At 62.0% G+C, this 57072-nt stretch carries 51 protein-coding genes and 4 pseudogenes (2 of these 55 running past the window's edge); 47 read left to right on the forward strand and 8 right to left on the reverse strand.

Annotated elements, in window-relative coordinates; translation table 11 throughout:
- The 4 genes in view from ACRQ5Q_RS07370 to ACRQ5Q_RS07385 are tightly spaced (each overlapping or abutting the next) and all read left to right on the forward strand, a layout consistent with a single transcriptional unit that may run on beyond the window.
- Positions 1-1482, forward strand: the 3' portion of a protein-coding gene (locus tag ACRQ5Q_RS07370) for an ABC transporter substrate-binding protein (RefSeq protein ID WP_439396729.1). It extends 207 nt beyond the left edge of the window; the window shows 1482 of its 1689 coding nt (coding positions 208-1689); its start codon lies off the left edge, out of view; it ends in the stop codon at positions 1480-1482.
- Positions 1479-2441, forward strand: coding sequence for an ABC transporter permease (locus ACRQ5Q_RS07375; protein WP_439396731.1), 963 nt, complete (start codon positions 1479-1481; stop codon positions 2439-2441). The genes ACRQ5Q_RS07370 and ACRQ5Q_RS07375 overlap by 4 nt, the downstream gene beginning before the upstream one ends.
- Positions 2438-3319 (forward strand): ABC transporter permease, encoded by an 882-nt coding sequence (locus tag ACRQ5Q_RS07380; protein ID WP_439396733.1) that lies wholly within the window; start codon positions 2438-2440, stop codon positions 3317-3319. Before ACRQ5Q_RS07375 ends, ACRQ5Q_RS07380 begins: the two co-directional genes overlap by 4 nt.
- Positions 3316-5046, forward strand: coding sequence for a dipeptide ABC transporter ATP-binding protein (locus tag ACRQ5Q_RS07385; protein WP_439396735.1), 1731 nt, complete (start codon positions 3316-3318; stop codon positions 5044-5046). The genes ACRQ5Q_RS07380 and ACRQ5Q_RS07385 overlap by 4 nt, the downstream gene beginning before the upstream one ends.
- Before the next feature lie 688 nt (positions 5047-5734).
- Here the strand turns inward: ACRQ5Q_RS07385 and ACRQ5Q_RS07390 are convergent.
- The 4 genes and pseudogenes from ACRQ5Q_RS07390 to ACRQ5Q_RS07405 all read right to left on the reverse strand — a co-directional run.
- The gene (locus ACRQ5Q_RS07390) at positions 5735-7018 is read right to left on the reverse strand and encodes a cystathionine gamma-synthase family protein (RefSeq protein WP_439396736.1); all 1284 of its coding nucleotides are present in this window, start codon (positions 7016-7018) and stop codon (positions 5735-5737) included.
- Positions 7019-7082: 64 nt separating this feature from the next.
- Complete coding sequence (locus ACRQ5Q_RS07395) at positions 7083-7451, reverse strand: hypothetical protein (protein WP_225128641.1); 369 nt, start codon at positions 7449-7451, stop codon at positions 7083-7085.
- Between the two features lie 472 nt (positions 7452-7923).
- Positions 7924-8223, reverse strand: a complete 300-nt coding sequence (locus tag ACRQ5Q_RS07400) for a hypothetical protein (RefSeq protein WP_225128638.1) — start codon at positions 8221-8223, stop codon at positions 7924-7926.
- 79 nt (positions 8224-8302) lie between these two features.
- Positions 8303-8744 (reverse strand): annotated as a pseudogene (locus tag ACRQ5Q_RS07405) (Ku protein); the annotation flags it as partial.
- A 632-nt stretch (positions 8745-9376) separates the two neighbouring features.
- Here ACRQ5Q_RS07405 and ACRQ5Q_RS07410 point away from each other — a divergent pair.
- Complete coding sequence (locus ACRQ5Q_RS07410; protein WP_439396739.1) at positions 9377-9745, forward strand: hypothetical protein; 369 nt, start codon at positions 9377-9379, stop codon at positions 9743-9745.
- 1091 nt (positions 9746-10836) lie between these two features.
- Here ACRQ5Q_RS07410 and ACRQ5Q_RS07415 read toward each other — a convergent pair.
- Together ACRQ5Q_RS07415 and ACRQ5Q_RS07420 are read right to left on the reverse strand one after the other, a co-directional pair.
- Positions 10837-11217 (reverse strand): GNAT family N-acetyltransferase, encoded by a 381-nt coding sequence (locus tag ACRQ5Q_RS07415; protein ID WP_439396740.1) that lies wholly within the window; start codon positions 11215-11217, stop codon positions 10837-10839.
- Positions 11214-12014, reverse strand: coding sequence for a GH12 family glycosyl hydrolase domain-containing protein (locus ACRQ5Q_RS07420; RefSeq protein WP_439396742.1), 801 nt, complete (start codon positions 12012-12014; stop codon positions 11214-11216). Before ACRQ5Q_RS07420 ends, ACRQ5Q_RS07415 begins: the two co-directional genes overlap by 4 nt.
- Before the next feature lie 230 nt (positions 12015-12244).
- Between ACRQ5Q_RS07420 and ACRQ5Q_RS07425 the strand changes: the two genes are divergently transcribed.
- From ACRQ5Q_RS07425 to ACRQ5Q_RS07475, 11 genes and pseudogenes are all read left to right on the forward strand, one after another.
- Positions 12245-12424 (forward strand): hypothetical protein, encoded by a 180-nt coding sequence (locus ACRQ5Q_RS07425; protein ID WP_439396744.1) that lies wholly within the window; start codon positions 12245-12247, stop codon positions 12422-12424.
- Positions 12425-12812: 388 nt separating this feature from the next.
- Positions 12813-12995 carry a hypothetical protein gene (locus tag ACRQ5Q_RS07430; protein WP_164937376.1) on the forward strand — a complete coding sequence of 61 codons (183 nt, stop codon included), beginning with the start codon at positions 12813-12815 and terminating at the stop codon, positions 12993-12995.
- Between the two features lie 498 nt (positions 12996-13493).
- Positions 13494-14447 (forward strand): ArdC family protein, encoded by a 954-nt coding sequence (locus ACRQ5Q_RS07435; protein WP_439396746.1) that lies wholly within the window; start codon positions 13494-13496, stop codon positions 14445-14447.
- A gap of 105 nt (positions 14448-14552) precedes the next feature.
- Positions 14553-16658: pseudogene (locus ACRQ5Q_RS07440) on the forward strand (ParB/RepB/Spo0J family partition protein).
- 180 nt (positions 16659-16838) lie between these two features.
- Positions 16839-21155, forward strand: coding sequence for a strawberry notch-like NTP hydrolase domain-containing protein (locus ACRQ5Q_RS07445; RefSeq protein ID WP_439396748.1), 4317 nt, complete (start codon positions 16839-16841; stop codon positions 21153-21155).
- A gap of 295 nt (positions 21156-21450) precedes the next feature.
- A complete protein-coding gene (locus ACRQ5Q_RS07450; RefSeq protein WP_439396750.1) occupies positions 21451-22518 on the forward strand; it encodes a DUF7146 domain-containing protein in 1068 nt (355 codons plus the stop codon).
- A 256-nt stretch (positions 22519-22774) separates the two neighbouring features.
- On the forward strand, positions 22775-23134 hold the full coding sequence (locus ACRQ5Q_RS07455; RefSeq protein WP_439396752.1) for a hypothetical protein: 360 nt from the start codon (positions 22775-22777) through the stop codon (positions 23132-23134).
- Between the two features lie 54 nt (positions 23135-23188).
- Entirely contained in the window at positions 23189-24460 is a 1272-nt protein-coding gene (ihpA, locus tag ACRQ5Q_RS07460; protein WP_439396754.1) for a divalent metal ion exporter subunit IhpA, read from the forward strand.
- Positions 24457-25455 carry a divalent metal ion exporter adaptor subunit IhpB gene (gene ihpB, locus ACRQ5Q_RS07465; RefSeq protein WP_439396756.1) on the forward strand — a complete coding sequence of 333 codons (999 nt, stop codon included), beginning with the start codon at positions 24457-24459 and terminating at the stop codon, positions 25453-25455. Before ihpA ends, ihpB begins: the two co-directional genes overlap by 4 nt.
- Positions 25448-28642: an efflux RND transporter permease subunit gene (locus tag ACRQ5Q_RS07470; protein WP_439396758.1), complete on the forward strand. Its 3195-nt coding sequence runs from the start codon at positions 25448-25450 to the stop codon at positions 28640-28642. The genes ihpB and ACRQ5Q_RS07470 overlap by 8 nt, the downstream gene beginning before the upstream one ends.
- Positions 28643-28779: 137 nt before the next feature.
- A complete protein-coding gene (locus tag ACRQ5Q_RS07475) occupies positions 28780-29043 on the forward strand; it encodes a hypothetical protein (RefSeq protein WP_439396760.1) in 264 nt (87 codons plus the stop codon).
- Here ACRQ5Q_RS07475 and ACRQ5Q_RS07480 read toward each other — a convergent pair.
- Positions 28988-29242, reverse strand: coding sequence for a hypothetical protein (locus ACRQ5Q_RS07480; RefSeq protein WP_439399984.1), 255 nt, complete (start codon positions 29240-29242; stop codon positions 28988-28990). The two genes, ACRQ5Q_RS07475 and ACRQ5Q_RS07480, sit on opposite strands and share 56 nt — an antisense overlap.
- Here ACRQ5Q_RS07480 and ACRQ5Q_RS07485 point away from each other — a divergent pair.
- The 9 genes and pseudogenes from ACRQ5Q_RS07485 to ACRQ5Q_RS07525 form a co-directional block, all read left to right on the forward strand.
- Positions 29211-29632 (forward strand): annotated as a pseudogene (locus ACRQ5Q_RS07485) (P-type ATPase); the annotation flags it as partial. The gene ACRQ5Q_RS07480 and the pseudogene ACRQ5Q_RS07485 overlap by 32 nt on opposite strands.
- 95 nt (positions 29633-29727) lie before the next feature.
- Positions 29728-30237: a hypothetical protein gene (locus tag ACRQ5Q_RS07490; RefSeq protein ID WP_439399985.1), complete on the forward strand. Its 510-nt coding sequence runs from the start codon at positions 29728-29730 to the stop codon at positions 30235-30237.
- The gene (locus ACRQ5Q_RS07495) at positions 30234-30356 is read left to right on the forward strand and encodes a hypothetical protein (protein ID WP_439396762.1); all 123 of its coding nucleotides are present in this window, start codon (positions 30234-30236) and stop codon (positions 30354-30356) included. The genes ACRQ5Q_RS07490 and ACRQ5Q_RS07495 overlap by 4 nt, the downstream gene beginning before the upstream one ends.
- Before the next feature lie 455 nt (positions 30357-30811).
- Complete coding sequence (locus ACRQ5Q_RS07500) at positions 30812-31816, forward strand: tyrosine-type recombinase/integrase (RefSeq protein WP_439396763.1); 1005 nt, start codon at positions 30812-30814, stop codon at positions 31814-31816.
- The gene (locus tag ACRQ5Q_RS07505) at positions 31813-32763 is read left to right on the forward strand and encodes a tyrosine-type recombinase/integrase (RefSeq protein WP_439396765.1); all 951 of its coding nucleotides are present in this window, start codon (positions 31813-31815) and stop codon (positions 32761-32763) included. Before ACRQ5Q_RS07500 ends, ACRQ5Q_RS07505 begins: the two co-directional genes overlap by 4 nt.
- A 4-nt stretch (positions 32764-32767) precedes the next feature.
- The gene (locus ACRQ5Q_RS07510) at positions 32768-33325 is read left to right on the forward strand and encodes a tyrosine-type recombinase/integrase (protein ID WP_439396767.1); all 558 of its coding nucleotides are present in this window, start codon (positions 32768-32770) and stop codon (positions 33323-33325) included.
- 44 nt (positions 33326-33369) lie between these two features.
- Positions 33370-34245, forward strand: a pseudogene (locus ACRQ5Q_RS07515) (DUF7146 domain-containing protein); the annotation flags it as partial.
- Positions 34246-34575: 330 nt separating this feature from the next.
- Positions 34576-35499 carry a DUF2493 domain-containing protein gene (locus ACRQ5Q_RS07520; protein ID WP_439396769.1) on the forward strand — a complete coding sequence of 308 codons (924 nt, stop codon included), beginning with the start codon at positions 34576-34578 and terminating at the stop codon, positions 35497-35499.
- Positions 35496-36086 (forward strand): hypothetical protein, encoded by a 591-nt coding sequence (locus ACRQ5Q_RS07525; RefSeq protein ID WP_439396771.1) that lies wholly within the window; start codon positions 35496-35498, stop codon positions 36084-36086. The genes ACRQ5Q_RS07520 and ACRQ5Q_RS07525 overlap by 4 nt, the downstream gene beginning before the upstream one ends.
- On the opposite strand, the gene ACRQ5Q_RS07530 is transcribed toward ACRQ5Q_RS07525, so the two are convergent.
- On the reverse strand, positions 36083-36376 hold the full coding sequence (locus tag ACRQ5Q_RS07530) for a hypothetical protein (RefSeq protein WP_439396772.1): 294 nt from the start codon (positions 36374-36376) through the stop codon (positions 36083-36085). The genes ACRQ5Q_RS07525 and ACRQ5Q_RS07530 overlap by 4 nt on opposite strands.
- A 284-nt stretch (positions 36377-36660) precedes the next feature.
- On the opposite strand from ACRQ5Q_RS07530, the gene ACRQ5Q_RS07535 reads away from it, so the two are divergent.
- The 22 genes from ACRQ5Q_RS07535 to ACRQ5Q_RS07640 all read left to right on the forward strand — a co-directional run.
- Positions 36661-36981, forward strand: a complete 321-nt coding sequence (locus tag ACRQ5Q_RS07535) for a DUF736 domain-containing protein (protein WP_128948358.1) — start codon at positions 36661-36663, stop codon at positions 36979-36981.
- Between the two features lie 495 nt (positions 36982-37476).
- Positions 37477-37797 (forward strand): DNA -binding domain-containing protein, encoded by a 321-nt coding sequence (locus ACRQ5Q_RS07540; RefSeq protein WP_439396774.1) that lies wholly within the window; start codon positions 37477-37479, stop codon positions 37795-37797.
- 240 nt (positions 37798-38037) lie between these two features.
- On the forward strand, positions 38038-38319 hold the full coding sequence (locus ACRQ5Q_RS07545; protein WP_128948359.1) for a helix-turn-helix transcriptional regulator: 282 nt from the start codon (positions 38038-38040) through the stop codon (positions 38317-38319).
- Positions 38320-38341: 22 nt separating this feature from the next.
- Positions 38342-39223, forward strand: a complete 882-nt coding sequence (locus ACRQ5Q_RS07550) for a replication initiator protein A (protein ID WP_439396777.1) — start codon at positions 38342-38344, stop codon at positions 39221-39223.
- A gap of 289 nt (positions 39224-39512) precedes the next feature.
- Complete coding sequence (locus ACRQ5Q_RS07555; RefSeq protein WP_439396778.1) at positions 39513-39977, forward strand: DUF2840 domain-containing protein; 465 nt, start codon at positions 39513-39515, stop codon at positions 39975-39977.
- Positions 39974-40486 (forward strand): S26 family signal peptidase, encoded by a 513-nt coding sequence (locus ACRQ5Q_RS07560; RefSeq protein ID WP_439396780.1) that lies wholly within the window; start codon positions 39974-39976, stop codon positions 40484-40486. The genes ACRQ5Q_RS07555 and ACRQ5Q_RS07560 overlap by 4 nt, the downstream gene beginning before the upstream one ends.
- Before the next feature lie 2 nt (positions 40487-40488).
- Entirely contained in the window at positions 40489-41319 is an 831-nt protein-coding gene (locus ACRQ5Q_RS07565) for a lytic transglycosylase domain-containing protein (protein WP_439396782.1), read from the forward strand.
- A 418-nt stretch (positions 41320-41737) separates the two neighbouring features.
- Entirely contained in the window at positions 41738-43501 is a 1764-nt protein-coding gene (locus ACRQ5Q_RS07570; RefSeq protein ID WP_439396784.1) for a relaxase/mobilization nuclease domain-containing protein, read from the forward strand.
- Between the two features lie 36 nt (positions 43502-43537).
- Positions 43538-45520 (forward strand): conjugal transfer protein TraG, encoded by a 1983-nt coding sequence (locus tag ACRQ5Q_RS07575; RefSeq protein WP_439396785.1) that lies wholly within the window; start codon positions 43538-43540, stop codon positions 45518-45520.
- A gap of 5 nt (positions 45521-45525) precedes the next feature.
- A complete protein-coding gene (locus tag ACRQ5Q_RS07580) occupies positions 45526-45951 on the forward strand; it encodes a CopG family transcriptional regulator (protein ID WP_439396787.1) in 426 nt (141 codons plus the stop codon).
- Positions 45952-46084: 133 nt separating this feature from the next.
- Positions 46085-47419 (forward strand): MFS transporter, encoded by a 1335-nt coding sequence (locus ACRQ5Q_RS07585; protein ID WP_439396788.1) that lies wholly within the window; start codon positions 46085-46087, stop codon positions 47417-47419.
- A 230-nt stretch (positions 47420-47649) separates the two neighbouring features.
- Positions 47650-48564 carry a P-type conjugative transfer ATPase TrbB gene (gene trbB / locus ACRQ5Q_RS07590; RefSeq protein WP_439396790.1) on the forward strand — a complete coding sequence of 305 codons (915 nt, stop codon included), beginning with the start codon at positions 47650-47652 and terminating at the stop codon, positions 48562-48564.
- Between the two features lies 1 nt (position 48565).
- Positions 48566-48889, forward strand: a complete 324-nt coding sequence (locus ACRQ5Q_RS07595; RefSeq protein WP_439396791.1) for a TrbC/VirB2 family protein — start codon at positions 48566-48568, stop codon at positions 48887-48889.
- Positions 48889-49152, forward strand: a complete 264-nt coding sequence (locus tag ACRQ5Q_RS07600; RefSeq protein ID WP_439396793.1) for a VirB3 family type IV secretion system protein — start codon at positions 48889-48891, stop codon at positions 49150-49152. The genes ACRQ5Q_RS07595 and ACRQ5Q_RS07600 overlap by 1 nt, the downstream gene beginning before the upstream one ends.
- 10 nt (positions 49153-49162) lie before the next feature.
- Complete coding sequence (trbE, locus tag ACRQ5Q_RS07605; protein ID WP_439396795.1) at positions 49163-51604, forward strand: conjugal transfer protein TrbE; 2442 nt, start codon at positions 49163-49165, stop codon at positions 51602-51604.
- Positions 51601-52329 (forward strand): P-type conjugative transfer protein TrbJ, encoded by a 729-nt coding sequence (trbJ, locus tag ACRQ5Q_RS07610; RefSeq protein WP_439396796.1) that lies wholly within the window; start codon positions 51601-51603, stop codon positions 52327-52329. Before trbE ends, trbJ begins: the two co-directional genes overlap by 4 nt.
- Positions 52329-52697, forward strand: a complete 369-nt coding sequence (gene trbK-alt, locus ACRQ5Q_RS07615) for a putative entry exclusion protein TrbK-alt (protein WP_439396798.1) — start codon at positions 52329-52331, stop codon at positions 52695-52697. The genes trbJ and trbK-alt overlap by 1 nt, the downstream gene beginning before the upstream one ends.
- A complete protein-coding gene (gene trbL / locus ACRQ5Q_RS07620) occupies positions 52694-53920 on the forward strand; it encodes a P-type conjugative transfer protein TrbL (protein ID WP_439396800.1) in 1227 nt (408 codons plus the stop codon). The genes trbK-alt and trbL overlap by 4 nt, the downstream gene beginning before the upstream one ends.
- Before the next feature lie 91 nt (positions 53921-54011).
- Complete coding sequence (gene trbF / locus ACRQ5Q_RS07625; protein WP_439396802.1) at positions 54012-54695, forward strand: conjugal transfer protein TrbF; 684 nt, start codon at positions 54012-54014, stop codon at positions 54693-54695.
- The gene (trbG, locus tag ACRQ5Q_RS07630) at positions 54692-55726 is read left to right on the forward strand and encodes a P-type conjugative transfer protein TrbG (RefSeq protein ID WP_439396804.1); all 1035 of its coding nucleotides are present in this window, start codon (positions 54692-54694) and stop codon (positions 55724-55726) included. The genes trbF and trbG overlap by 4 nt, the downstream gene beginning before the upstream one ends.
- Positions 55723-56934: a TrbI/VirB10 family protein gene (locus tag ACRQ5Q_RS07635; protein WP_439396806.1), complete on the forward strand. Its 1212-nt coding sequence runs from the start codon at positions 55723-55725 to the stop codon at positions 56932-56934. The genes trbG and ACRQ5Q_RS07635 overlap by 4 nt, the downstream gene beginning before the upstream one ends.
- A 4-nt stretch (positions 56935-56938) precedes the next feature.
- On the forward strand, positions 56939-57072 hold the 5' portion of the coding sequence (locus ACRQ5Q_RS07640; protein ID WP_439396807.1) for a DUF2274 domain-containing protein. It continues 109 nt past the right edge of the window; the window shows 134 of its 243 coding nt (coding positions 1-134); the start codon lies at positions 56939-56941; its stop codon lies beyond the right edge, outside the window.

Below are 57072 nucleotides of genomic sequence, written 5' to 3' on the forward strand. Positions count from 1 at the left end.
GGCTGGGTGCAGCAATGGTACCTGCAGCGTCAATTCAGCGACAATCTGGTCGCCAGGGCTGAAGACGGAAGAATCCTGCCTTGGCTTGCGACCGCCTGGAGCGTCTCGGATGACCGCAAAACCTACATCTTCCAGATCAAGCCCGACGTCAAATTTACGGACGGGACACCTCTGGACGCCCAGGCGGTCGTCGATAACATTAATGGATGGCTGGGCGACAATCCGGAGCTGGAGAACCCCACAGCCGGCCCTTATCTCAAGGGCGTCTTCGAATCCGCGGCGGCAACTGGCCCGCTGTCGCTCAAGATCACGCTGAAGACGCCCTTCGAGCCGCTATTGAATGTCTTTGCGCAGTCTTCGCAAGGCATCTTGTCGCCAACGGCGCTTAAGCGTGGCAAGGCCGTGAACTGCGAAAGCCCGGTCGGTTCGGGTCCGTTCATCGTGGAGAAATGGAACCGCGGCAAGAACGTCATATTCCGTCGAAACCCAAACTACAATTCGGCCCCGGCCACTGCCAAGCATCAAGGCCCAGCCTATGTCGAAGGAATCGAGTGGCGTTTCCTCGCTGACCCCACGATACGCTACGGCTCACTTCTGACCGGCGAATCCGACGTTGTCTATCATATCCCTGCCGTCAACTGGCAGGACGCCAATTCGCGGTTCAAGATCGTGCGTCACCACACGGGCGGAACGCCGCTTCGGCTTGCATTGTACTCGGAGAGACCGCCGTTCGACGACGTGCGTGTCAGGCAGGCTTTTGCTTACGCCTCCGACCGGCGTGCTGCCGTGCAAGCGGCGTTTCTCGGCTCGCTGCCCTATGAGGGCAATTTCGCTTTGAGCCAAAGTTCCCCGGAATATGTCAGCGACCTCTCAAAATCCTATTCCTATGACATCGAGAAGGCGAACAAGCTGCTCGATGAGGCCGGCTGGACGGAGCGCGATGCAAACGGCATCCGAGCTAAGAACGGCAAAGCGCTGATCATACGCATCACCTACACCAACGCCTTTTCGCCTCCGGATGGCGATCAGGTCCTGCAGATCATCCAGCAGCAAGCGAAGGCTGCAGGGTTCGACGTGCGCCTCCAGCCCACCAACCAAGCTGATTTCTGGGCCGGAAAGAATTTTGGTCCAAATGACTATGAGATCGTTCCCCTGTATTGGGTTGCGCCCGGCGCCGAGATCTATCGGATTTCGTACAAGCCGGACCTGAATGGTGTCCGCAATCCCTTCAATCCATCCCGCTATCAGGATCTGCCGCTGTGGGACATCATCCAGAAGGCCGAACAGGCCGCTGACAAGGAGCAGCGCATCGCGCTTTATCAGCAGGCCGAACGGCGGATCGTCGAGAACGCGCCGTCCCTGAGTTACACGGTTTTGGATGTCACCCTCGCTTTGGCCAATAATGTGAAGGACATCTGGCTCGACAGCGGGTCGGTGGGCGAGCCCGTTTTCTCGGACGCATATTTCACCGGCAAGAAATGAACGCGGTGAAGACGATAGGCAATCGAAGCTTTTGGCTGGCGCGGCGGCTCTTGTCCGGCCTGATTGTGGTCTGGGCCGCGGCAACGTTCACCTTCTTTGTGCAGTTTCTGATGCCCGGAGAACGCGCCCAGATCATCTTCAATGCAAATACCGGAAACGTGGGAGAGATTCCTCGGGACCAGCTGCTCGCCATCAACGCCAGATATGGCTTCGATCAACCCCTCATCGTGCAATACGAAAAGTATATAAGGGATGTGATGCACGGAGATCTTGGGCAGTCTTACGTTCAATATCAACCTGTCACGGACCTGATTGCGCGCCAGATCGGACCGACGATTGCACTCGCCTTTGCCGCGATGTTGACTGCTTGGATCATCACCATCACGACAACCGTTCTTTTTGCCGGGCGTGACAACATATGGTCCAAGGCGCTAGGCGGCTTTCAGGTCTTCCTCGCAACACTACCGCCCTATTGGCTGGGGACAATCCTGCTGGTCGTTTTCGCGATCCAGCTTCGCTTTTTTCCTGTCGTCGGCGGCAACACGCTCATGGGCCTCGTTCTGCCGACGATGGCCCTGGCCCTGGAAATCTACGGTTTCCTTGGTCAAGCGGTCCTGAGTGAATTCACGCGGGTTCTTGATCAGCCTTTCATCACATCATCGAGAATGCGCGGCACGGGAGATTTCAGTGTCCGTTTGCGTCACGCTCTGCGCCATGCTGCCTTGCCGGGGATCACGCTTTCCGGCTGGATCATAGGGAAGCTGCTCTCCGGCGCGGTATTGATCGAAGCGGTCTTCGGCCGCCAGGGGCTGGGCGGCGTCCTTGTTGCAGCAACGTCGACACGGGATGTCCCGGTCGTCTCGGGGGTGGTTCTGGTTTCAGCAGCGCTGTTTGTCGCTACCAGCTTGATCGTGGATTTCACGGTGCAGCTCGTCGATCCCAGGATGAAAGAGGCATGAGTTTCGCCACTAGCTCCGCTGGACATGCAAAGGCGTTCATAACTGCAAGAGTGCTGACGGGCGCCCGTAGGTTTCCGGTTCGGGTCTATGTCGCGGCTTTCTTTATGGCGTTCTTCCTCATCGCGGCGATTGAGCCGAAACTGCTTCAGACGCATGATCCTTTAGTGCTGAGCCTGACGTCACCTCTCAAGGCCCCTTCCTTGACGCATTGGCTGGGGACGGACCAGTCCGGACGGGATCTCTATTCCCGCATCGTGGCGGGGACACGTCAGTCTCTCTCGATTGGGCTAGGTGCGACTGCGCTCAGCCTTGCCCTCGCGCTTGCACTCGGCGTGACGGCAGGCCTGTCTGGCGGCTGGATCGACAATGTGCTCAGCCGGCTGTTCGACGCCTTGTTCGCTCTCCCCACTCTGTTTCTTGCGCTTCTCTTCGTTTCGTTGTTGGGCACCTCGGTCCCGACGCTGGTCATCGCAGTCGGCCTTGGAACATCGCCCGGATATGCGCGGACGGTGAGGGTGCAGGTTCTGAGCGTTAAAGCGACCGGTTATGTTGAGGCGGCAAAGGCGCTAGGCCACTCGCCGAGACGCATCCTGTTCAAGCATATTCTCCCCAACGCAATCAGCCCACTTGCGACAATGTTCACGCTCGGTGTCGGGCAAGCGATCATTTGGGCATCCGGCCTTTCCTTTCTAGGCTTGGGAGTTGCGCCCCCCTCTTCGGAATGGGGCGCGCTGCTCAATGCCGGGCGTAACTACGTGATCTATGCCTGGTGGCTCGAGGTCATGCCCGGTATCGCCATCGCTGCCTTCGCGCTCTCCGTGACTGTCATCGGCCAGTACGTTCAGCAACGCTTGGAAGGAAGGATCGAGCTTTCATGAATGTGACCTATCCCGCAGCCTCCTTCCGGCAAGACGCCACACTGCCGCCCGCTAGCGACCCGTTGCTCACGATACAAAATCTCAACGTTTCCTTCGGGCCGGCCCATTCGCGGCGAGCTGTGGTAAAGGGGGTCTCTTTCACGGTTGAGGAAGGCCGGTGCGTTGCGATCGTCGGTGAATCTGGTTCAGGCAAGAGCGTTACGGCCCGGACGCTGGTTGGTCTTACGGGGGCGCGTTCTCATGTCCAAGCTGACCGCCTGACTTTTCAAGGGAAGAGTATCGGTCACCTGGGTGACACGGAATGGAGAGCCCTGCGCGGCAAGCGTATCGGCTTCGTGTTACAGGACGCACTGGTGTCGCTCGATCCGCTAAGACCGGTTGGCAAGGAGATCGGTGAAGCCCTGACTGTTCACCGCGCAATCAGGACAGGCGCAGAGTTGACAGAACGGGTGGTTGAGCTTCTGAAGCTCGTCGGCGTGCCCGAGCCGGCGGTGAAGGCGCGGCAGCTTCCACATGAGCTGTCAGGCGGACAACGACAACGAGCCTTGATTGCGACGGCGATCGCTCTCGATCCAGCTCTCTTGATCGCAGATGAGCCCACGACGGCGCTGGACGTTACGATCCAGGCGCAAATCCTGGATCTGCTCAGCGAGACCCGCGAACGCGGGAAGGCCATGATCCTCATCAGCCACAATCTTGCCGTGGTATCGCAGATGGCCGACGAAGTCATCGTAATGCGACACGGTGAAATCGTCGAGCATGGTTCATCAGAACAGATTTTTGGCAATCCAAGACACGATTATACCAGAAGCCTTCTTAAGGCGATCCCATCCGTCCGGTCACGCGGCAGCCGTCTTTCGTCCTCTAAGGCGCCGCGCTTCATCTCGGCTGAACGCGACGTGACCAAAGCGCTGGCCCAATCGGATATCGCACAGCGTAGTAGGCCGCTGCTTGAAGCGGAGGGGCTCGTCAAGCGCTTTCGTGGACCGGACGGCAAGCTGCGTACCGTTGTCAATGATGTCTCGTTTCGCCTCGGCGATGGAGAGACGCTTGGTATCGTCGGCGAGTCAGGGTCTGGGAAGACGACCGTGGCACGCATGGCGCTCGCGCTCGAAAGGCCGGACCTGGGAGAGGTGACGCTCGAAGGTGCGCCGTGGACTGCAGCGACTGAGAAAGAGCGCCGCCAGCGGCGATCGGATATCTCGGTCATCTACCAGGACCCACTAAGTTCATTCGATCCGCGCTGGAGCATCGAGCGCGTCATTGATGATGCCTTGGCGAGGCGCCGCGGAGATCCCCTCGACAGAGCTAGTCGACGATCCGAGGTCAGCGAGTTGCTCGATCTTGTGGGGCTGTCGCCAAGCTTCAGAACCAGGCGGCTGCTCGAACTGTCGGGCGGTCAACGCCAGCGGGTTGCGATCGCCCGCGCGATTGCTCCGCGCCCCAAGATCATCGTATGTGACGAGCCGGTCGCGGCACTTGATGTATCCATCCAGGCGCAAATTCTCGATCTGCTTGGCGATCTCAAGTCTCACTTGCGCGTCAGCTATCTATTCATCTCACATGATCTCGGCGTCGTGCACCACCTGAGCGACCGTGTTCTTGTCATGAATCACGGCGTGGCCGTCGAAGCCGGCGGAGCAGACGACGTATTTTTACGGCCTCGGCAAGCCTATACGAGGAAGCTGGTTGCAGCCGTTCCACAATTGCACTTCCAGGCGGCTTAAAGTCTCAAGGCCAGCCACTCCGCGGCGGCTCAGCGCACGGAGCAGGCGCTGTGCAAGGCAGTGAGATCGGGCCGTGGCTCTCCCATGCATGCATCCGCGCCAGCGGAAGCCCGTCTGCCTATTCGGACGATGCAAATGCCCGTCCTTAAAGGGGGTTCAGTGCCAGAGGGAAGTCCACAAGATGCGATGGGCGATCACCACACCGGCGCAGGTGGGTCTAGTGCCAACCCGACCAACCCCTGTAGAGGCCGACAAGCACGATCTAGCGGCGGAGAACGTTTGGAGCACGGTGCGCGAAGCGGCTGAAGACGCTCCAATCGCGCTCGAGCCGGCGAAGGCTGAGGGGGGCGGCAACGCCGGCCGAAACCATCCTGATTGCAAGGAAGCAGCGGACCATAACTGAGCCGAGGCTGAACTGCTCCAACTAGCTGCAAGGCAGGAGCACGGTGATCGCGGTCGGGCACGGGAACAGGCGGCAATTGGGAGTTGGTTTCGCCTTGGATCGCGCCATCTCCAAATGGCTCGAAGCCGAGGTGAGATTGATGGCCTGCCGGCGATTCCCTGCTGAACGCATCCGGCAAGGGCTATTACATCTGCCTCGTGCGGCACCTTCGGGCGGGCAGAGTAACGAGGCTGCCGCGGCGATCATGTCGGCATGCCGCGCGTCCAATCCGCTTTGTTCCCCCGCTCAAGCCGCGTTCAGCGCCTGGGCGAGGTCCGCGATCAGATCCGACGGGTTCTCGATCCCGATCGACAGCCGGATGGTGGAATCGAGCACGCCGATCTTTTGGCGGATGTCGGCGGGAACGCCGGAATGGGTCATGGTCGCGGGCAGGCTCGCGAGCGACTCGGTGCCGCCGAGGCTCACCGCCAGCTTGAGGATCTGCAGCGCATTGAGGAATTTCACGGCCGCCTCCTTGCCGCCGACGATGTCGAACGAGAAGGTCGATCCCGCGCCCAGGCATTGTCTCGCGAACACCCGCCCCGAGGGCGAGGCCTGCTCGTGATGACCGAGATAATGAACCCTGGCGACCTTGGGGTGGTCGCGCAGATAGCTCGCGACCAGGCGCGCATTCGCATCGGCCTTTTCCATGCGCAGGCTCAGCGTCTCCAATGAGCGGTTGATCATCCAGCACGAATGCGGATCGAGCTGGGTGCCGATGGCGCCGCGCAGCGCCTTGATGCCCTTCATGATCGCCTTGGATCCGAGTGCGGCGCCCGCGATCAGGTCGGAGTGGCCGCCGACATACTTCGTCAGCGAATACAGCGACAGGTCCGCGCCGTGCTCGATCGGCCGCTGAAACACCGGGCCGAGCAGCGTGTTGTCGCAGGCGATGATCGGCGTGTGTCCCTGGGCTTTGCCGACGGAATCGGCGATGCGGCGGATCATCGCGATGTCGACGAGGCCGTTGGTCGGATTGGCCGGGGTCTCGATCAGGATCATCGAAACCCGCCCCCTCCCCGTCGCCTCCTCCGCGGCCTGCCTGACGGAGGCCTCATCGATGCCGTCGGCAAAGCCGACCGCGCCGATCGACAGGCGCGCCAGCGTGTTCGTCAGCAGCGTTTCCGTGCCGCCATAGAGCGGCTGGGAGTGCAGGATGACGTCGCCGGGCCGGACGAAGGCGAGGATCGTGGTCGCGATCGCCGCCATGCCCGAGGAGAACAGCGCACAGCTCTCGGTGCGCTCGTAGACCGCGAGCCTGTCCTCGACGATCTCGCTGTTGGGATGGTTGAAGCGCGAATAGACCAGGCCCGCCCCCATGCCTTCCGGCGGCTCGCGCCGGCCGGCGACGTAATCGAAGAAGTCCTGGCCGTCTTCGGCGGTCTTGAACACGAAGGTCGAAGTCAGGAACACCGGCGGCTTGATGGCGCCTTCCGACAATTGCGGATCATAGCCATAGGTCAGCATCAGGGTTTCCGGATGCAGCATATGGTTGCCGATATGGGTCTTCGACGGGAACGGTTTTACCATGGCTGCCTCGCTGTTCTGATGCTCGCCGCGCGTTGCCGGCCGAATCGGTGGTACCCCGCGGTGGTCACGAAATCGAGCCTGTATGCAGGTTCGTCAGCACCTGCTCCGGCAGCGGATCTCCAGACACATCTAACTCGGCACCAGTGCTCAAATGCGTCAGTAGGTTCTCGGGTAGGCTGGTTAGCTGGCTATGGTTAGCGAGGAGGAGCACGAGCCCGGGCGGGAGCGCCTCAGGTAAGCTGGTTAGCTGGTTGCCCCTAACGGCGAAAGTATGGAGCATAGCGGGGAAGCCCTCCGGCAGACTCGTCAATTGATTGTCGCTGAGCTCGAGATACTGGAGCGAATCAGGGAGGATCTCCGCTCCTGCGCCCTTTTGTTCGTTCGAAGAGATCCCATCGGCGCGCAGAATCTGTCCTGCCTCAAAAGGATCCATTCCATACTCCCTTGCCAGGACTGAGTAGACTTAGTCCATACGATACGTTGTAACCTCTGAAGCACTTACCTGTCGGTAAGCTGACGAAGAAGCTATCGCCAGGTGGCGACCATAGGAGTTGGAAACGCGGTGATCGTTGCGCCTGCCCGAAGCTGCTCGACCATTTCAGCACGACCATCATATGACAGGGACGTATCCGCGTGGAGGCGTCTGATTTCCACCTCGCCGTCCCACCGTGCCACCGCCGCCTTACTCTGCGCGGCCGTCCCCTGTCGCTGCCTGAATTGTTCGGCTGCCCGCGCCGCACACATCGCGCGCTGGCTCTCGGCGGGCGCAGTGGGACGGAGTGCTCACAGTCTATGACGTGGCAGATTCAGCTCATGCGGAGGATGACGTAGGCCAGAGGGTTGAAAATTGGGCTGCCGAACGGGACGTGGGCCCGCTCGAAGTTCGAGAAGAAGCCCTAACGCGATTAAATCTCTCCGAGAGAGAGCAACATCTCGATCTCGGATCGTTGTCGGTGTCGACGCTTCAAATTCAGGCTGATGACGTATCCCAGCGGATCGTCACCGTAATAGTTGCGCGTCGGGCAATCGGCGCCGGTCTCGACGGCGGCGCGACAGCGATTGCGGCCGTCGAGGATATTTCTCTTGAACACGCCGACCGCTTCGCGCACGCCGTTTTCGCTGACGTCGGACAAGAACTCGGCATAGGCGTCGCCCTCGATCCGCGCGAAAATGGCAGCGATGGGATCCGGCTCAAGCTGGGTCATGCCGCCAACCTAATGAGCGGTTATGCTAGCGCTCAGCCGCCGGAATTCGTGGCCGCCGCCCTGGAGGGGCAAGTCCTTGACGGATCTCGTCGAAGCATTCCAACTCGCTGCGCACGCCATAGGGTAGCGCAGCAGAGTGCCGACAAGGCCCTTGTCCATCGGCTCGAGCGCAATGATATGCTCGCGGTTGGTCAGCACCACCCGACCGATGGCGACGACCTTGTCCATCTCTCGAATGTTCTCACGGATCACGGCCAAGGCGTCGTGGCCGACCTAGCCGTCCGGGCGCTGGCAGTAGGGGCGGATCAGGTAGCGGGGATCGATGTCGGGCCGGTCGACGAACTCGTCGATCTCGATGGTACGTGTCGATTCGAGCGCGATCTCCTCGAGCTCCTCTTTCGAGACCTAGATGTACTGACCCTTCTCGAGCGCGTAACCCCGGCGATGTCTTCGTTCGGCACCTCGTCGCCGGTGTCGGCGTCGACCTTCACGTACTTGATGCGGTGTCCCGTCTGGCGGTTGAAGGCGATACTGTGTTTCCCAAAAAGGCCAGGCCTTCTTCCTCAGCTCGCGAGGCTGCCGTCTGTCGGCGATCGGCCTGCAGAGCGCCAGCAAAGATTGCGTGAGCCAGCCACCACGTATGATTCCACGGCGCGGCCAAAATGACTGCGAGCGACGATAGCCGACCCATACGCTACTCAGAAGGAGGCAATCCGCGCCGCGGTCGATGCCGTCCACGCGAGCGGAAAGGCAGGGCACGACGCTTAGGTTCTCGTTCAAAGGGAGAACCACCAATTTAGAATCGAGTGGACACACGGCCACGACCCATACCCCACCAGCCGCCTAATCGCGGACCACATGAGATCGGCGCCAACCAATCCTGGTAGGTGCCTTGCAGTCCTTCTCCGCGATAATTAGCAGCACCCTTTGGGAGTTCAGCCTCTGGGGGGCCGAGGTGGCCAGCCTTGCTAACTCCGAGGGCGACGGCTGGTGGTAGAGACAGTGCTTTCGGGGGCGTGAGCGCCGAATCACCCCTGCGCTGGCCGTTTTTCGGAGCGGTAAGCCGCTTGAAGTCCCCGCCTTTCCGCTGAATCTTCACCAATGGTGCGAGCTGGAATCACTGCTTCCAACCACAGTCCAAAGGAAACCTGATATGATCCCTATTGAGCAGTCCTTTATTCGAGCGATAACGTTGCTTGACGGACCAAAACCGACCGAGCAACGGGCTGAAATCGTCGCTCACCTGGATACTATTGTAGACTATGCACGCGACGATGCCGAGGAGCGCCTAGCCCATAGTTTCAAAGCGATGGCCCTGAACCACCTTGACAGTATCGGTCGAGATACGTCGACTATTGTTAAGGAAAAAATGGAGCTGGCTCTGATCGCCACTGAAAAATTGATTATAGCTATCGTCGAGCGCAACTGGCGGGGAATAAGATCCGAGCGATGTCCATGCAGGAACGTTGCAACTAGGCAATATGCCGGGCGGTGGTCGCGATCAGATAAGCATGACCGATGACGACCTCCACCAAAGACATGCACGCAGCGCAGCCCGACGGGAATATAGTGCACTGCGTAAGGCTGATTTGCGCTGGTGAGGAGGCGGCTAAGCAGCGAGCGCAGCAATTAGCCGAGACCAACACGGTAGAACTTGGCAGCTCACTCGCAAGATTGCGAGCTATCCGTCGCGCGCGAACTGAGGCGCTTAGTTTGCGCAATTCTCGCCCTTACCCTTTGCGTTTGTCCCTCACAGATACGATCCCGGTCGCCCGGCGCCGGCGCTTCAGGTCTTCCTGGTAAAACTTCACCGCAGTTTAGCAATGCTCCAAGCCTCATACTCGGATCGGCGACTCTGACGCGTTCGTCTCAAATGTAATAAGTCGGCCCCGGTTTCTGCGAAACGATAATAGGCCAAGTCATCGCCTCCGACATTGCGCAATGGGAGCCGGAGGCCGAAGCCTCAGGCGTCGCCGTGGATTGACATGGCGTCACCTGCTGCAAAGGCGACCGTCGGCGACACGCTGAAGGGAGGATGGATCCTCTCGTTCTATGCGATGAGGGGAACGCCGGCCCCCCCACGGGTGGCGCGCGCCGAAGGCGGAACGGGGCAGTGATGGCGATCGCCGAGAGGCGAGCCCCTTTCCCGAGTGCCGCTACCGGGCGCTCCGATTTACGGGCTTCGATGTTCGACGAAGAAGTCTTTTAACGCGGCAGTTAGGAGCTGGGGCAGCTTGTCAAGCGCATTGCTAGGCATTGCTTCAGTCTCCGCAGCCCATGCGCATGGAATTTAAATCCCGATCGTCGGCCCGGCGGCGTCGGGACTGCAACTAGCCTCAGCGGCGCTGGTGCAAGTCATTGTGATTACAAGCGGTGGCAGCAGTAGAATGATCCACCGTCTGCTCAGTTTTGATATTCTCATCTGGAGATCCCAAGTTGTCGTTGTTCACAAACCATGAACAAGGCTGCAATGTCAGCGATGCTCCCCGACGATGATGGTTATCGGGACGCGACCCGACGATCTTGTCTATGAATACCAAGCCCGTCAGTAATGATCTAGCAACGCAGTATCAGAGATTCTTGTAGAAGAAGGTCGCCGAGCGATAGGTTCCGTCAGAGGCGAGCACACAACCCGGTATGATACCCACGCGCTGCCATCCTTCGCTGGCGTAAAGACGCTCGGCAGCAGAACTTGTGGTCGTGCTGAGCGTCAAGAACATCTTTCCCAGCCGACAGCAGCCAGCGCCCGATACCGCGACGGCGTGCACTTCTTCCAACCAGCAGTTTGACGACTTGAGCGCTATGCATCTGGTTCTCAGACGCGGCAGGTACCATCTGGACTGTGCCAAAAATCTGACCTGTGCTATCTTCCGCAGCTAGCAACACGCGTTCATTGCAAATAACCGCGTCCGCAACGCTACGCCAGTACCAGCGCCCGTCGTCGAGATAACGGTGACAGAAAGCTAACTGAGGCGAACAGAACTGGATCTTCACTTTGAGGTCACGGTCCAGTTATTGAACTTGAAGTCCATTCCGCCTGGGGACGAGGTGATCTCGACGCCGTATTGGACGCTACCGACGTTTATGTCGCCGAAGTAGCCTTTCGACTTGATCCACTCTAGGATGCCCTTGATGTCCACTGTCCCGCTATTGCTCTTCGAAGTGGGCACGAGCGAGATGACGTTGTGACCATTGTTCCCTTGAAACACGTTCCAGGTCGTCCCTCCCACCTCGACGTTAGTGTAAACCGGGATCGCCGCCCCGGAGGGATCCTGCCGATAATGATAAGAAATCGGCTTAACGTTGCCGCTACCGTCCGAGTTTCCGGTGTAGTTTGTCCAGATCATGATCTCATGCTGGTTTGAGCTGTCCCAAATATCATAGGCGGTATCCCAAGCGCCGCTGTTAGGAACGTCCTGATTGAAGGTCGAGCTCAAGGTGTTGATTGCACTGAGCGGCTTCCCGATATGGACGGCCTCATGCGGATAGCTCTTGATGCCACCAGTTCGAGGCTGGTTCGACCACACGCTCCACCGGTTCGGTCCATACACTGAAATGGTCTGAGGCCCGGCACCACTGCCCCACACATCGTTGTTCCAGGAGTAGCCCTCGCGTGCAAAGTTCCCGTATGGAGCGCTCGAACTCCAAATCGGGGGCTTTGCCGGTACAGCGGCGAGCGGCCGCCCGACGTCGTTTACAGCTTGTCTGAAAAGCTCATGATCCTCCTGTGAGCGGGCGTACCCCGTTGGGGACTCTGGCAAGCCGGCACCGTTTATCCGATTGGAATCCATTATGCTCTCCCTTGCTCCTATGAGAACAAAGCCTCTTCGGTTGGCCCTTAAAGATCGGCTTCGAATTCTAGGACGGTTGGCTTTCGAGAAGCTGACTAGTGCGAGAGTGCACGGTGCGCGCCTGTCCGCTACTTTTCCAACCCACGCATGTGGCGCAACGAGAAGGATTTCCCGATGGTCATCGCGAGCCCGCCGGGATCATGATCGGGCGCAACCCTGGCGCCATCTGAGTGACGCGGGCAATTGGTCAGGCCGCGCTGCTTCATCTCCAGCCCGTTGCCGACCACATGCGCCGCCATCTGGCAGTGGCGGATCGCCTGTTCATGGATGAACCACGGCGCCGGTGCTCGATCGCGGGCGTGGTCAAAAAGAGCTGCTTCTGGGCGATCGCCTCCGACGATCGCAGCTAAAGCGGCCCAAGTCCGCCGATCGTGCTGTTCCGATATGTCCCGGTCGCAGCGGCGTCTTCGCTGAGCAGTTCCTGGACGGCTTCAACGGACACTTCCTGAAAAACGATGCCTATGACGGTTATGATCGGCTGATCGAAGTTGTCCGACCGCAAGGGCCGTGGTGCTAGTACATTGCTGGAGCCATTTGCGCCGGCGCTTCGTCAGATTGGCCCTGGCTGACGCGCTTCCTCGATGACGAGCGTCTCGAGCTCTCCAGTGCCATTTGGGCACGGCGAAGCGTCAATCCACACGGTGCGCCGATCACCGCGCTCGGGGAGGTGGGACTAGCGCGGTTTGGCGACTCACGTTACCCATCATTTTAAGCCCCTCACTACGCAATGGGAATGAAATGGTTGCAGCTACCCGTGAACCGCCGGCCTCTGGTTACGCACTCGAAGTGGATGGCCGACTCAAAGCCGAATTTGCAACCAGAGACGGCGCCAGGGCAGGTGGAGAAGAACTAAAGAAACGTTTTCCCATGCTTCAAATCAGGATCTATGACGCGCAGACGCATGCGCGCGAGGAAATCTAGATCTTCAGGCTAGCGATTTCCCGCTTTGCGCGTGCGGCTTCCGCCGCACCGGGCTCTCGTGAACCGAGCCGCTTTGCGTCTCGGCCATCCGGCTTCGATCCCTCGCGCAAGGCCTGGGGAGTTCCTCGCCGGGGCACTCGGGAAAGCGGCTCGCCTACGACGATCGCTATCACTGCCCCGTTCCCGGGTGCCGCTATTGAACCGGTCTCGTCGCTGCACTCGGACCCGCGTGCCCCTCGGGTCGCTATGCTCGTGTTGAGGCGATGCGCCCTTGGCGCACGCCTGGTGGGGCCTGCGGCCCTAAAGCACCGCGAGGCCATCCCGAAGAATGGAACGAAAGACGGAGCGCGTCTCAGATTTCGCATTCTGTCATTTGTGTGGGTGAGGAGCTCTCGCAAATCGCGCGGCCTCGATTAAAGTGAGAGTGCCGGCCGGGTTTTGCCGTGACGGGTTACAAGCTGCGAGAGAGGCTCGCGGCGCCCGTCGCGGAGATCCGTTATGTCCAGACACTATCTTCGGGCACGCGCCGGCGAGGACCGAACCAGCCTTTATGACGAAATCACCAACAAAATTATCGGCGAGCTTGAAGCCGGCCGCGTCCCGTGGGTACAGCCTTGGGGTTCGGCGGCGGCGGCGGCGTCATTGGCCATGCCGAAAAGCGCCGCCACTGGCCGTCAATACAGCGGCATCAACGTCCTAATCCTTTGGGGGGCTGCCACCGAACACGCATTCACCAGTCAGAGCTGGCTCACCTTCCGTCAGGCGCTCTCGCTCGGCGGTCACGTCCGCAAGGGCGAGCGCGGCACGAGCGTCGTCTATGCCGACCGCTTTGTGCCGGCCGACGAAAAGCGGCGCGCCAGCGAAACAGGTGACGAAGCGCAGGCCATCCCGTTCCTCAAGCGGTTCACGGTCTTCAATATCGATCAGTGCGAGGGCTTGCCTTCGGAGATCGCAACGACGCCACCTCCGCCGCCTGGCCTGATCGAGCCAAAGATTGAATACCTGATCAAGGCGACCGGGATCGACTTCCGCATTGGCGGCAACCGCGCCTTCTACATGCCGGCAGAAGATTATGTGCAGGTACCGCCACCACAAGCCTATTTCGAGCCGATCAACTGGCATCGGACGGCCTTTCACGAGCTGGCGCATGCTAGCGGCCATACATCGCGTCTGAATCGCGATTTGTCGGGAAGCTACGGAAGCAAGAAGTATGCCTTTGAGGAATTGATCGCGGAGATATCATCCGCTTTCGGATGCGCCTCGCTCGGCATCGTGCCGACGGTGCGGCACGCCGATTATATCGGCTCCTGGCTTGAGGTGCTGCGAGAGGACAATCGTGCTATTGTGCGAGCTGCCTCGCAAGCCAGCAAGGTTGCGGATTATCTCCTTGGGTTCTTGCCGGAGGAGGTTGGCGACATGACGACGGAGAGAGCGGAACAGGAGGCAGCGTGAGGGTCTCCTCGGCCACCGCTGGTAAGCGAGTGAGAGGGCAGGGTCGTTTTCGCGACGGGTTGAAGGTCGAGAGAGGCTCGCGGCTGCCCGTCGTGGAGACTCGACATGACAAAGGCTGTCCAGAAGATCACCCTGTCGCCCTCACGCGACATTCCCTTCAATAAGCTGGTGCTGAGCCAATCCAATGTTCGCCATGTGAAGGCGGGCATTTCGATCGAGCAACTCGCCGAAAGCATCGCGGCGCGCACACTCCTGCAGAGCCTCAACGTCCGTGCCGTCGGTGATGCCGAAGGAAACGAGACGGGCATGTTTGAAGTGCCTGCAGGCGGCAGGCGCTATCGCGCCCTCGAACTGCTTGTGAAACAAAAGCGCATGGCGGAGACGCAAGCGGTTCCGTGCGTTGTTCGGGACCAGGGTATCGCGGAAGATAACTCGCTTGCGGAGAACGACGAGCGAGTCGGCCTCCGCCCCCTCGATCCGTTCCGCGCGTTCCAGCGCCTCCAGCAAGGTGGCATGAGCGAGGAAGACATCGCTGCGCGGCATTTTGTGACGCCGGCCGTCGTGAAGCAGCGGCTTCGACTGGGCTCGGTTTCGAGCAAGCTGCACGAGATCCATGCCCAGGACGGTATGACCCTCGAGCAACTGATGGCGTTCTCGGTGACAGCCGATCATGTTCGCCAGGAGCAAGTCTGGGAGCAGGTCAGTCGTTCAGGTTACGACGAGCCATATCAGATCCGGCGCCTGCTGACGGTCCGTGCGTCCGATCGCCGCGCTCGGTTCGTGGGCCTCGAGGCTTACGAACAGGCAGGCGGGGGCGTTTTGCGTGATCTGTTCGAGCATGACGATGGCGGATATTTGCAGGACCTTGCCTTGTTGGACTGTCTTGTTACCGACAAGCTGAAGCTCGAGGCGGAAAGCATCGCGACCGAGGGTTGGAAGTGGATCTCAGTGGCGGTCGAGTTCCCCTACGGCCATACCAACGGCCTCCGCGAACTCGAGGGCAAACCTGTGGATCTCACCCCGGAGGAGCAGGCCACCATCGACGCACTCAACGGCGAGCATACTAAGCTTGAAGCGGATTATCAGGATCCCGACGAACTGCCCGATGAGGTCGACCAGCGGCTAGGCAAGATCGAAGCGGCACTGCTCGCATTCGAACACCGATCGATGATCTACGAGCCGGCCGAGATCGTCCGCGCTGGCGTCTTCGTCAGCATCGATTCCGAAGGGCGCCTGTCGGTGGATCGGGGCTATGTTCGGTCGGAGGACGAGATGTCCGCGATCCATTCTGACGTCAGGCAGGGCACCGATGCGCAGCCGATCGAGGGGAAGAGGCAGGTAGCTCCATTCAGCGCACGGTCATCGCGGTCGCAAGTAGCGCTGCTGACGCTGCAGAAGATGATGAGGACGCGGCCAAACCCTTGCCGGATCGGCTGATCACCGAGTTGACCGCACATCGTACACTGGCATTGCGCAATGCGCTGGCGGAAAATCCGGCGATCGCGTTCCAGGCGGTGCTGCACAATTTCGTGCTGACTGCGTTCTACCGGTTCTCGTCGACGGGGAGTCCCCTTGAGATCGGACTTCGCACGCCGACCTTTCCCGCTCAAGCCCCCGCCCTGAGGGAGAGCGCGTCCGCGAAGACCGTCGAGGCGCCGCATGAGTCCTGGAAAGCACGGTTGCCGAAAGGCGAGAAGGACCTGCGGGATGCGCTCACAGCTCTCGACGGTGCCGCTCAGGCGTCCCTGTTCGCTCACCGTGGGTCATTTGCGGTCAACGCTCTCTACGAGCCAGCCAACCGCTACGATCAGGGCCGTGTCTCCGCCCATAGTGTTCGCGCGCGTCTCGACCAGGCCAATGTGCTGGCGCGCGCGGTCGGGCTGGACACGGTGCAGGCCGGCTGGCGACCCAGCGTCGACAACTATCTTGGCGGAGTCATCAAGCCTCGCATTCTGGAAGCCGTGCGAGAAGCAAGGGGAGATCTTCCGCGCAGCTGATCGACCACTTGAAGAAGGCCGACATGGCCAAAGAGGCCGAACGTCTTCTCGATGGTTCGGGCTGGTTGCCGGAACCGCTGCGTCTCGTCGATCCCCATGCGGCGTCAGTGGAGCCGGAGGTGGAAGCAGGCCCGCTACCCGAATTTCTCGCCGACGATGAGGATCGGGAGAACGCCGGCGACGATGACCCGCACAGCTCGACGCGACTGAGTGACACAGAGCGGGATGGCTCGGGCCATCCTGCAGCTGCCTGGGGACCGGTGTGTAACGCCGGTCCCCATTTTATGGGCGAGCGCTGAGAGGGAGAGCAGGGCCGGGAAGGTTTGAATTGCCGTGGTCTTAAGGGGAGCGCCGCGCGGTTCGACCTGTTCCTGCTCTCCCGAGAAATCCTGCCATGACCGAATTTCTTGCGGGCGGCGCTGCCGCCGCGCCGCTCTCGATGCGTGCCGCTGCTACTGTCACCTCTGCCGCCCTCAAGGCCGCCCGGCAGATCTTGACTGATCTCGAACGCGGCCGTCGCATCGATGCGGCTGTCCTGCGTAGTGCCATGGAAGCTGCCTTCGGCGCCTCGGACAGGGCGGCCGCAGGGAACTGGAAGACCGCCTATGACGTCTGCGAGGCGGCAACCGTTCTCTTCCTGCGCAAGTTCGGTCCGGCCATGCGCGCCAAGGCTGGCTCGACGGCTGCCATGCTGCCAATGCTCGCGAGAATCGCGGGCTGTCTGCCGACCCATACGCGGCGCTCCGAGAACAGTCAGGCGCTCCAGCAATTTTCGACGCCGATCCCGCTTGGGCTGGCCGCATGCACCGCAGCCGGCATTACGCCTGCCGACCACGTTCTGGAGCCATCCGCTGGGACCGGCTTGCTCGCCATCCTGGCCGAGCTTGCCGGCGGCTCGCTGATGTTGAACGAGTTGGCTGAAGGCCGCGCGGCGCTGCTAGATCATTTGTTTGCCAAGGTTGAGGTCACGCGATTCGACGCCGCGCAGATCGACGATCATCTCGAAGCGAGCGTTGTGCCGAGCGTCGTTCTGAAGAACCCGCCGTTCTCCGCGGTGGCCAATGCCGATCGCCGAATGGCGGCCGCCGCTTTCCGGCACATCGCTTCGGCGCTCGCGCGTCTTTGCGATGGTGGGCGCCTCGTCGCCATCGCCGGCGCAGGCCTTGCGCCGGATAACCCGGCGTGGACCGGTGCCTTTCTTCGGCTCCAGGAGCGGGGACGGGTCGTGTTTTTTGCCACGATCGACGGCGCCCTCTACGCCAAGCACGGGACTCACACGGACACGAGGCTGCTCGTTATCGACAAGTGGCCGGCTGCCGATCCAAAGGTTTTTCCCGCCTCGCAGGGCATGTCCGGCGATGTCGCCACCTTGCTCAACTGGGTGACCCAGAACGTGCCACCAAGGCTACCTGTCGCCGCGCCGGTCATGGGCGATATTGTTAGGCCTCCTGCAACGCCCCGATCGGCCGGCGCCATTGCACCAAGCCACTCGCCCAGTTCGAGGAGCGCGCCCGAAGGTGTTGAACTCGCGTACGAGACCGTCGATTGGTCGCCGCCGGAAGGCGTCCGTCTCACCGATGCGCTCTATGAGGAGTACGGATTGCAGTCGATCCGTATTCCCGGATCGTGCGCACATCCGACCAAGCGCGTGCAGTCCGCTGCGATGGCGTCGGTTGCGCCACCGAAGCCGTCTTACCGTCCGCACCTGCCTCCGAGGCTGCTGGCAGATGGAGTTCTGTCGGACGCCCAGATCGAGAGCGTCATTTATGCGGCCGAGGCGCATTCCGAATTCCTGGCGGGCTCCTGGGCCGTCGATGCGACCTCTGACGTTGTGGCTGCCGCGAGCGACGACGCAGAGAATGCCGTCCGCTTTCGTCGCGGCTGGTTCTTGGGCGATGGCACCGGTGCGGGTAAGGGACGGCAGGTCGCAGGGATCCTGCTCGACAATTGGCTCAAGGGCCGCCGCCGTGCGGTCTGGATCAGCAAATCCGACAAGCTAATCGAAGATGCCCAGCGCGACTGGTCCGCGCTCGGCATGGGGCGGCTGCTTGTCACGCTCCTGTCCCGGTTTCGCCAGGGTACCGCGATCCGGCTTTCGGAAGGCATCCTTTTTGCCACCTATGCCACGCTACGCACCGACGAACGTGGCGAGAAGCTTTCGCGCGTCAGGCAGATCGTTGAATGGTTGGGCTCCGACTTCGACGGAGTGATCGTCTTCGATGAGAGCCTCGCCATGCAGAATGCGGTCGGGGGCAAAGGCGAGCGCGGCGACCAAGCGGCCTCTCAGCAGGGGCGCGCAGGCCTGAGGCTCCCGCACGCCTTGCCCAATGCTCGCGTGGTTTACGTGTCGGCGACGGGCGCAACCACGGTCCACAACCTAGCTTATGCCCAACGCCTCGGTCTTTGGGGCGGCGCCGACTTCCCATTCGCCACACGTGCCGAGTTCGTCGAGGCGATCGAGCAGGGTGGGGTCGCGGCGATGGAGGTGCTGGCGCGCGATCTCAAAGCGCTCGGTCTCTACGCCGCGCGCTCATTGTCCTACGAGGGTGTCGAGTACGAACTCGTTGAACACCAGCTTACGCCGGAGCAGGTTCGTATCTACGACGCCTATGCCGATGCGTTCAGCATCATTCATAACAACCTTGACGCGGCGATGCGGGCCGCCAACATCACCGGCGAAACCGGAACGCTGAACGGGCAGGCCAAATCCGCGGCCCGATCCGCCTTCGAGAGCGCCAAACAGCGCTTCTTCGGTCATCTGCTGAGCTCGATGAAGACGCCGTCGCTCATCCGATCGATCGACCGCGATCTCGACCCCGGCCATGCCGCTGTCCTCCAGACTGTCTCAACGGGCGAAGCGCTGATGGAGCGTAGGCTCGCCGAGATCCCGACCGAAGACTGGGGCGACGTCCAGGTCGACATTCCCCCGCGCGAGTATGTGCTCGACTATCTCGCCCATTCCTTCCCGGTCCAGCTCTACGAACCTTTTACAGACTTGGAGGGCAACCTCTGCTCTCGGCCTGTCTATCGCGATGGCCAGCCGGTGGAGAGCTGGGAGGCCGTCGCACGACGCGGCCGCCTCATCGAGAAACTCGCTTCGCTGCCTCCGGTACCCGGCGCGCTGGATCAAATCCTGCAACGGTTCGGCACCGACATGGTCGCCGAAGTGACCGGCCGCTCGCGCCGCGTCGTCCGCAGGGGCGACCGGTTGGTGGTGGAAAATCGCGCCGGTTCGGCCAATCTCGCCGAGACCTCGGCCTTCATGGACGACGTCAAGCGCATCCTCCTGTTCTCCGACGCGGGCGGCACCGGGAGGAGCTACCATGCCGAGCTGTCGGCGCGGAATCGCCGCTTGCGGGTCCACTATCTGCTCGAGCCCGGCTGGAAGGCGGATGCCGCTATCCAGGGGCTCGGCCGGACCAACCGTACCAATCAGGCGCAGCCGCCGCTGTTCCGGCCTATTGCGACCGACGTAAAGGCGGAGAAGCGCTTCCTCAGTACCATCGCACGCCGGCTCGACACATTGGGAGCGATTACGCGCGGCCAACGCCAGACCGGAGGGCAGGGGCTGTTCCGGCCTGAGGACAATCTCGAAAGCCAGTACGGGCGCGATGCGTTGCGTCAACTCTACACGCTGCTCGCGCGAGGCAAGGTCGATGGCTTCTCGCTCGAGAAGTTTGAGCATGCGACCGGCCTGAAATTGACGGATGCCAATGGGCTCAGGGATGACCTGCTGCCGATCACGACCTTCCTGAACAGGTTATTGGCGCTCACTATCGATCTGCAGAATGTCCTGTTCATCGCCTTCGAGCAGCTCTTGACCGCCCGCATAGAGGGCGCTGTTGCGTCGGGCACCTATGACCTCGGGTTGGAAACGCTCCGCGCCGAAAGCTTTGTCGTCAGCGGCCGGAGGACGATCTACGTCCATCCGCGCACAGGCGCGGAGACGCGGCTGCTCACCATCGTCCAGCGCCAGCGTAACCATCCTGTTGGTTTGGATGACGCCCTTGCTCGTCTTTCCAATTTTGCTGTCCTGCTGATCAACGAGCTCTCGGAACGGGCCGCCGTGCAGGTTCCGGCCTCGAGCATCATGCTCGACGACGGCGAGATTGAGCGCCGCGTTCGCCTGATCCGGCCTATGGAGCAGCACCAGGTCCCCTTGAACATTATGGCGGAGAGCCATTGGGTTGAAGCGGATCGCGAACGTTTTGCCGCGGCCTGGCTGGCGGAGCTCGCCGAGGTGCCTGAGTTCACGGAAAGCACGATCGACGTCGTTGCTGGCTTGCTGCTACCAATCTGGAAGCGATTGCGGAACGAATCGACCCGTGTCTATCGGCTCCAGACTGATGCGGGCGAACGCATCATCGGCCGCAAGGTCTCTGCCGCGTGGGTCGCAAACGTCATCTCGGCGGACGCGCCCACTCTGACCCCGGACGCAGCCTTTGCCGCGGTAACGAAGGGACGCACCGTTCTCGACCTCGCGGAGAGGCTCCAGCTTCGCCGCGTCCGGGTGATGGGCGCATGGCGCATCGAGTTGCCGGGATTCAATGACACGATGCGCGATCGCCTCCGCGCCTACGGCCTCTTTGGAGAGATCATCTCCTGGAAGCTGCGGATGTTCGTGCCCACGGACGCAAGCGGCGTCGGGATCCTGACAAAGGTGCTCGACACCTATCCGGTGGCGCGCGTCAGTGAGCGGGAGGCCGCGTGATGTCTGCCGCGCCTTGCGAACTGGCACGCCGCCTTGCGCGTGAGGCTGAGGCCGTGTGCCGATACTATCTCTCCAATGGCAAGCGGGCGGGGCGGTACTGGGTGGTGGGCGATGTCCGCAACACGCCGGGGCGCTCGATGTTCGTGCGGTTGCAGGAATCGCCGAAGGGCCCCGCCGGCAAGTGGACTGAATATGTTGTGCCGAGAGTTATGTTGTGCGGGTGCGATTGGGCGCTGTCTCGCAGGCGATTGACGGCTTCTACGCAACATAATGTCAGCGCGCGGGAGGTTGCCTGATGCCCCGCGACGCTTTCGAACTGGCGTGCCGCCTCGCCCGTGATGCCGAGGCGGTCTGCCGCCATTACCTGTCCAACGGGCGGCGCCAAGGTCGATACTGGACGGTGGGCGACGTTCGCAATACGCCCGGACGGTCGATGTTCGTGCGGCTCAGCGGACCGGAATCCGGTCCCGGCGCCGCCGGGCATTGGACCGATGCCGCCTCGGCTGAACATGGTGATCTCCTCGACGTGATCCGCGAGAGCTGCGGCCTCGTTAACTTTCGCGATGTCGCCGAGGAAGCACGACGCTTTCTGAGTCTGCCGCGCGCCGAACCGCGCCGCAGCCCAACGCCCGTTCGCACACCCGTCCCCGCCGGATCGCCGGAAGCGGCGCAGCGGCTGTTCGCCATGTCGCAGCCGATCCCAGACACGCTCGCGGCAGCGTACTTACGCAATCGCGGCATCAAGGCTGTCCACGATGCGGGCGCGCTGCGGTTTCATCCGCGCTGCTACTATCGCCCGGACGACAGTTCGCCGACTGAGACATGGCCGGCGATGATCGCCGCCGTCACCGACCTCGATGGCAAACTTACCGGTGCACACCGAACGTGGCTTGACCCGGACGGCTTCAGCGAGGCCACACTCGGCAAGGCGCCAATCGACACGCCACGGCGGGCCATGGGCGGCCTCCTCGGCCATGCCGTCCGCTTTGGCGCGGCCGACGACGTCCTCGCTGTCGGTGAAGGCATCGAGACGATGCTATCACTGCGCTGTGTTCTGCCTGCTATGCCGATGGCTGCCGCACTCTCGGCCAATCACCTTGGCGCCCTTCTGCTCCCGCTGACACTGCGTCGGCTCTACATCGCCCGCGACGCCGACGCCGCGGGTGACGCGGCGCTGACTGCATTGACCGAACGCGCCGATGCTGCGGGCATCGAGGCGCTTGCCCTGTCTCCGCGGATGGGCGACTTCAACGAGGAGCTGCGCGCGTTCGGCGTCGGCGCGCTGCGGGCGGCACTGCGCATCCAGCTCGCGCCGCAGGATGGCGTTCGGTTTATGCGCCAGGGAACGGCCAGGACGGGGTGACAGATGGTCTGTCTAAGCCGTCGGCAATTGAGCCGATGATCTCGTATTGTCGCATATATCGACATTGGAAGCCAGCTCACAGCCGGCTTTGCCCGCCTCTGCCGACCTGGAACTGACGAACAGCGCCGGACGCTCAATTTTGCGCGCTCATCTTGCGTGCATGTTTGTTGAATGCCTCCGTGTAACATTGTTGCGGGTCGACATTTCACCCGGGCGCGTGGTACTCGATGAGATAGTGATGGTCCGGAATCGACGAGTGACCCTTTCTGCCGCCGGATTTTGCCGAGTGTTGCCGCGCTCCTTGCGCGGCGCGATGGCCATGTTTGTGATGGCGATGTACCTGGTCGCCGGTTTGCTGCACGGCGTGTGCGACCTCGATGTCACGAATTCGTCGTCCAAGATCGTCCTCTCGCTCGCCGAGAAGGCTGCCGGTCATTCCGACAAGGGCTCCTTGGCGGACCATCATTGTCACGGCTGCTTCTCGGTCTCCGTACCAGCCCCGGTAGTTGAAGCGGTAGCCTTGATGCCCACCGTCAAGGTGGTACCCACGCTGCAGGTCGAGAGACGTGGGTTGCCGCCCGGAATCGATCCGCCGCCCCCGAAGTTTCTGATCTGAGACTGACCGCCGGGCGCGTCGCGCCCTGATTCCGTCTATCGTCAGGTTTTCATCATGTTCTCAAAGTGCGTCACGCGTCTCGCGTGCGCGACGGCATTGCTGCTCAGCCCTTGGCTGACGGCGGCGTCGCAATCGCAGAGCCTCAACATGGGGGCGGCGCTGCAGCGTGCGCTGGCGACCAGCCCGCGCCTGACCGCCGCCGAGCGCGACGTCGGGATAGCCACCGGTCAGCGCATCCAGGCGGGCGCGCTGCTCAATCCGGAACTGTCCTATGAGCAGGACAATTCGTTCGGATCGGGCATCTATCGCGGTACGAAGTCGGCCGAGACGACGCTGCAGATCAGCCAGCTTTTCGAGCTGTTCGGCAAGCGCGAGGCACGGATTTCCGCCGGCCAGGCGGGCGTCGACGGAGCGGCGATCGAGCGCAAAGCGGTACGCCTGCAGATCCTGTCGGAGACGGCGATCGCTTTCCTGAACGTGCTCGGACTGCAGCGGCGGATCCAAATTCTGGAAGAACAGGTCGCCGCTCTCGAGCGTCTGACCCCGTTGCTGCAGCGCCGGGTGGATGCGGGCGCATCGTCGCCTGCCGAGACGGGCCGAGCTGAAGTCGCCGCCGCTTTGGTGAAGGCCGACCGCGAGCGCACCAAGGCCAGTCTGTCGAGCGCCCGCCGCGAACTGGCGGTGCTCATGGGCGACACGTCGCCGAGATTCGCCAGCGTCTCCGGACGGCTGGATGCCACCACTCGGGCGCCGTCGTTCGAGGCGGTGATCGCCGCCATCGACGCCAACCCGCAACTGGTCAGGTGGAACGCGATCTACGCCCAGCGCAATGCCGAACTCCTGTTGGCGCGGCTGAAACCCTACCCCGACGTTCGTCTCGCTGCTGGATGGCGTCACTTCAACGAGACCAACGACGACGCCGTGCGGCTCACCCTGTCTGTGCCGATCCCCGTGTTCAACCAGAACCAGGGCAACACACTCTCCGCTCAGGAAAGCCTCGCCAAGACCCGGGCGGAGCGAGAGGCGAGCCGCAACACGCTGATCGTCCTCGCAGGCCGGGCCTACGACACGGTCCAGGGCTCGCTGAAGGAGCTCTCGATCTTGCGCGAATCCGGCATCCCGAAGGCGCAGGCCGCCGCGAACGAGATCGAACAGGGCTACGGCGCCGGCCGCTTCACCTTGCTCGAAGTTCTCGATGCGCAGGCCAACGTCACTCAGGCGCGTCTGCGCGAGCAGGAGGCGCTGCAGAACTATCACGTCGCCGTTGCCACGATCGAAGGACTCGTCGGCAATCCCTTCGCTCTGGCGCGGGAGAGCGCACGATGAGAACTTCAAGCACAATCGTCCTCGCATTGGTCGCGGCCGCCGCAGGCGCCTTCGGGTATCGCTGGCTGGCGCCCAAGGAGGCGCCCGCTGCGACCGAGCAGACGGCGAAGCAGGAAGGCTACGGGGCCAAGGAGGAGAAGGCCGGCAACGAGCACGTCGAGAAGGACGAGCACGGGGCCGACCGCATCGCGATCAGCGACGTCAAGCTTGCGGCCGCCGGGGCCACCTTTGCCGAAGCCGGCCCCGCTACTCTGACCGAGACCCTGTCATTCAACGGCGTGCTGCGCGCCAACCAGGAGACGGTTGTCCAAGTCACCCCGCGCTTCCCCGGCATCGCACGCGCGATCAAGAGACGGATCGGCGACGTGGTCGGCAAGGAAGAGCTGCTGGCATCCATCGAGAGTAACCAGAGCCTCACCGTGTACGACCTCAAGTCGCCGATCGGCGGCACGGTGATCGATCGGCAGATCTCGTTGGGCGAATACGTCTCCGAGCAGAAGCCGGCGTTCGTCGTCGCCGACCTATCGACGATCTGGGTCGACCTATCGATCTACCGTCAGGATCTCAGGCGCGTCCGGATCGGGGATGAGGTGCTGATCGATCCGGACGATGGCGCCGGCGACATCAAGGGCTCGATCTCTTACCTCGCGCCGGTCGGCGCGAGTGAGACCCAGACGGCGATTGCCAGGGTGGTTCTGCCGAACCCGAACGGAAGGCTGCGGCCCGGACTCTTCGTGAGCGCCCGTTTGGTACTCGCCGAGCGGAAGGTGCCGGTCGCCGTGCACGCAGGCGCGATCCAGACCTTCGAAAACAAGACGGTCGTGTTCGTGCGCGAACGCGACGACAAGCTCGAAGCACGCCCCGTCGAGCTCGGGGACTCGGACCAGAAATTCGTGGAGATCCGGGCCGGCATGTCGTCGGGAGAGAAGTATGTGGCCGAGAACTCGTTTGTCGTGAAGGCGGAGATGGGCAAGGGGGAGGCCGAGCATGATTGAGCGCATTATCGGATTCTCCATCCGCCAGCGCTGGCTTGTGGTCCTGATCGTACTCGGGCTTGTGGCCTTCGGCGGCTGGAACTTCACGCGGCTTCCTATCGATGCCGTGCCGGACATCACCAACGTCCAGGTGCAGATCAATACGCGGGCGCCCGGCTATTCGCCGCTGGAAACCGAGCAGCGCATCACGTTCCCGGTCGAGACGGCGATGGGAGGGCTGCCCAAGCTCGAATACACCCGCTCCCTGTCGCGCTACGGTTTGAGCCAAGTGACGGTCGTCTTCCAGGACGGGACCGATATCTACTTCGCGCGCCAGCTCGTCAACGAGCGGATCCAGCAGGTCAAGGATCAGCTACCGGCCGGCGTCGAGGTCGCCATGGGGCCGATCGCCACCGGGCTTGGTGAAATCTTCCTCTACACGGTCGAGGCCAAGCAGGGCGCCAAGGCGCCCGGCGGCAAGGAGTTTACGCCGAGCGATCTGCGGACGATCCAGGACTGGATCATCAAGCCGCAGCTCCGCAACGTTCCGGGCGTGATCGAGGTCAACACGATCGGAGGGTTCGAGCGTCAATTCCACGTGCTGCCCGATCCCGGCAAGCTGATGGCCTACAAGCTCGGCTTCCGTGACGTGATGGCGGCGCTTGCCGCCAACAACGCCAATGTCGGCGCCGGCTACATCGAAAGGAACGGCGAACAGTATCTGGTGCGGACCCCGGGCCAGGTCGCCAACATCGCCGAAATCGAGGACATCGTCATCGGCTCGCGGGGCGGCGTACCGGTCCGGGTCAGGGATGTGGCCCAGGTCACCGAAGGCAAGGACCTTCGCACGGGCGCCGCTACCCTGGACGGAAAGGAGACGGTTCTCGGGACCGCGATGCTGCTGATCGGCGAGAACAGCCGCGCGGTTGCCCAGCGGGTTGCGGCCAAACTAAACGACATCGCCAAGTCGCTTCCGGACGGCGTCGTTGCCCGCACCGTCTACGACCGGACCCATCTCGTCGAGGCGACGGTCAAGACGGTCGAGAAGAACCTGGTCGAGGGCGCGATCCTCGTCATCGTGGTGCTGTTCCTGATCCTCGGCAACTTCCGCGCGGCTCTGGTGACCGCCTGCGTCATCCCGCTGTCGATGGCGATGACCGTCGCCGGCATGGTCGAGACGAAGGTCAGCGCCAATCTGATGAGCTTAGGGGCCATCGATTTCGGCATCATCGTGGATGGCGCCGTCATCATCGTTGAGAATTGCCTCCGGTTACTTGCGGAAGCGCAGCATGAGAAAGGCCGGCGGCTGAACCTGAAGGAGCGGCTGGATGCGATCCGCAGCGGCTCGGCTGAAGTCATCAAACCCAGCCTGTTCGGAACCCTGATCATCGCCGTCGTGTACCTGCCGGTCCTGACGCTCACGGGCGTGGCAGGCAAGATGTTCACGCCGATGGCCCTGACCGTCCTGATGGCGCTCGCCGCCGCCGCCCTGTTCTCGATCACTTTTGTGCCCGCCGCCGTCGCCGTCGTGGTCACCGGCAAGGTGTCGGAGAAGGAGAACCTCTTCATGCGCGCCGCCAAGCACGTCTACCTGCCGCTTCTGGAACGGGCGATAGCCTTCCGGCGCGTCGTGGCGTTCGCGGCTGTTGTGATCGTGGGGGCGAGCGTGTTCGCGGCGACCCGCATGGGCGGCGAGTTCATCCCGAGCCTCGATGAGGGCGACGTCGCTCTGGCCGCGATCCGAATCCCCGGAACGAGCCTGACGCAGGCGCTCGACCTGCAGGTGGCATTGGAAAAGCGAATCCAGCAACTGCCCGAGGTGAAGGAGTTCTTTGCGCGTACGGGCACGGCCGAAGTCGCGACCGATCCGATGCCTCCGTCGATTTCGGACGGCTACGTCATGCTCAAGCCGCGCAGCGAGTGGCCCGACCCGGAGAAGCCGAAGGCGGAACTGATCGAGGCGATCGAGAAGGCGGCCAACGACATCCCGGGCAGCAACTATGAGGTTTCGCAGCCGATCCAGTTGCGCGTGAACGAGCTGGTCTCGGGTGTCCGCAGCGACGTCGGCGTCAAGATATTCGGCGACGATCTCGACGTGCTGCAGGGAGCCGCCAAGCAGGTTCAGGCGGTGATCCAGGGCATCCGCGGCGCCACCGACGTGAAGACCGAGCAGGTTGCCGGGCTGCCGATCCTCACCGTCAAGCTCGACCGGCGGGCCCTCTCTCGCTATGGCCTCAGCGTCGGGGATGTCCAGAACATCGTCGAAATCGCCGTCGGAGGAAAGAGCGTCGGCAAGCTGTTCGAGGGCGACCGACGGTTCGACATCGTCGTGCGACTTCCGGAGCGCCTGCGCGGCAACATCGAGGCCATCCGAGCCATCCCGATACCCTTGCCAGCCGAGGAGCCCGGTTCGGCGACGATCACGAAGACGGCCTGGTCTGGGGCGCTCGGAGCGCAGCCGCGCTACGTTCCGCTGTCGTCGGTCGCGGTGGTCGAGTCCGCGCCGGGCCCGAACCAGATCAGCCGCGAAAACGGCAAGCGCCGCATCGTGGTGACTGCCAACGTACGCGAGCGGGACCTTGGTTCGTTCGTGTCCGAAGCGCAAGATGCGGTGGCGCAGAAGCTGAAGCTGCCGGCCGGCTACTGGATCGGCTGGGGCGGCCAGTTCGAGCAACTGGTCTCGGCCACCAAGCGGCTGACCATCGTCGTTCCGGTGGCGCTGCTGCTGGTGCTGTTGCTGCTTTTCATGAGCTTTGGATCGCTCGCCGACGCGCTTCTGGTGTTCAGCGGCGTGCCGCTGGCTCTGACGGGCGGCGTGCTGGCGCTCCTTCTGCGGGGCATCCCGTTGTCGATCAGCGCAGGCGTCGGCTTCATCGCGCTGTCTGGCGTCGCGGTGCTCAACGGCCTCGTCATCATCGCGTTCATCCAGCGGCTCAGGCACGAAGGGAAGTCCGTGATCGAGGCCGTCCGTGAGGGTGCGGTGACGCGGCTCCGTCCCGTGCTGATGACGGCGCTGGTGGCCTCGCTCGGCTTCGTGCCAATGGCGATCGCGACAGGCGCCGGCGCGGAGGTGCAGCGGCCGCTGGCGACCGTCGTCATCGGAGGCATCATCTCCTCGACGATCCTCACGCTTCTGGTGCTGCCGGCCCTCTACGTGCTCTTCCGGAAGGATTCCGGGCTGGCAGCGGTAACCGAGGAGTCGGCATGAAAGGAACTGCGGCAGACCACGCGGCTTGGCTAAGGACGGCACGATGATGGGTTCAAACGCAAGGACCACGCGCCTGCGGGTTCAGGGAATGGATTGCGCGAGCTGCGCGATCAAGATCGAGAAACGCGCTTAACCGGATGTCCGGGGTGCGATCCGTCGACGTGTCGGTCGCCCGCGGCACCGTCACCGTCAGCCATGACCAGACCGACGCGGTGGAGATGACCAGCAGGATCTCGGCTCTCGGATATACAGTTGCGGAAGGCGAGAAGACCGTGCCCTTATCGGTCAGCAAAAAGGTTCGGGACCGGGGCTCGGAGATCACGCCGGCAATTCTCACGAACATGATCACGGCGGCAGGACGACCGATCGACGATGGTGGCAGACCGGCAAGGCCAGGCTGACCATCGCATCCGGCGCGGCTCTGGCGGTCGCTTTCGCCGTGGGCAAGAGCATTCCCGCGATCGAGCGTTGGGCGTTCTTGCTGGCAATGATGGTGGGGCTCGTCCCGATCGCCAGACGCGCTCTTTCTGCCGCCATGGCAGGCACCCCGTTCTCGATCGAGACGCTGATGACGATCGCTGCAGTCGGCGCGGTCTTCATCGGCGCGACCGAAGAAGCGGCTACTGTCGTCCTGCTGTTCCTGATCGGCGAGCTGCTCGAGGGCGTCGCGGCCAGCCGAGCCCGCGCCAGCATCCAGGCTCTGACAAAGCTTGTGCCGAAGACCGCGCGGCTCGAGGAGGCCGAGGGCCGGGTGGGCGAGGTCGAAGCCGACACTTTGTCCGTCGGCGCGGTGATCCAGGTGCGTCCCGGCGACCGGATCGCTGCCGACGGCGTCATCGTCTCCGGAAAAAGCGCCATCGACGAGTCGCCCGTCACCGGCGAAAGCAACCCCGTCGGAAGGGGCGTGACGAGAACGTGTTCGCCGGAACCGTCAACGGGGACAGCCTCATCAAGGTCCGCGTGACCGCCGCCGCGGCGGACAACACGATCGCCCGAGTGGTGAAGCTGGTCGAAGAGGCTCAGGAATCCAAGGCCCCGACCGAGCGCTTCAACGCATCGTCGGTCGGCTACAACAGCAAGGCTTCGTGGTCGCGAAGGTCGGCGACGGCATCAACGACGCGCCGGCGCTCGCTGCGGCCGACGTGGGCATCGCCATGGGCGGCGGCACGGACGTCGCGCTGGAGACCGCCGACGCCGCCGTGCTGCACGGACGCGTCGCGGACGTCTCAGCCATAGTCGGCCTATCCAAGCGGACCATGGCGAACATCCGACAGAACATCACCGTCGCCCTGGGATTGAAGGCACTCTTCCTCGTCACCACGGTGCTGGGGATGACCGACCTCTGGCCGGCCATCCTCGCCGATACGGGCGCCCCGAGGGGCATGCGAAGGCCTGCGGAAATCCAGCCGCGGCGGCCCACTACTTTTCCGTGTCGATCGAGGCCTCCGGGCTGCGTTTTCGGGCGCAGCATTTCGAAGACTTCGCCTGCACAAGACGGTTTGCAGTTTGCCGCCCGAACGGTTGCCTCCACGAAGTCTTCGCGGACGACGGAAGACGCCAGCGTCTTGTCTTTAGTATCTTCGCGCGAGACATGAAGCTGACGAACGAGGGAGGAATCGTGGGCATCGAGGTCGTCGACGCCACCAGCAACCGAGCCTTCGTTTGGAACGGCCACCGCTTCGTGCCGTTGGGAAAGCCGAGAAAGGGCCAGTAGGCTGTCTCGCTCACTCGGTCCATCGAAAACAGACCGACTCTCACCATGCCCCGACGTGTGACCCAGCAATGTTGTTCCACCAACTCGTCAAAACTACGTGCACCTAGAGCAGGGTCATTTGCTGTGGATGGCGGGGATGTCTGTCGGTCGGCATAATCTCCCGACGAGAAGCTGTCGGCAAGATCGCGTTTCCATCGATATGGAGACACGATCATGCTTGAAGAAACCTTCTTTCCTCGAATCGCTGAGAAATATCGAGCAGCGCCACTTGTTGAGCAGCGGGAGCGATATCTCGTCTATCTAAGGGAGACAGGCGCCAAACGATCAACCTTGCGGAAATGCGCCAATGATCAATTGAGCTTTGTGCGCCTTCTGAGGTTGAAAGAAGGCAGCAGAGTGCGCCTTTCGCAGATCGAGGCCGTGACCGCGGTCTGGTCGCAGCCGAAGGCACGTAGGTGCGATCGGTCGGCATCACCCAAGGCGAGAACCGCTTTCTCAGGCGCGGAATACAATGGCTGCGCTTCTTGGGATGGCTCGATGAACCCGAACAAGAGCACCATGCGCATCACGGAGAGGTCGCGATCTTTGAGAAGTGGCTGCGCCAGGAGCGCGGCCTTTCCACGGCGACCATACAAGACTACTGCGGCGCCGCCGACCGCTTCTTCTTCTGGCTGGCAGGCAAAGGCACTCCGCTGGACGCTGTCCAGATAACCGACATCGACGATGCCGTTGCGGCAGAGCACAGGCGGGGGGCCTGGAGCCGCCGAACGATACACGATTACGCGCAGCGCCTGAGGCCATTCTTCCTGTTTGCCGAAGCGCGCGGCTGGTGCCGAGCCGGGTTGGCCGCGGGAATCATGGCGCCCCGGTTCATGGTGGACCAGATCGTGCCGAAGGGCACAAAGCGCGACGACGTCCTGCGTCTATTGGCTTCTGTTCAAGGGGATCGCCCGGTCGACAAGCGCCAGCGCGCGATCCTCATGCTGTTTGTCACTTACGGGCTGCGGGCCGGAGAAGTCGTCGGCTTGCGGCTCGACGATCTGGACTGGGAGAACGAGGTCATTCGCGTTCGTTGCCCGAAGCCAGGACGAACACATGTCTGGCCGCTCTCGCCAGACGTCGGCAATGCCATTCTGCGCTACATAAGGGAAGCCCGTCCGACCGGTCTCGGGCGTAGCCTCTTCGTCACATCGCACGCGCCCATCCGACCGGTTGGCAGAAAGACCCTCGGCAAGATCGTCCGCGATCGTCTCGCAGGCATTAGCGTTGTCTCCGGTCGACGAGGTACGCATGCCTTGCGGCACGCTGCAGCCCAGCATCTTCTGGATCAGGGCATGTCGATGAAGGTGATCGGAGACTTTCTCGGGCACCGCGATCCGTCCTCCACCACGATGTACGCCAAGGTCAATCTCGCGGCTCTTCGCGAGGTGGCGGCTTTCGATCTGGAAGGGCTGGCATGACGCTGCGCGAGATGATCGAACAATATATCCTTTGGCGGCGGGCCCATGGCGCCAAGTTCACGACCGGGGCGAACCTCCTGCGTCACTTCCTCGGATATGCCGATGGAGATGCCACCTGCGAGGCGGTGACAACGACCGAGGTTCTGGGCATTCTGTCGGGCAAAGGGCCTCTCTCTCGGCATCGCGAGAACAAGTATTATGTCCTTGCCGGCTTCTGGCGCTATGCGATCAGCCGTGGCTACGCGACGCGCTCGCCGTTGCCGGACAGCGAACCGAAATCGCCGCCCCGGACACGGCCGTATATCTACTCGCGTGACGAATTGCGGCGGCTCTTTGATCCTACGAACGTGGCGATCAGTCGGCCCGGTGCGGTTCAGCTCGACGCAGTGACATTCCGGACTCTGCTTCTCCTGTTATACGGAGCCGGGTTGCGCTTCAGCGAAGCGACAGGGCTCACACTGGCGGATGTCGATCTGGCGGAAGACGTTCTAACCATACGCGCCACGAAGTTCTACAAGAGCCGTCTGGTTCCGATCGGACCGCAGCTTGCAACGGCGCTGGCGAACTACATGCCCCTGCGGCGGCGCGGCGGGCTTGCGGAGGACGAGACTTCCTTCCTTGTGGCGAATCGGGACGGCACGCGGCTCGCCAGCAGCACGGTTCAGGCGTCATTCGACGCGCTGCGGCGTATCGCCAGGGTCCATGGCACGGCCGGCGGGCGACAGACCCCTCGCCTGCACGATCTCCGGCACAGCTTCGCGGTTCACAGCCTGACTGCCTGGTACCGTCAGGGGGCGGATGTGCAACAGTTGTTACCCGCACTCTCCACCTATCTCGGCCATTCGGATCTCGAGGGCACGAAGGTTTATCTGTCGATGACGCCGGAGCTTCTGCAGCAGGCATCGTTGCGCTTTGCGCACTATGCGGGAGGAGGCCGCGATAAGTGATCTCGTGACCCTTGGCCCATGGCTCCGGCGCTTCTTGTGCGAGCATATCGTCACCGAACGCAATTTGGCCCGGAATACCCGCAAGAGCTACCGCGACACCTTCAGCCTTCTTCTGCCATTCGCCAGCCGCAAATTGCGCAAGCCTGTGGATCGGCTGGCCGTACGCGATCTCACCTCCCACCATGTGCTGCAGTTCCTTACACATCTCGAGGAGGATCGCGGGTGCTCTGCCAGGACCCGCAATCAGAGGCTTGCGGCGATCCGGGCATTTGCTCGCTTCATCGGCAGCCGGGATCCAGCCCATGTCGAATGGTGCGGCCATATCCGGTCCATCGCATCGAAGAAATCCATACCGCCACCGGTCGGGTGGCTTATCAGGACGGAAATGGAGGCCATGCTCGCCGTGCCCGACCGCCAGACCAGGCGGGGCCGAAGCGAATACGCGCTTCTGCTCTTTCTCTACAACACGGGAGCGCCCGTCTCTGAGGCCACGCAACTGAAGGCGCGCGATCTGCATTCAATCGCCTGCGAGACAGCGCCCAATCGCACCCGCACAACATAACTCTCGGCACAACATATTCAGTCTTATGTGCAGTTGAACATAAGACTGACGCTGCGACCGGCGAGCATGGTGACCTCCTCGACATTATCCGCGAATGCCGGGGGTTGCGCGATTTCAGCGAGGCCGCCGAGGAGGCGCGACGGTTTCTGAAGCTTCCTCGTCCTGAGCCGCAGCCGGCCTCGAAACCCTTTCGTTCGGTGGCGCCGGCCGGATCGCAGGAAGCCGCGCGCCGGCTCTTTGCGATATCCAGCCCGATCGAGCGGACGGTAGCCGAAACGTATTTGCAGCGCCGCGGCATAACCCGCATCCACCATGGTGGCAGCCTGCGCTTCCACCCTCGTTGCTATTATCGGCCGGATGAGCATTTGGCGGCCGAAACCTGGCCGGCGATGATCGCCCGCGTTACGGACCTTGAGGGGCGGATCACCGGAGCGCACCGAACCTGGCTCGATCCAGACGGCTTTGATCGCACTCGTCTCGGCAAGGCTCCCGTCGACACGCCACGACGGGCAATGGGCGACCTCCTTGGCAACGCTGTTCGGTTCGGCGTGGTGGACGACGTGCTCGCCGCCGGGGAGGGGATCGAGACCATGCTGTCGCAGCGCTACGTGCTGCCTACATTGCCGATGGCAGCTGCGCTCTCGGCCAATCATCTCTCGGCCATGGTGCTACCAGCTGGCCTGCGTCGGCTGTATATCGTGCGCGATGCCGACGCCGCGGGAGATGCCGTGCAGGCGTCTCTCGCCCAGCGAGCAAAAGACGCCGGCATTGAAGCGATAGCGTTGTCCCCCCGGCTGGGCGATTTCAACGAAGACCTGCACATCTTCGGTCCCGAGACTCTCCGAGCAGACTTGCGGTTTCAACTCGTACCAGAGGACGTCGTCCGCTTCCTGCGTTTGTCGACAGTAGCGGCAGAATAGGTCGGCCGCTTCGATCGACGTTGATAGGTCGCTCATAACGAGGCCATTGCCGGAAGAGGACGCGACCCCGGCCTTCTAGAGGGCGATCGGACGGCGAGCGGACCGGGCCGGCAATGGCTGCGCCCGGCTATTTTCCGCCGCGCGCCGGCGATGAGCAGACAAAACAGCCATCAAACCGGGGCGCTTTGCATCGCGAAGCAAAATAGCCGGCCTCCGCCATCCTCCGCTGCCGCTTCGGCCCTTGCGGGTTCTGGCCCGTTCCGCCCGCCGTCTGAGTGATCGCCACGAAGGCCGCGATGGGCGCGGCCGATCCGGCAAAGGGTCCCTCCAATGACCGACCGTGACGACATCGAACCTCCGCACGCCTCTTCTCCAACTGACCACGTCCTCAACGAGCTACAGCTCTTCGGCTACCGTCCCTTCGACGACCAGCCCGATCCACGGCCACTTCCCGAGGCCAAGATCATCGCGGGTGCCGTCGCCGACATCTTCGACGCCCTGGTCGCGACGTTGAGCGATACCCGGCTCGAACCGGACATTGACGATCTGCTCTGGTCGACGGTCAACCTGTTCCATTGTGCCGTCGACCGCATCGAGCGCCACCTCGACGACAACGAACAGGCGCAGCAGAAGAGCCAGCGCGCGCAGAATGGCTCTGAGGTCCGATCGGTCGAACTCGAGCGCCTGACGGCCGAGGGCATCACGCTGATTGAGCGCCGCAACTGCCTGGAGCTCTTCCGCGACACGGCCATCGAGCGCTTCGAGACTCACACCGGATCGTCCTGGCGCCCTCGATCGGGATCGCTGGTCAATCACCGCACGCTGACCGCAGCAATGATCGACTCTCGCGACTTCATCGCAGCGAAGCGTCGCGCTGAAACCGAGGTTTTGTTGCCGGAAGGACCGAAGATCGCACTCACCGGCGGGCTCGACTTTAATGACTACCAGCTCATCTGGGACCGCCTCGACAGGGTCTATGCCAAGCATCCCGACATGGTCCTGCTCCATGGCGGCTCGCCGAAAGGTGCGGAACTTATCGCCTCCAAATGGGCGACTAATCGCAAGGTGCCTCAGATCGCATTCAAGCCTGACTGGACCAAGCACGCCAAGGCAGCCCCATTCAAACGCAATGACACCATGCTCGAACTCCTGCCGATTGGCGTCATGCACTTCCCGGGCACGGGCATCCAGGACAACCTCGCTGATAAGGCGAAGCGGCTCGGCATCCCTGTCTGGAGGTTCGGCGGCGCGTGAGCGCCGTCTTCTGCCTGCAAACCGAACTGGGGTTGCATGCGCCGCAACTCCGCCTCGTTTCGGTCTCATGTTCAGAGTTGCGCCGTGGTGGTGGTGGAAGGCGCGATTGGTACATCTATGCACATGGAGCCACCACCATGCTTGCCCTTGGGCTTGCCATCAACACACTCGGCATCGGCTTGTTCTGCTGGGCGATCTTTGCGCTCGCTGTGTATGCACTGTCGTTTTTCGTCGCTCTCAGTATCGGAATGACTACGTTTCGGAGCGGCGCCGGCCTCATTGGTGCGGTGCTTATCGCGACGGCCGGCGGTGCGCTGACGCTCGTCCTCGGCCAAGTCGCCGTCGCAATTACCCGGTCCTTGGCTTTGCGCATCGCGATCGCGACAGCATTTGCTATTCCCGCCGCCGTTGCCGGCTATCATGTGTGGTTCGCCCTGTCCCAGATTGGGGTGCCTTCGTTGGTTTGGCGTGAAGTCTTCGCTTGCCTGGGCGCGGTTTGCATTGGCGTCACGTCATGGACGCGCTTGATCGTTCCGGCGGAGACCCGCCCGTTCGAGCCGAGAAGGGGGGTGGAGAGTCCGTCCTAACCAGTTCTTACGGCCGGAAGCCTGAGAGATGACCATTTACCTCCTTCATCGTCGAACAGGTTCGCATAGATCGGCGCGCTGAACGGGGATGATCGAGCGCGGGAGAGGCAGTCCGCCTCGGAGCTCTCGATCAAACCGCCGGCATTTTTTGGTCTGGCCCACGCAGCCGCGGCGGAGCGGTGTTGCCCCGATCCACTCATGGGAGACGATACCGCCCTTTGCAGCAGTTTGTTTCTCTTTCTGCGCTGAAGCGTTCCGACCTCTTGTTCAGCAAAACCGATATCAGTCATGTCTTCTCCTGAGATTGCGGTTCAGCACGCGGACGCACGTGGCCTCTTGGATGGCTTGATCTGGCCGAAGACCGGCTTCGCCTCGATCGTCTGAGCCGCAACGCCGTTGATGCGACTTTCTTCCCCTGGGCTTCGCCCATTCCTCGCGAGTCAAGAAAGTCGCAACAACGGCGTCCTCCGCTGCGCTCCGGCCCGCGGGCGGGTGCGTCGCCGATCGTCTTCGGCCCTAGATCGCCATCGAGGCCGCGGTGGTCGCGGGCTCGAAACACAACAGGAGAAGTGACATGGCTAACATCGGTTCTTTCAAGAAGGTGGGCAACGATTTCCAGGGCGAGATTGTCACCCTGAGCCTGCAAGCCAAGGGCGTCCGCATCGTCGCCGAGACCAACCGGTCCAACGACAACGCCCCCAGCCACCGCATCTATGTGGGACGCGCGGAGATCGGCGCAGCCTGGTCGAAGCGTTCCGAGGAAGGTCGCGACTACCTCTCACTCAAGCTCGACGACCCCTCCTTCAACGCTCCGATCTATGCGAATCTCTTCGAGGACGAAAGCGGCGAAGGCTACACGCTCCTCTGGTCGCGGCCGCGTAAGAACGGTGAGTAAGCCTCAATCAAGCCCCGCCCGGTTCGCCGGGCGGGGCACTTCGCGCCCGGGCTGAGGTGCGGATTACGATTTGCTAAGCCGCGCAGCCCTTTTTAGCGGGTCTCCCGGCTCGCCCCTAATGCTTCAGCAATCTGCCCGGGCACGGTATCGCTTGCCGATGCGTCGCCGATGGCGCCGACATAACGGCGATTAGACCCGCACGCTCGGCCAGCTCCTCCTGCGTCATTTGATCGTGGCGGTTCCGACGCAGATTCACAGCCATGATCCCTTTGAGATCTACGGCGATATGGAAAACTGACCAGAACGATCGCTCTAGCAACGATCGTTTCTATTCGTGTCCGAACATGCCATCGGATGTGACGGCGCTACGAGCGCGACCGAGCTCGGCCATCGTGTCTACCGAAGGAATATCCAGGATTCCAACGGTCGTTCCGGTCAAAGTCGCAATGGGGCAGGTCGCCGTCTCAGCCAATGCTCGACCTTACAGCTGGCCAAATGCGCCGCCCTGTCGACGGCTGGCATGCCCTGCTTCGCATCGCTGCGGTAGATCACCGTGTTTGGTGCAAAGAGACGCCCGTGCTCGGCGGGTCATATGCGGCCGAGCTGCCGTTTCACGGCGATATAGAAGTGCGCGCCTATGCAGCCCGGCGGCTGTGGCGCTCAATGGACGCGCGCCAGGTCCTGCCTTTCATCAACTATCGAAACGACCGCTTGAGGGCTGCGATCCGTGCGCTCGAGGCGCACGGCGCGGGCGCAAGCTATCGCGTTATCCCCGAAGTACTATCCGGCAAGAACCGCGTCCCCGATCGCGCTTAGAAGACCCACCGATTTGCGTAATCGAACGATCCGCCTGGTGCAAGCCGGCCTCGCGTTGATGAGCGGTGGTTACCGCAAAAATTCTGCGGCCTGGCGCAGGGACGGGTAGCGTCGTTCCCAGGGTGCCGAAAACCGCTCCCTCCATATTCGGCATCCCTCTCCGAAGTCTTGCTCCTCCATGATGACCGCACACACGCCGGCCTAGCCAAGCGTAGTGGGTCGTCTTCTTGGAGTTCTCAAATGCCCGATCCGATGGCCGGTGTTCCCCCGCGATTCCTGCGTACACCTGAGGCCGCGCGCTATCTTGGCCTGTCCGGCCGCACGCTGGAGAAGCACCGCACGTACGGTACCGGACCAACATATCGGAAGATTGGCGGACGTGTCGTCTACGCCGTCGATGACCTGAAAGCGTGGGCCGACCGCGGCGCCAGGACGTCGACGTCCGATCCCGGCAAGGGGACCGTGCTGCCCGCCAAGAAACATCCGGCCCTGCGTCCCTATGCAGGTCAGGAACGTCGCTGATAGCCGCGTGAGAGCAGTGACTATGCGGCGCAAACTTCATTCCGAGCGCGACCAGCTTGAGCTCTTTCGGGCGCTACCCGGCGATCTTGCGCCCCGCGACGCGCAAGATCTGATGGCCTATCCGTTCTTCTCGCTCGCAAAAACGAAGCGGATCGTGCCGATCGATTTCCGCGCGGGTGCGACCTCAATTCGGGTCGAAGCTGTTCCGGAACACGGCATGGCGACCATTTGGGATGCAGACGTTCTGATCTGGGCTGCGTCCCAGATCGTCGAAGCGCGTGACGCCGGCCTGAGGACGTCACGCCTGATGGCTGCAACGCCTTACGAGATTCTAACGTTCGTCGGCCGCGGCACCAGCGCACGCGACTATGACCGCCTGAAGGCGGGCCTCGACAGACTTCAGTCAACGACGGTGATGACGTCGATCCGTCAGCCGACAGAACGGCGGCGGCATCGCTTCTCGTGGATCAACGAGTGGAAGGAGACAGCCGATGCAAATGGCCGCCCATCTGGGCTCGAGCTGATCCTGCCGGACTGGTTCTATGCAGGCGTTATCGATGACGCGCTCGTGCTGACGATTGACCGCGCCTATTTCGATCTGACGGGTGGGCTTGAGCGCTGGCTTTATCGTCTTGTGCGCAAGCACGGCGGCCGACAGGACAGCGGCTGGAGCTTTGATCTTCTGCACCTCCATGCCAAGTCCGGCATCCTCTCGCCGCTCAAGCACTTTGCTTACGACGTCCGTCAGATCGTCCAGCGCCAGACCTTGCCCGGCTATCAGCTCGTGCTTACGCGCGATCCTGATGGCATCGAGCGGCTGAACTTCGCGCCAACGCCTGTTGATCCCTTAACGGCACGCCTGCGCCGGCGCGGTCTCATTCCAAATTCGGAGGACAACCTGTGAATCAGCTCGTGCTATCGGTTACCGCAACTCTCGTGCTATCGAGGACACGATCCTCGTGCTATCGGGGACCGGAATCGAGCTTAACAGCTTGTTTCACCGTACTTTCCAGCCGCTCTAACTTTACTAACCAGAAATCCTTCGGATTTTTTCTAACGGACCAGGCAGCAAAGTGCATGGGAGGTGGCCGGCAAAGTCGGCCCGTCCGTCCTGCTGGCGTTCACAAGCCGTACACGCACTTCCCCGCCGCCAAAGCGGACGGCTCCCAGTTAGAGCGTGGGGGAGCCACGGCATGAGCGATCTCACGGAAGTAGAAGTGCTGTGGCTCGAAAAGCGTATCGAAAACCGCGTTCGTTTCGGGCGCGTTGTCGAGGAACGGAAGCTCGATCGCAATCGGCGTGTCCTGTCATTCGCGCCAGGCAGCATCTTTGCTTTCGTCCGTTGGATCTCAAATGACTTTGGCACGATCATTTCGCGGATCGATATCTTGCGCGCCGTCGCGCCGGGACAACGCTGCTCGACCGTCCCTTATGTGACACCCGGCGGAGAGATTTTGCTGCGTCTGTCCGGCTGGCCGAAAGTCGAGCGAGTACTGCAAATGGCCGACGCTGTTGAGGCACTCGGCATCGATCCAGCTGATGTCGCGCCTGATCATTGGCATCACGTTCATAATCGCCTGTTCGTCAACGAAAACCCGCGCCCGTATACGAAAGCGCGCCATCAGGCCTGGCTTCATCGCCAAAAAGTGATGCGATGACGGGCCGCCTAATGATGCTGGCATTGACGATTGGGATCGCTGCTGCGCTCAGCGCGACGACCGTCCTGGAGCCGCTTCCGCTTTACATCTGGAACGCATCCGCGAGCGTGCCGATCGGTCTCTATCGTCTCCGACCGGCGGACAAATTCCAAGTCACTGAATTGGTCGCCGTGCGGCCGCCGGAGCCGCTCGCGACTTTCCTTGACCTTAACGGCTATCTTCCCATCGGCGTCCCCATGCTGAAGCGCGTGCTCGCCCTTCCGGGGCAAAGTGTCTGCAGAACCGGCCTCACTATTTCGGTCGACGACCTGGCGGTGGGCGAGGCGATGGATCACGACAGACGAGGCAGGCCGCTGCCAAAATGGCAGGGCTGCCGCGTCGTAGGTGACGGCGAGCTGTTTCTGATGAACTGGCAGTCGGACAACTCTCTTGACGGCCGGTATTTTGGATTTCTTCCGGCATCTAGCGTGATCGGCCGCGCGATGCCGGTGTGGACGTGGGAGGAGTGATCATGCGTGTTCAACGTTTTCTCCTCGCCATTCCCTTGTTCGATCGGTCGCGGGATCATTCCTCCGCCGCGAGCGATTTCTGCAAGGCTGGCGCGAGCCCGACAGCGTGCTTGGGTCGGTTGGGCACGCGCGTTTGTGCTGTAGTGCTCCTTATGTTTCTTCTGACCACGTCCGACAGTGCTGCTTTGGCCCAGAGCGCATCAACTGGACGACGGGCGATCGGTCAGACAGTTAGATCGTTTGAGGGCTTCATCACTGAAGCCTCACAACGCTTTGCGATTGCGCCGAACTGGATCCGATCAGTCCAACGCATCGAGAGTGCTGGTGACGTGCACGCCAGATCGCCAAAGGGCGCAATGGGCCTGATGCAAATCATGCCGGCGACTTGGGCGGAACTTCGCGAGCGCTTCAATCTCGGGAACGATCCCTACGACCCGCACGACAACATTCTGGCCGGCACGGCGTACTTGCGCGAACTGCTCGACCGGTATGGCTCGCCTGGCGTGTTTGCCGCCTACAACGCGGGACCATCTCGCTATGAAGAGCATCTCGCAAGCGGTTTTTTGCCAGAGGAGACGCGAGCATACGTCGCAAAGCTTGCAAATCTGCTTGCCATCGAACTGCCGCCGAGGTGGACGTCCAGCCGACAGTCATCAGCAGCCGCGGCGCTATTCGTTACGCGATCCGATCTCATGAAAACGCACGATCGGTTGCTGGCGGTCGTGCCACCGGGCGGTGTCATGATCGCAAGGTCGGCGGCCGATGTTTCGACCATGGTCCCCCGGCCTATTGGCGTCTTCGTCCCTCGATCGGATCCGGGAGTATCGCAATGACCAAGTGGACGAGTCCGCAAGCCTTGGCGTGCTTCACCGAGAAAATGCCACGCGCTGATTGCGTATGGGCGATGCCTTCGGCCCGCGCTCTACTCGTCGCTTCGCTCCTCACCGAGCCACCCTTCGGGTGTCTCGGCCCTTCGGGTAACGATCGCTATCGCAAGCGCTCGGAAGAAGTGCGGGCTTCGCGAGTTGGCTGCCAAGTCGCTGCTGCTCTTTGGGAAACCGGGGACCGGGAGACCACGACGGCAGGACGGCGAGATAAAAGGGGCTCGCCGGTCGAACCCCAAGCCATTGGCATGGCTTGGGTTCTTGCGTGCCGGTCGGTCGGGGCGCGTGCCGCGCCTCGCATTTTGACGAACGCAATCAAAGGCGTTTTCGGCACCGTGCGCGCTTTTGATCGTTGGGAGGCCCTGCCGTGAGCGTGCGCGACAGCGACCTGCGTATTCGGCCTGGGCGCATCCGCAGCACACGCTCGCCTAAACCGAAGAGCTTCATCAACCAGGTGCTGCGGGCGGCGAAGAAGGCAGGACACACTTCGGGTCAGACCGCGGCCGGCAGGCGCTCAACGGTCTACGGACGCTCGACGTTTGGCCGCGGCCGGCTGGCCTTTAGCCGCGCCAGATTGTTCAGCCCAACACGACGCGTTGTCGTGAAGGCGCGTGTGGTTCGTCACAAAGGGCGCGCTTTCCGCTCCGCGCCACTGACCGCCCACCTGTCATATCTCAAGCGCGACGGCGTGACCCGAAGCGGTGAGCGGGCCGAGATGTTCGATGCTGGCAGCGACCGCGCCGACAGCGCGGCTTTCGCGGACCGATCCAAGGACGACCGGCATCATTTCAGGTTCATAGTGTCGCCCGAGGATGCCGCCGCCATGACCGACCTGAAGGCCTTCACCCGCGATCTCGCGAGGCAGATGGAGGTCGATCTCGGCACGCAGCTCGATTGGGTGGCTGTCGATCATTGGAATACCGACAACCCTCACGTCCATCTTCTCGTTCGGGGAATAGATGAGGAGGGCGCGGATCTCGTGATCTCCCGTGACTACATCAGCCGAGGCCTGCGCGCGCGCGCCGAGGAATTAGTCGCGATTGAACTCGGTCCGAAGCCAGAGCGCGAGATCCGCAGTTCACTGGAGAGGGAAATCACAGCTGAACGATGGACGCGGCTCGATCGGGAGATTCGGCTGGCGGCAGATGAGACCGGCTATATCGATCTTCGGCCAGGGAATCCCGGCAAATCCGATTCCGAGATCCGGCGCCTCATGATCGGTCGCCTTCAGCACCTGGAGAAGATGGGCCTTGCCGCGCCCGCGCTACCAGGGGAATGGATGGTCGGGCTCGAGGCCGAGCACAGATTGCGTGACCTCGGCATGCGCGGCGACATCATCAAGTCCATGCACCGCGCCTTTACCGAGCGCGGGGAAGCGCGCGGCGTTGCGGACTTCGTCATCGAAGGTGGACAGCCGTCGTGCCAGATCGTCGGACGACTGGTCGACCGTGGATTGCATGACGAACTGACTGGCGAAGCCTACGCCCTGATCGACGGAACAGACGGACGCGTGCACCACCTGCGCTTCCGAGGCGTCGAGGCCTTTGAGCACGCACCGCCGATCGGCGGCATCGTCGAAGTGCGACGCTTTGGTCAAGCCGCCGATCCGCGGCCGACCGTGGTGCTGGCGATCCGCTCCGATCTCGATCTTTCCGAGCAGGTCACCGCGAAGGGCGCGACCTGGCTCGACCACCGGCTCGTCGAACGCGACCCCATGCCGCTCGCTATGGGCGGCTTCGGCGGCGAGACTCGCGACGCCATGGAAGCCCGTGCCGAGCATCTGATCCACGAAGGCCTGGCGCGGCGGCAAGGGCAACGGATCATCTTGCAGCGTGATCTGCTGAACACGTTGCGCCGACGTGAGCTGGACGAGGTAGCCGCAAAAGTCTCGGCTGACACGGGCTTGCTTCCCGTGAACGCCGCCTCCGGGGAGCATGTGGCGGGCACATATCGCCAGCGGCTGACGCTCACCTCCGGACGCTTCGCCATGATCGATAACGGGCTCGGCTTCCAGCTCGTGCCCTGGTCGCGCGAACTCGAAAAGAGGCTCGGCCAACACGTCACCGGCATCGTGAAGGATGGCGGTGGTATCGAGTGGGGCTTTGGTCGGAAGCGCGACCTTGGCCTCTAGCAATCTCGCCAATTCAGTTGCGGAAGGACGTTCGGGATGTCCGGAACCAAGATCCTCTGGGGACAAGTGATCGTTGTCGGCCTGATCGTTTCACTGGCGATCTGGGGAGCAACGGAGTGGACGGCTTGGCGGCTCGCCTGGCAACCGGAGCTCGGCCGGCCCTGGTTCGAACTGTCGGGCTTCAAGGTCTACTACCCGCCCATCTTCTTCTGGTGGTGGTTCGTCTATGATGCCTATGCGCCTCAAGTGTTTGTCGAGGGGGCCTTCATCGCGGTAACCGGGACGCTCGCCTCGATCGCGGCGGCAATCGGGATGTCGGTGTGGCGGGCGCGTGAAGCCAAGAATGTCGAGACCTATGGTTCGGCGCGCTGGGCTGGTCTGGAGGAGGTTCGAGCGGCCGGACTTCTCGGTCCGGATGGCGTGGTGCTTGGCAAGCTCGATCGCGACTACCTCCGCCATGATGGGCCGGAGCACGTGTTGTGTTTTGCTCCCACCCGGTCCGGCAAGGGTGTCGGACTCGTCGTTCCCTCGTTGTTGGCATGGCCGGGCTCGGCCATCGTGCACGACATCAAGGGTGAGAACTGGCAGCTGACCGCGGGTTTCCGCTCGCGGCATGGCCGCGTCCTGTTGTTCGACCCGACCAACCCGAAATCCTCGGCTTACAATCCGCTGCTCGAGGTCCGGCGCGGGGAATGGGAGGTTCGCGACGTCCAGAACGTGGCCGACGTCCTGGTCGACCCCGAAGGCTCCCTCGACAAGCGGAACCATTGGGAGAAGACTAGTCATTCGCTCCTGGTCGGCGCCATCCTCCATGTCCTCTATGCCGAGGTAAACAAGACTTTGGCCGGGGTCGCCGCCTTCTTGTCCGATCCGAAGCGGCCGATCGAGGCGACGCTGAAGGCGATGATGACGACGCCGCATCTTGGCGAGCAGGGCGCCCATCCCGTGGTCGCCTCGACCGCGCGCGAACTCCTCAACAAATCCGAGAATGAACGTTCCGGTGTTCTGTCCACCGCGATGTCGTTCCTTGGACTTTACCGCGATCCCGTCGTGGCCCAGGTGACCTGCCGCTGCGACTGGCGGATCGCCGACCTGATCGCAGATAGCCGCCCGACAACACTTTATCTCGTGGTGCCGCCCTCCGATATCTCGCGGACCAAACCGTTGATCCGCCTGGTGCTGAACCAGATCGGCCGGCGCCTGACCGAAGATCTGCACGCCCGCGACCGCCGGCATCGAATCCTAATGATGCTCGACGAGTTTCCCGCACTTGGGCGGCTTGATTTCTTCGAGTCCGCGCTCGCCTTCATGGCCGGGTACGGCATCAAGAGTTTCTTGATCGCGCAGTCGCTCAATCAGATCGAGAAGGCCTATGGGCCGAACAACGCAATTCTCGACAATTGTCACGTCCGCGTCAGCTTTGCGACCAACGACGAACGGACCGCCAAGCGGGTGTCCGACGCGCTGGGCACGGCGACCGAGATGCGGGCGATGAAGAACTATGCCGGGCACCGGTTGAACCCTTGGCTGGGGCACCTAATGGTATCGCGGCAGGAGACGGCAAGGCCGCTCTTGACCCCAGGTGAGGTCATGCAGCTTCCGCCGATCGATGAGATCGTCATGGTGGCAGGGACGGCGCCGATCCGGGCGAAGAAGGTCCGCTATTACGAGGATCGGCGATTCACAGAGCGGGTACTGCCGCCGCCCGATCCGGCGACGGCCGGCCGATCATTGCGAACGGACGGATGGTCAACGTTCGGAGCGTCAAAGCCGACGGGAGGTCCAACTGACAAAGAGGACGAGGAAGACATGGCGAACAGCGGGCTCCGTCGTGAGCCCGAACTCCCCGATCACGTCGCGATCGCCAAGGAGACAACCGAATCGACACCGGCAGAAGAATTTGCCGCCGTGCTTGACGATGAGGAGGACGTGGTCCGCCAGTCCCGGCTTGTGCGTCAACAGATGCGCGGTGTCGCCCGTCAAGTCGCCATGGATCTGAATGATGGTATGGAGCTCTGAGGCATATGCGCGACCGGATGAACGTCTACTTCCCACCAGAGCTTCTGAAACAGATCTCGGAGCTCGCCGATCGCAAGAAACTTTCCCGGTCTGCGGTCGTGGAAGCGGCTGTCGCTTCGTTTTTGTCACCGGACGGCGCCGACAGGAGGGAGGCAGCGTTCGCCCGGCGCCTCGATCGGCTGTCGCGTCAGATGCAGAGGCTGGAGCGCGACGTAGGGTTGACGGCCGAAAGCTTGGCGCTCTTCATACGATTCTGGCTGACGATCACGCCGCCACTACCCAACGACGCGCAGGCGGCCGCGCAGGCAAAGGGTCGGGAGCGCTTCGAAGGATTTGTCGAGGCGCTTGGGCGTCGCTTGCAAAAAGGGCAAAGCTTTCTGCGCGAGATTCCGGAAGATTTCCCCCACCAAAAACCGGTTGAGGAAACCTAGTCGAACCAGTAGTTAACCATTTCGACAGTCCTTCTTTTTCTACGCCAGCCTACGATCGCAGCAATTTAGCTAGGCCCTCAAAAAGCGAGACGCGCTATCGGCTCAGACGAGCTGAGGATCAAGAAGGGCCAGCATGCAAGTTTCAGGAGCATGGCGTCTCACCGCGCGCGTATTTCTCCCGTTTGCTGCCGGTTACTATCTTTCGTATCTGTTTCGAACGATCAACGCCTTGATCTCCAGTCATCTCAGCTCGGAGACCGGGCTTGGGTCTGCCGATCTCGGGTTGCTTACGTCAGTCTATTTCCTTGTGTTCGCGGTGGCTCAGATCCCCGTCGGCATATTGTTGGACCGCTTTGGTCCGCGTCGCGTCCAGAGTGCTCTGCTCCTGCTCGCAGCAGTGGGCGCCGGAGTGTTCGCAGCATCGACCGGCTTCCTGTCCCTCTTGATCGCGCGTGCAATGATCGGGCTTGGCGTGGCGGCAGCGCTGACGGCAGGCCTGAAGTCCATCATCCTTTGGTTCCCCAGGGAACGAGTTGCCTTGCTGAACGGCTACATGATCATGCTGGGGGCGCTAGGAGCGGTGACCGCTACGGCTCCGGTCGAACACCTGCTCGCCTGGATGGGCTGGCGGCAGCTCTTCGGGATTCTGGCGGCCGCTACCGGTGCGACGGCCGCTCTCATCTATGTCGTGGTGCCCGAAGGAGGCATTGTCTCATCGATGGCGTCAACCCCCGCGACCTTTAGGTCGGTTTTCGGCGATCGGCGCTTTTGGCGAATGGCCCCGTTGTCGGCGACTTGCATTGGATCAGCCTGGTCCCTGCAGGGATTGTGGGCATCGCCATGGCTGACCGACGTGGAGGGGCTTGATCGCGTAAGTCTCGTCAGACAGCTTTTCATGATGTCCGTCGTACTGAGCGCCGGTGCCTGGTTGTTCGGTATGACGGTCCATTGCATCAAGCGAAGGGGAATCGGGGCGGAGGCGATACTAGCGATGGTCGCGGTGCTGTTTATCGCAGCCGAGTTGGCCTTGATCTTGCGAGCGCCTCTTCCGTCCATCCTGCCTTGGTCCATTGTCGCAATCGTCGGAACGGCAACCGTGGTCAGCTTCGCGGTGATAGCAGATTACTTTCCGCTGGAGCTGGCCGGTCGCGCCAATGGTGCCTTGAACGTCTTGCACTTTGGCTGGGCATTTCTGGCGCAATACGCGACAGGGCTGCTCCTGGAGCAATGGTCCACGAAGGGTGACCATCGGCCCGTGATCGCCTATCAAGTTGCGTTCGGTCTGAACGTGGCACTGCAGATCGCGGCGTTGACTTGGTTCGCATTGCCCTGGCGCCAATTCGTAGCTTCATGGATGAGTTCAATTCCTTTCTTCATGCCAGCTAAAGTTTCCCACGCTGTCGAGTCAGTTGGGTCGTATGAGGATTCGCTCATCCTCCTGCCCGCAGATGACAATGCTGAGTGGTGAGCAGAAACTTGCAGCGAACGGATACATCAGCTAGCCGCCAATTATCAGTTCTCTGTCTTTCTTTTTCTACGCCAGCCTACGATCACGCGAAGCGCTTGTTGCCCGAAGCCCATTGGTCCCTTTTCTATTCATCCCCATCTGAGGGCGCGCTGTGACACGCCCTCGCGCGGTGGGAGCGAACGGTGACAATCCATTCCATTCAATCGGAGGCGAATTCGCGCGGTGCGCGAATGCTGCGCAGCGCGCTTGGCGCAGCGATTGCCGGCTACCTCGAAGATGAAGCGATCGTCGAGGTGATGCTCAACCCGGATGGGCGGCTGTGGATCGACCGGTTACGGAACGGCCTGATCGACACGGGCGAGACGCTGTCCGCAACCGACGGCGAGCGCATTGTTCGTCTGGTGGCGCATCACGTAGGCGCCGAGGTGCATGCCGGCGCGCCACGGGTTTCGGCAGAACTGCCTGGAACTGGTGAACGTTTCGAAGGCCTGTTGCCGCCGGTCGTTGCCGCGCCGGCCTTTGCCATCCGCAAGCCAGCCGTCGCAGTGTTTACGCTCGACGACTACGTCGCCAAGGAGATCATGACCTGGAAGCAGGCCAAGGTCCTGAAGAGCGCGGTCGCTGCACGGAAGAACATCCTGGTCGCCGGTGGGACATCAACCGGCAAAACGACACTGACGAATGCGCTCCTGGCCGAGGTGGCAAAGACTACTGATCGGGTCGTGCTGATCGAAGACACCCGCGAACTTCAGTGCAAAGCGCCCAATCTTGTAGCGCTCCGGACCAAAGACGGCGTGGCCACGCTATCAGATCTCGTTCGGTCCTCGCTGCGCCTACGACCTGATCGCATTCCGATTGGTGAAGTCCGAGGTGCTGAGGCGCTCGATCTGCTCAAGGCTTGGGGTACAGGCCATCCCGGCGGCATAGGCACTATTCATGCGGGCGCCGCGCTCGGTGCGCTGCGGCGGCTCGAGCAACTCATCCAGGAAGGCGTCGTCACAGTTCCGCGTGCCCTGATCGCCGAGACCATCAATCTCATTGCTGTGCTTGCGGGGCGCGGCGCTGACCGTCGCCTCGCTGAGCTCGCCCTCGTTTCGGGGCTTAGCGCCGCTGGCGACTACGACCTTTCATCAGCAGGAGACTGACATGCGTCAGCAATTTCGTTTCCCTCGAGGCGTCCTTTCACTAGCCTCCGGCACGGTCCTTTTGGCGTCGGTGCCGGCCTGGGCGGCTGGTTCGAACATGCCTTGGGAGCAGCCACTCAATCAGATCCTGCAGTCGGTGGAGGGGCCAGTCGCCAAGATCATCGCCGTCATCATCATCGTTGTGACCGGGCTAACGCTCGCTTTCGGGGACTCGTCAGGTGGTTTCCGCAGGCTGATCCAGATCGTGTTCGGTCTGTCGATCGCGTTTGCCGCCTCGAGCTTCTTCCTGTCGTTCTTCTCTTTCGGCGGCGGTGTGGTGATCTGATGGATGATCAGGTGGCTGGCTTTTTCGTGCCCGTTCATCGCGCACTCACTGAGCCCATCCTGATGGGGGGCGCGCCGCGGTCGGTCGCGATCGTCAACGGCACGCTGGCGGCAGCCCTTGGACTCGGACTGCGGCTCTGGATCGCTGGTCTCGTCCTCTGGTTCATCGGCCACATGGCCGCCGTCTGGGCGGCCAAGCGCGATCCCGCGTTCGTCGATGTGGTGCGCCGACATCTGCGCATTCCCGGCCATCTCAACCTCTGAGTTATCGGTCATGTTGAACCTTGCCGAATATCGCCATTCCAGTGCACGCCTCGCCGACTTCCTGCCTTGGGCAGCCCTTGTCGACGAAGGAATCATCCTGAACAAGGACGGCTCGTTCCAGCGGACGGCAAAGTTCCGGGGATCCGACTTGGATAGCGCAGTGCCTGCTGAACTTGTCGCCGTCGCCGGCCGTCTGAACAACGCGATGCGTCGCCTCGGATCCGGGTGGGCCGTATTCGTTGAGGCGCAGCGTCATTTCGCTGGGGCCTATCCTCCGAGTACATTTCCGGATGTCGCGTCCGCGCTGGTCGACGCGGAACGCAGGGCTCAATTCGAGGAGGCGGGCGCTCATTACGAGTCCAGCTACTTCCTGACCTTCCTCTTTCTGCCTCCGGAGGAGGGAGCGGCTAAGGCGGAGCGATTGCTCTATGAAGGTCGCGACCGCACCGTTGGAGCAGATGCCCGGGAGGTGCTGCGCGGGTTTGTCGCCCAAACCAACCGCGTGCTAGGCCTCCTAGAAGGGTTCATGCCGGAATGCGCCTGGCTCGATGATCAAGATACGCTGACTTATCTGCATTCAACGATCTCGACCAAACGTCATCGGGTTCGAGTGCCCGGGATTCCCATGTATATCGATGCGCTGTTGGCCGACCAGCCGCTCGCCGGCGGGCTAGAGCCGATGTTGGGCTCAGCCAATCTTCGGGTCCTGACGATAGTCGGCTTTCCGGGCGCCACGACCCCGGGAATTCTGGACGACCTGAATCGCCTGCAATTCTCCTATCGTTGGTCGACGCGCGCGATCATGCTCGACAAAACCGACGCCACCAAGCTGTTGACGAAGATTCGCCGGCAGTGGTTCGCAAAGAGGAAGTCCATCGGCGCCATCCTCAAGGAGGTCATGACCAACGAGGCGTCGACGCTGCTCGATACTGACGCCCACAACAAGGCGATCGACGCCGACGCCGCCCTCCAGGAGCTGGGTTCGGGCCAGATCGGACAGGCTTTTGTCACGGCGACTATCACCGTCTGGGACGGCGATCCCGCTGCTGCCGATGAAAAGCTGCGGTTGGTCGAGAAGGTTATTCAGGGGTGCGATTTCACCTGCATGGTCGAGACGGTGAACGCCGTTGAAGCCTGGCTCGGCAGTCTGCCCGGGCATGTCTACGCCAATGTGCGGCAGCCACCTGTGTCGACCCTCAACCTCGCCCACATGATGCCGATGTCGGCGGTGTGGGCTGGTGAGCCGAGGGATCTGCACTTGAAGGGGCCGCCGCTTCTGTTCGGCAAAACGGAGGGATCGACCCCATTCCGATTCTCGCTCCACGTCGGCGACGTCGGCCACACGCTCGTGGTAGGGCCGACGGGTGCCGGCAAGTCGGTCCTGCTCGCTCTGATGGCGCTACAGTTCCGTCGTTACCCGAACTCGAAGGTCTTTGCGTTCGATTTCGGCGGTTCAATCCGGGCGGCCGCGCTCGCCATGGGCGGCGAGTGGCATGATCTCGGCGGTGGACTGTCTGACGGGGACGAAAACCCTGTCGCTCTGCAACCATTGGCCTGGATCGATGATCCCTCAGAGCGCGGATGGGCCACGGAATGGATCGGCGCGATCCTGGCCCGGGAAAAGATCGAGATCACCCCGGAGGTGAAGGATCATCTATGGTCGGCGCTGACATCTCTCGCCTCGGCGCCAATGCAGGAACGGACCCTGACGGGCCTGTCGGTCCTGCTGCAATCGAACTCCCTGAAACGCGCCTTGCAACCTTACTGCCTCGGCGGTCCGTCCGGGCGCCTGCTCGATGCAGAATTCGAGCGCCTCGGCGAGGCGTCGGTCCAGGCATTTGAGACCGAAGGCTTGATCGGAACGAGCGCTGCTCCGGCCGTGCTGGCGTACCTCTTCCATCGTATCGGGGACCGTCTCGATGGTCGGCCGACGCTCCTCATTGTCGATGAAGGCTGGCTTGCGCTCGATGATGACGACTTTGCGGGGCAACTTCGCGAATGGCTGAAGACGCTTCGCAAGAAGAATGCGTCTGTCATCTTCGCTACCCAGTCCCTTTCGGATATTGATGGCTCTGCGATTGCGCCGGCGATCATCGAAAGCTGCCCAACGCGCCTGTTGCTGCCGAACGAACGGGCGATCGAACCGCAGATCACTGCCATCTACCGCCGCTTTGGCCTCAACGACCGCCAGATCGAGCTCCTGAGCCGGGCAACGCCAAAGCGCGACTACTATTGTCAGTCTCGCCGCGGTAACCGGATGTTCGAACTTGGGCTTGGAGAGGTCGCGCTGGCCTTTACCGCAGTATCTTCCAAGACAGATCAGGCAGCCATCGCGCAACTCCTCGCCGAACATGGACCTGACGGCTTCGTACCGGCCTGGCTCCAGCACCGCGGCGTGGCCTGGGCCCTCGATCTGATTCCCAATCTCGTCAATCTGGAGAAATCGCAATGAGGCGACTTGGCCTATTGGCGGCTGCTGGCACCGTCGCGCTGATCCTGGGCGTCACGGTGCCTGCAAAGGCGCTGATCGTCTTCGATCCCAACAACTACGTTCAGAACGTCCTGACTGCCGCACGAGAGCTGCAGCAGATCAACAATCAGATCACCTCGTTGCAGAACGAGGCGCAGATGTTGATCAACCAGGCGAAGAACCTGGCACACCTGCCGTACTCGTCGCTACAGCAACTGCAATCTTCCATCCAGCGGACTCAGCAATTGCTGGCCCAAGCCCAGCGCATTGCCTACGACGTCCAGCAGATCGATCATGCCTTCTCGACGAGCTACGCGCCAGCTACCAGCAGCCAGTCGGATCAGTTGCTGATCGCCAATGCTCAATTGCGTTGGCAGAATTCGTCTGCCGCAACGCAAGACGCGCTTCGTGTCCAGGCTGGCATCGTTGGCAACCTCGACACCAACCGCGTCCAGACCTCCGCGCTCGTTAGCTCAAGCCAAGGCGCTAGCGGTGCATTGCAGGCAACACAGGCCGGCAATCAGATTCTGGCATTGAACGCGCAGCAGCTCGCCGACCTCACGGCTGTCGTGACGGCGCAGGGCAGGGCGCAAAGCCTTGAAGCCGCGCAACGCGCAGCGGCCCAGGACCAGGGCCGCGAACAGCTCCGGCGGTTTCTTACGCCAGGACAGAGCTATCAATCATCCAACGTGCAGATGTTCCACTGATGACCGATATGCAGGCATTCAAGGCGTTGTCGCTGCTTACGACAATTGGCGTGTTGGTCGTCACTGCCTGCACGATTCAGCTTCGTGGCGGAGACAACCCTCCGCCGCCGAAAGCGGAGCAGACGACAGACGCAACCAGCTCAGACCTCGCGCGCTGCCGCAGCGTCATTGCGGAGGAAGCAGAGGGTTATGAGCATTGCAAGCAAGTTTGGGCCGAAAATCGCCGTCGCTTCTTTGGCAAGAAGATCGGTGCTGCAGCTCCTGGCCACGACGCTGCCACCGCCGGCGTGGCGCTAATTCCAAAGGATCAAAGCCGGATCCCGCAGGGATATCCGAACCTGGTGGCGCCTGAGGCGAGCAGGCCATGACGGGTACGGGGATCATCGACCAGTTCCTTGAAACGTTCACGCGTTATATCGACAACGGTTTCGGACTGCTCAGTAGCGATGTCGGATATCTCGCAACGACCCTTGCGGCGATCGACACCACGCTCGCCGCATTGTTCTGGAGTTGGGGAACGGACGAGGACGTCATCGCGCGCCTCGTCAAGAAGACGCTCTTCGTCGGCGTCTTTGCCTATCTCATCGGCAACTGGAACAGCCTGGCACGTATCGTCTTCGAGAGCTTTGCCGGTCTCGGGCTGAAAGCGTCGGGCGCAAGCCTGTCTGCGTCGGATTTCCTAAGACCTGGAAAGATCGCTCAAGTCGGCCTTGATGCCGGCCGACCATTGCTCGACTCGATCTCCAACCTCATGGGCTACATCAGCTTTTTCGAGAATTTCGTCCAGATCGTCGTTCTCCTGTTCGCGTGGGTCGTGGTGCTGCTCGCCTTCTTCATTCTGGCGATCCAGCTCTTCGTCACCCTGATCGAGTTCAAGCTCACGACGCTAGCCGGCTTCGTGCTCATTCCCTTTGGCTTGTTTGGCAAGACCGCCTTCGCGGCGGAGCGAGTTCTGGGCAACGTGATATCTTCCGGCATCAAGATCCTGGTCCTGGCCGTCATCGTCGGCATCGGCTCCACCCTGTTCTCGCAGTTCACCGTAGGTTTCGGCAATGCACAACCGACCATCGAAGACGCGATGACGCTGGTGCTCGCGGCGCTTTCCTTGCTGGGCCTCGGCATCTTCGGTCCGGGTATCGCAAGCGGCCTGGTGTCGGGCGGACCTCAACTCGGCGCCGGGGCTGCGATAGGAACAGGCCTTGCTGCTGGTGGCATTGTTGCGGCTGGCGCGGGACTTGCCGCTGGAGGTGCCGGTCTCGCTGGCGGTGCGGTTGCAGGCGCCGCGCGCAGTGGCAGCGCTGTCCTAAGCGGAGCATCAGCCGCATATCGAAGCGGGGGCGTTGCTGGCGGCGCGGAGTCCGGCAGCTCTGCTGCGGTGAGCCCTTTGCGTCGAGCCGCGGCTGCCTTCGGAGGAGGGCGAGGAGGCGAGCAAGCCGCGAGCACCTCGGCTGAAGGGCAGCCTGATTGGGCGCGCCGCATGAAGCGTGCTCAGACCATTCGGCATGGTGCCTCGGCCGCTGGCCACGCTGTCCGCTCGGGCGATCACGGTGGCAGCGGCTCCTCCGTCGATTTGTCCGATCGAGAACGCTGAGACGCACCACTGCATCTCCGCCGCACAGCAGCGCCTCAAATCCACCTATCGCACGACTTGAAACCGATCACTCGATATCAGGGGCAACCCGATGTTCAAACGACCATCAGTTCACTACGGGCACATGCCCGAGCCGATTACGCCGTATCAAAAGGCCGCACAGGTCTGGGACGAACGCATTGGATCAGCGCGCGTGCAAGCCAAGAACTGGCGCCTAATGGCGTTTGGCTGTTTGATGCTGTCGGCCGGTCTCGCTGGCAGCCTTGTCTGGCAATCGAGCCGGGGATCAATCACGCCGTGGGTGGTCGAGGTCGATCATCTCGGCAAGGCCCAAAGGGTCGCGCCGGCCAACATCGACTATCAACCGACAGATGCCCAGATCGCCTACCATCTGGCGCGCTTCATCGAGGATGTCAGAGGCCTGCCGGCCGACGGCATCGTTCTGCGCCAAAACTGGCTCCGGGCCTATGATTTTACGACCGATCGCGGCGCCGCTGCGCTCAACGACTACGCGCGCAACAATGATCCTTTTGCCAGACTTGGCAAGGCGCAAATCTCCGTCGACGTCTCGAGCGTCATTCGCGCGTCGTCGGAAAGCTTTCGGGTCGCGTGGACCCAGCGCATCTACGACAACGGCTCGTTGAGCTCGACTGAGCGCTGGACTGCAATCCTAACGATCGTGATCGAGACGCCGCGCGATGCCGAACGTCTGCGCAAGAATCCCCTTGGCGTCTATGTCCGCGCCATCAACTGGTCAAAGGAGTTGGGTCAGTGACCAAGACGCCGTCTGACGTTCATTCGAAATGTCCCATTCAGAAAAGCGGGCTCAATTCGGCTTGGCCCGAGTTCGCGAGCTCGAAGCGTGCACTTCTATCCGCTCTTCTACTTTGCTCGTCCGTACTCGGTGGGTGCGCGTCCTACATTCCGCCGGAAATCAGCTATGACGCTGAAGTTCCTCCGCTGCCGGCGACGCCCGTGGCTCTCGACGACAGATCGCGACCGCTTCACGTTCCGCCCCTCTGGAAGCCGGCTCTCGGCGGCAAGTCGGGAGGGAAGGAAGACGCTGAACCCGTGAGCCGGGTTGAGACCGCAAACAGCGCAGCCCGCGTCGAACCGCGCAAGCGGGGGTATTTCAACGCAGCGCAAATCTACGCCTACAGTCCTGGGGCGCTCTATCAGATTTACGCCGCACCGGGGCAGATCACGGATATCGCGCTCGAGGAGGGGGAGCAGTTGACGGGATCGGGGCCAATCGCGGCCGGAGATACCGTACGGTGGGTCGTGGGCGATACCGAGAGTGGAAGCGGCGACACGCGGCGCGTCCATATTCTGGTCAAGCCGACCCGAGCTTCGATCGAGACCAATCTCGTCGTCAATACCGACCGGCGCACTTACCTGATCGAGCTCCGCGCCCGCGAACGGCCATATATGCCGTCTGTTGCCTGGTACTATCCAGAAACTGCACGGGAACGATCGCGTTCGGTCGCTCTGAAGCCCATTCTTCCGGACCCGGCGCGGCGCATCTCCCGCTATGCCATCGAAGGGGACAGTCCTCCCTGGCGGCCGATTGCTGCATACGACGATGGGCGCAAGGTCTATATCGAATTCCCGCAAGGAATCGTGCAAGGTGAGATGCCTCCGCTCTTTGTCATCGGTCCGGATGGCAAAACCGAGCTCGTCAACTATCGCGCTTACACCAACGTATTGATCGTCGATCGGCTGTTTGCTGCCGCTGAACTCAGGCTAGGCGGTGAGCACCAGCAGAAGGTCAGGATTGTCAGGACTGACGGGAGGCCGTCGTCATGAACACCCGGAATGTAAACGATGGGGAGCAAGCAGTTCCCCCGGAGACACAAGGGGAGCAGTCAGAAAGTTTCCGCTTGAGAGCAGAGCATCCGCGCGTGACAAGATTGTCACGAAAGGTCTTGGCGGGCGGGAGCGCGTTTGCCCTGCTTGTCATCGGCGGAGCGGTGCTGTGGTCGCTGCAGAACAATCGCTCCCGAAATCAGGCGGCCGAAGAGCTTTACGGTACCGACCATCACAATGTTGCCGACGGAATTACGACGCTTCCGAAGGACTATGCTGGCGTTCCGCGCCAGCCAATACCGCAGCTTGGCCCGCCGCTCCCCGGAGATCTCGGTCGACCGATCCTCGCGGCCCAGGGCCAGCCGCCGACGATCGGCGCTGATCCGGACCAGCAGCGTCGAGAACAAGAGACCGAAGCTGCGCGTATCAGCCGTTTGTTCGCTTCGACCAATGGACGAGACGTGCGTCCGCCCGTCGCTGCGGCGGTTGGAAGTGACCGCGTCGTGCCACCGAACGCAACGAGCACTGGCGACGATGGATCTGCGGAGAACGGCCAGGACCGCAAGCTTGCCTTCGTGAACGCCTCTGTCGACCGTCGCACAGTAAGCCCTGACCGTGTCACCAGACCCGCTTCACCATACATCGTGCAGGCTGGGACGATGATTCCAGGGGCGCTCATCACTGGAATCCGATCGGATCTGCCAGGCCAAGTTACAGCGCAGGTAACCGAGAATGTTTTTGATACGCCGACCGGCCGCTTTCTTCTTGTGCCTCAAGGAGCGCGCCTGATTGGGATTTACGATAGCCTGGTCACTTTCGGCCAATCCCGTGTGCTGCTTGTCTGGACCCGGCTGATCATGCCGAATGGACGTTCAATCGTTCTGGAGCGGCAGCCGGGCGCTGACACGGCAGGATATTCAGGCCTCGAAGACCGGGTTGACAATCACTGGGGCGAACTCTTCAAGGCTGCGGCACTATCGACGTTTCTGGCGGTCGGGACAGAACTGGGGGCCGGTTCGGACTCCAACAGCAAAGACAGTGCCATCATCCAGGCATTACGACACGGCGCCTCCGACTCATTAAACCAAACTGGACAGCAGGTCGTTCGGCAGAGTCTCAACATTCAGCCTACTCTGATCGTGCGCCCCGGGTATCCGGTTCGCGTTCTCGTCAATCATGACCTTATACTTACGCCGTATAGAAGGTGACAACATGCCGAAACTCAAAATAGCAGAGCTTCCAGACGACAAGCCCGTCAAAGTGAGCACGGAGCTGCCTGCGGCCGTGCATCGTGATCTCATTGCATATGCAGAAGCGCTTACGCGTCAGGGTGGTCAAGTGGTCGA

Source organism: Bradyrhizobium sp. PMVTL-01 (assembly GCF_051861855.1).
Taxonomy (GTDB): Bacteria; Pseudomonadota; Alphaproteobacteria; order Rhizobiales; family Xanthobacteraceae; genus Bradyrhizobium.

Excerpts from the sequence above, each read along its gene's own strand:
- ACRQ5Q_RS07445 (WP_439396748.1), top strand. The coding sequence starts at position 16,839 with ATGACCGAATTTCTTGCGGGCGGCGCTGCCGCCGCGCCGCTCTCGATG.
- ACRQ5Q_RS07375 (WP_439396731.1), top strand. The coding sequence starts at position 1,479 with ATGAACGCGGTGAAGACGATAGGCAATCGAAGCTTTTGGCTGGCGCGG.
- ihpA (WP_439396754.1), top strand. The coding sequence starts at position 23,189 with ATGTTCTCAAAGTGCGTCACGCGTCTCGCGTGCGCGACGGCATTGCTG.
- ACRQ5Q_RS07385 (WP_439396735.1), top strand. The coding sequence starts at position 3,316 with ATGAATGTGACCTATCCCGCAGCCTCCTTCCGGCAAGACGCCACACTG.
- ACRQ5Q_RS07545 (WP_128948359.1), top strand. The coding sequence starts at position 38,038 with ATGCCCGATCCGATGGCCGGTGTTCCCCCGCGATTCCTGCGTACACCT.
- trbF (WP_439396802.1), top strand. The coding sequence starts at position 54,012 with ATGTTCAAACGACCATCAGTTCACTACGGGCACATGCCCGAGCCGATT.
- ACRQ5Q_RS07430 (WP_164937376.1), top strand. The coding sequence starts at position 12,813 with ATGGTTGCAGCTACCCGTGAACCGCCGGCCTCTGGTTACGCACTCGAA.
- ihpB (WP_439396756.1), top strand. The coding sequence starts at position 24,457 with ATGAGAACTTCAAGCACAATCGTCCTCGCATTGGTCGCGGCCGCCGCA.
- trbE (WP_439396795.1), top strand. The coding sequence starts at position 49,163 with ATGTTGAACCTTGCCGAATATCGCCATTCCAGTGCACGCCTCGCCGAC.
- ACRQ5Q_RS07555 (WP_439396778.1), top strand. The coding sequence starts at position 39,513 with ATGAGCGATCTCACGGAAGTAGAAGTGCTGTGGCTCGAAAAGCGTATC.
- trbB (WP_439396790.1), top strand. The coding sequence starts at position 47,650 with ATGCTGCGCAGCGCGCTTGGCGCAGCGATTGCCGGCTACCTCGAAGAT.
- ACRQ5Q_RS07400 (WP_225128638.1), bottom strand. The coding sequence starts at position 8,223 with ATGACCCAGCTTGAGCCGGATCCCATCGCTGCCATTTTCGCGCGGATC.
- trbK-alt (WP_439396798.1), top strand. The coding sequence starts at position 52,329 with ATGACCGATATGCAGGCATTCAAGGCGTTGTCGCTGCTTACGACAATT.
- ACRQ5Q_RS07540 (WP_439396774.1), top strand. The coding sequence starts at position 37,477 with ATGCGCCGCCCTGTCGACGGCTGGCATGCCCTGCTTCGCATCGCTGCG.
- ACRQ5Q_RS07635 (WP_439396806.1), top strand. The coding sequence starts at position 55,723 with ATGAACACCCGGAATGTAAACGATGGGGAGCAAGCAGTTCCCCCGGAG.
- ACRQ5Q_RS07520 (WP_439396769.1), top strand. The coding sequence starts at position 34,576 with ATGACCGACCGTGACGACATCGAACCTCCGCACGCCTCTTCTCCAACT.
- trbJ (WP_439396796.1), top strand. The coding sequence starts at position 51,601 with ATGAGGCGACTTGGCCTATTGGCGGCTGCTGGCACCGTCGCGCTGATC.
- ACRQ5Q_RS07580 (WP_439396787.1), top strand. The coding sequence starts at position 45,526 with ATGCGCGACCGGATGAACGTCTACTTCCCACCAGAGCTTCTGAAACAG.
- ACRQ5Q_RS07495 (WP_439396762.1), top strand. The coding sequence starts at position 30,234 with ATGAAGCTGACGAACGAGGGAGGAATCGTGGGCATCGAGGTCGTCGAC.
- ACRQ5Q_RS07480 (WP_439399984.1), bottom strand. The coding sequence starts at position 29,242 with ATGAAGACCGCGCCGACTGCAGCGATCGTCATCAGCGTCTCGATCGAG.
- ACRQ5Q_RS07575 (WP_439396785.1), top strand. The coding sequence starts at position 43,538 with ATGTCCGGAACCAAGATCCTCTGGGGACAAGTGATCGTTGTCGGCCTG.
- ACRQ5Q_RS07390 (WP_439396736.1), bottom strand. The coding sequence starts at position 7,018 with ATGGTAAAACCGTTCCCGTCGAAGACCCATATCGGCAACCATATGCTG.
- ACRQ5Q_RS07560 (WP_439396780.1), top strand. The coding sequence starts at position 39,974 with ATGACGGGCCGCCTAATGATGCTGGCATTGACGATTGGGATCGCTGCT.
- ACRQ5Q_RS07550 (WP_439396777.1), top strand. The coding sequence starts at position 38,342 with ATGCGGCGCAAACTTCATTCCGAGCGCGACCAGCTTGAGCTCTTTCGG.
- ACRQ5Q_RS07435 (WP_439396746.1), top strand. The coding sequence starts at position 13,494 with ATGTCCAGACACTATCTTCGGGCACGCGCCGGCGAGGACCGAACCAGC.
- ACRQ5Q_RS07395 (WP_225128641.1), bottom strand. The coding sequence starts at position 7,451 with ATGGATCCTTTTGAGGCAGGACAGATTCTGCGCGCCGATGGGATCTCT.
- ACRQ5Q_RS07535 (WP_128948358.1), top strand. The coding sequence starts at position 36,661 with ATGGCTAACATCGGTTCTTTCAAGAAGGTGGGCAACGATTTCCAGGGC.
- trbL (WP_439396800.1), top strand. The coding sequence starts at position 52,694 with ATGACGGGTACGGGGATCATCGACCAGTTCCTTGAAACGTTCACGCGT.
- ACRQ5Q_RS07410 (WP_439396739.1), top strand. The coding sequence starts at position 9,377 with ATGATCCCTATTGAGCAGTCCTTTATTCGAGCGATAACGTTGCTTGAC.
- ACRQ5Q_RS07600 (WP_439396793.1), top strand. The coding sequence starts at position 48,889 with ATGGATGATCAGGTGGCTGGCTTTTTCGTGCCCGTTCATCGCGCACTC.
- ACRQ5Q_RS07565 (WP_439396782.1), top strand. The coding sequence starts at position 40,489 with ATGCGTGTTCAACGTTTTCTCCTCGCCATTCCCTTGTTCGATCGGTCG.
- ACRQ5Q_RS07595 (WP_439396791.1), top strand. The coding sequence starts at position 48,566 with ATGCGTCAGCAATTTCGTTTCCCTCGAGGCGTCCTTTCACTAGCCTCC.
- ACRQ5Q_RS07380 (WP_439396733.1), top strand. The coding sequence starts at position 2,438 with ATGAGTTTCGCCACTAGCTCCGCTGGACATGCAAAGGCGTTCATAACT.
- ACRQ5Q_RS07475 (WP_439396760.1), top strand. The coding sequence starts at position 28,780 with ATGTCCGGGGTGCGATCCGTCGACGTGTCGGTCGCCCGCGGCACCGTC.
- ACRQ5Q_RS07530 (WP_439396772.1), bottom strand. The coding sequence starts at position 36,376 with ATGACTGATATCGGTTTTGCTGAACAAGAGGTCGGAACGCTTCAGCGC.
- ACRQ5Q_RS07505 (WP_439396765.1), top strand. The coding sequence starts at position 31,813 with ATGACGCTGCGCGAGATGATCGAACAATATATCCTTTGGCGGCGGGCC.
- ACRQ5Q_RS07420 (WP_439396742.1), bottom strand. The coding sequence starts at position 12,014 with ATGGATTCCAATCGGATAAACGGTGCCGGCTTGCCAGAGTCCCCAACG.
- ACRQ5Q_RS07450 (WP_439396750.1), top strand. The coding sequence starts at position 21,451 with ATGCCCCGCGACGCTTTCGAACTGGCGTGCCGCCTCGCCCGTGATGCC.
- ACRQ5Q_RS07585 (WP_439396788.1), top strand. The coding sequence starts at position 46,085 with ATGCAAGTTTCAGGAGCATGGCGTCTCACCGCGCGCGTATTTCTCCCG.
- ACRQ5Q_RS07470 (WP_439396758.1), top strand. The coding sequence starts at position 25,448 with ATGATTGAGCGCATTATCGGATTCTCCATCCGCCAGCGCTGGCTTGTG.